This window comes from Klebsiella indica (assembly GCF_005860775.1).
GTDB classification, from domain to species: Bacteria; Pseudomonadota; Gammaproteobacteria; order Enterobacterales; family Enterobacteriaceae; genus Klebsiella; species Klebsiella indica.
This window is the reverse complement of record NZ_VCHQ01000006.1, coordinates 113,521-166,830: the sequence shown is the minus strand read 5'-3', so window position 1 is coordinate 166,830 and position 53,310 is coordinate 113,521. Positions and strand designations below refer to the sequence as shown.

The 53,310-nt window shown below is 51.9% G+C and carries 53 protein-coding genes (1 of these 53 only partly in view); 40 read left to right on the top strand and 13 right to left on the bottom strand.

Annotation, left to right across the window (positions count from 1 at the left end; translation table 11 throughout):
- Nucleotides 1-31 precede the first annotated feature (31 nt).
- A protein-coding gene (locus FE839_RS05690; protein WP_138359866.1) for an IS5 family transposase occupies nt 32-876 on the top strand; the annotation gives its coding sequence in 2 pieces (ribosomal slippage) (nt 32-377 and nt 377-876; 846 coding nt in all).
- Nucleotides 877-953: 77 nt separating this feature from the next.
- On the opposite strand, the gene FE839_RS05685 is transcribed toward FE839_RS05690, so the two are convergent.
- Nucleotides 954-2,042 carry an aminopeptidase gene (locus tag FE839_RS05685; protein ID WP_138359865.1) on the bottom strand — a complete coding sequence of 363 codons (1,089 nt, stop codon included), beginning with the start codon at nt 2,040-2,042 and terminating at the stop codon, nt 954-956.
- Nucleotides 2,043-2,287: 245 nt separating this feature from the next.
- On the opposite strand from FE839_RS05685, the gene cysG reads away from it, so the two are divergent.
- From cysG to rpoS, 13 genes are all read left to right on the top strand, one after another.
- Complete coding sequence (cysG, locus tag FE839_RS05680) at nt 2,288-3,694, top strand: siroheme synthase CysG (RefSeq protein ID WP_171034827.1); 1,407 nt, start codon at nt 2,288-2,290, stop codon at nt 3,692-3,694.
- A 155-nt stretch (nt 3,695-3,849) separates the two neighbouring features.
- Entirely contained in the window at nt 3,850-4,758 is a 909-nt protein-coding gene (cysD, locus tag FE839_RS05675; protein WP_015369979.1) for a sulfate adenylyltransferase subunit CysD, read from the top strand.
- 9 nt (nt 4,759-4,767) lie between these two features.
- The gene (cysN, locus tag FE839_RS05670; protein WP_138359863.1) at nt 4,768-6,195 is read left to right on the top strand and encodes a sulfate adenylyltransferase subunit CysN; all 1,428 of its coding nucleotides are present in this window, start codon (nt 4,768-4,770) and stop codon (nt 6,193-6,195) included.
- The gene (gene cysC, locus FE839_RS05665; RefSeq protein ID WP_138359862.1) at nt 6,195-6,800 is read left to right on the top strand and encodes an adenylyl-sulfate kinase; all 606 of its coding nucleotides are present in this window, start codon (nt 6,195-6,197) and stop codon (nt 6,798-6,800) included. The genes cysN and cysC overlap by 1 nt, the downstream gene beginning before the upstream one ends.
- Nucleotides 6,801-6,853: 53 nt before the next feature.
- Nucleotides 6,854-7,180, top strand: coding sequence for a DUF3561 family protein (locus tag FE839_RS05660; protein ID WP_138359861.1), 327 nt, complete (start codon nt 6,854-6,856; stop codon nt 7,178-7,180).
- 140 nt (nt 7,181-7,320) lie between these two features.
- Entirely contained in the window at nt 7,321-7,638 is a 318-nt protein-coding gene (ftsB, locus tag FE839_RS05655; protein WP_138359860.1) for a cell division protein FtsB, read from the top strand.
- A 19-nt stretch (nt 7,639-7,657) separates the two neighbouring features.
- Nucleotides 7,658-8,368 (top strand): 2-C-methyl-D-erythritol 4-phosphate cytidylyltransferase, encoded by a 711-nt coding sequence (gene ispD, locus FE839_RS05650; RefSeq protein ID WP_138359859.1) that lies wholly within the window; start codon nt 7,658-7,660, stop codon nt 8,366-8,368.
- Nucleotides 8,368-8,847: a 2-C-methyl-D-erythritol 2,4-cyclodiphosphate synthase gene (gene ispF, locus FE839_RS05645; protein WP_138359858.1), complete on the top strand. Its 480-nt coding sequence runs from the start codon at nt 8,368-8,370 to the stop codon at nt 8,845-8,847. Before ispD ends, ispF begins: the two co-directional genes overlap by 1 nt.
- The gene (gene truD / locus FE839_RS05640) at nt 8,844-9,893 is read left to right on the top strand and encodes a tRNA pseudouridine(13) synthase TruD (RefSeq protein WP_138359857.1); all 1,050 of its coding nucleotides are present in this window, start codon (nt 8,844-8,846) and stop codon (nt 9,891-9,893) included. Before ispF ends, truD begins: the two co-directional genes overlap by 4 nt.
- Nucleotides 9,874-10,635, top strand: a complete 762-nt coding sequence (gene surE / locus FE839_RS05635) for a 5'/3'-nucleotidase SurE (protein WP_138359856.1) — start codon at nt 9,874-9,876, stop codon at nt 10,633-10,635. Before truD ends, surE begins: the two co-directional genes overlap by 20 nt.
- Nucleotides 10,629-11,255, top strand: a complete 627-nt coding sequence (locus FE839_RS05630; protein WP_138359855.1) for a protein-L-isoaspartate(D-aspartate) O-methyltransferase — start codon at nt 10,629-10,631, stop codon at nt 11,253-11,255. Before surE ends, FE839_RS05630 begins: the two co-directional genes overlap by 7 nt.
- 123 nt (nt 11,256-11,378) lie before the next feature.
- A complete protein-coding gene (gene nlpD, locus FE839_RS05625) occupies nt 11,379-12,491 on the top strand; it encodes a murein hydrolase activator NlpD (protein WP_138359854.1) in 1,113 nt (370 codons plus the stop codon).
- 157 nt (nt 12,492-12,648) lie between these two features.
- Nucleotides 12,649-13,641: an RNA polymerase sigma factor RpoS gene (rpoS, locus tag FE839_RS05620; RefSeq protein ID WP_138359853.1), complete on the top strand. Its 993-nt coding sequence runs from the start codon at nt 12,649-12,651 to the stop codon at nt 13,639-13,641.
- A 25-nt stretch (nt 13,642-13,666) separates the two neighbouring features.
- Here rpoS and FE839_RS05615 read toward each other — a convergent pair whose 3' ends face one another.
- Nucleotides 13,667-14,128 (bottom strand): MarR family winged helix-turn-helix transcriptional regulator, encoded by a 462-nt coding sequence (locus tag FE839_RS05615; protein ID WP_138359852.1) that lies wholly within the window; start codon nt 14,126-14,128, stop codon nt 13,667-13,669.
- Between the two features lie 171 nt (nt 14,129-14,299).
- Between FE839_RS05615 and FE839_RS05610 the strand changes: the two genes are divergently transcribed.
- Genes FE839_RS05610 through FE839_RS05600 form a run of 3 tightly spaced genes read left to right on the top strand, consistent with a single transcriptional unit; the run spans nt 14,300 to nt 16,567 of the window.
- The gene (locus FE839_RS05610; protein WP_138359851.1) at nt 14,300-14,893 is read left to right on the top strand and encodes a non-oxidative hydroxyarylic acid decarboxylases subunit B; all 594 of its coding nucleotides are present in this window, start codon (nt 14,300-14,302) and stop codon (nt 14,891-14,893) included.
- On the top strand, nt 14,893-16,320 hold the full coding sequence (locus tag FE839_RS05605) for a non-oxidative hydroxyarylic acid decarboxylases subunit C (protein WP_138359850.1): 1,428 nt from the start codon (nt 14,893-14,895) through the stop codon (nt 16,318-16,320). The genes FE839_RS05610 and FE839_RS05605 overlap by 1 nt, the downstream gene beginning before the upstream one ends.
- Before the next feature lie 10 nt (nt 16,321-16,330).
- Nucleotides 16,331-16,567 (top strand): non-oxidative hydroxyarylic acid decarboxylases subunit D, encoded by a 237-nt coding sequence (locus FE839_RS05600; protein WP_138359849.1) that lies wholly within the window; start codon nt 16,331-16,333, stop codon nt 16,565-16,567.
- A 97-nt stretch (nt 16,568-16,664) separates the two neighbouring features.
- On the opposite strand, the gene mutS is transcribed toward FE839_RS05600, so the two are convergent.
- The 9 genes from mutS to FE839_RS05555 all read right to left on the bottom strand — a co-directional run bounded on the left by mutS (nt 16,665) and on the right by FE839_RS05555 (nt 27,852).
- Nucleotides 16,665-19,232: a DNA mismatch repair protein MutS gene (gene mutS / locus FE839_RS05595; protein WP_138359848.1), complete on the bottom strand. Its 2,568-nt coding sequence runs from the start codon at nt 19,230-19,232 to the stop codon at nt 16,665-16,667.
- 869 nt (nt 19,233-20,101) lie between these two features.
- Nucleotides 20,102-21,289 (bottom strand): YgeY family selenium metabolism-linked hydrolase, encoded by a 1,188-nt coding sequence (locus tag FE839_RS05590; RefSeq protein ID WP_138359847.1) that lies wholly within the window; start codon nt 21,287-21,289, stop codon nt 20,102-20,104.
- Between the two features lie 26 nt (nt 21,290-21,315).
- Nucleotides 21,316-22,515 (bottom strand): diaminopropionate ammonia-lyase, encoded by a 1,200-nt coding sequence (locus FE839_RS05585; protein ID WP_138359846.1) that lies wholly within the window; start codon nt 22,513-22,515, stop codon nt 21,316-21,318.
- A gap of 23 nt (nt 22,516-22,538) precedes the next feature.
- Entirely contained in the window at nt 22,539-23,270 is a 732-nt protein-coding gene (locus tag FE839_RS05580) for an amino acid ABC transporter ATP-binding protein (RefSeq protein ID WP_138359875.1), read from the bottom strand.
- A gap of 8 nt (nt 23,271-23,278) precedes the next feature.
- Nucleotides 23,279-23,935 carry an amino acid ABC transporter permease gene (locus FE839_RS05575; RefSeq protein ID WP_206665966.1) on the bottom strand — a complete coding sequence of 219 codons (657 nt, stop codon included), beginning with the start codon at nt 23,933-23,935 and terminating at the stop codon, nt 23,279-23,281.
- Nucleotides 23,936-23,958: 23 nt separating this feature from the next.
- Entirely contained in the window at nt 23,959-24,735 is a 777-nt protein-coding gene (locus FE839_RS05570; protein ID WP_138359845.1) for an ABC transporter substrate-binding protein, read from the bottom strand.
- 32 nt (nt 24,736-24,767) lie between these two features.
- Nucleotides 24,768-25,715 (bottom strand): N-carbamoyl-D-amino-acid hydrolase, encoded by a 948-nt coding sequence (locus FE839_RS05565; protein WP_138359844.1) that lies wholly within the window; start codon nt 25,713-25,715, stop codon nt 24,768-24,770.
- Between the two features lie 17 nt (nt 25,716-25,732).
- Complete coding sequence (locus FE839_RS05560) at nt 25,733-26,611, bottom strand: MurR/RpiR family transcriptional regulator (protein WP_138359843.1); 879 nt, start codon at nt 26,609-26,611, stop codon at nt 25,733-25,735.
- Between the two features lie 398 nt (nt 26,612-27,009).
- A complete protein-coding gene (locus FE839_RS05555; RefSeq protein ID WP_138359842.1) occupies nt 27,010-27,852 on the bottom strand; it encodes a MurR/RpiR family transcriptional regulator in 843 nt (280 codons plus the stop codon).
- Nucleotides 27,853-28,008: 156 nt separating this feature from the next.
- Between FE839_RS05555 and FE839_RS05550 the strand changes: the two genes are divergently transcribed.
- The 5 genes from FE839_RS05550 to FE839_RS05530 are packed head-to-tail and all read left to right on the top strand — an operon-like array spanning nt 28,009 to nt 33,067.
- Nucleotides 28,009-29,067, top strand: coding sequence for a polyamine ABC transporter substrate-binding protein (locus FE839_RS05550; protein WP_241675611.1), 1,059 nt, complete (start codon nt 28,009-28,011; stop codon nt 29,065-29,067).
- A gap of 35 nt (nt 29,068-29,102) precedes the next feature.
- Nucleotides 29,103-30,239, top strand: coding sequence for an ABC transporter ATP-binding protein (locus FE839_RS05545; protein WP_138359841.1), 1,137 nt, complete (start codon nt 29,103-29,105; stop codon nt 30,237-30,239).
- Complete coding sequence (locus FE839_RS05540) at nt 30,232-31,122, top strand: ABC transporter permease (RefSeq protein WP_138359840.1); 891 nt, start codon at nt 30,232-30,234, stop codon at nt 31,120-31,122. Before FE839_RS05545 ends, FE839_RS05540 begins: the two co-directional genes overlap by 8 nt.
- On the top strand, nt 31,112-31,954 hold the full coding sequence (locus FE839_RS05535) for an ABC transporter permease (protein WP_138359839.1): 843 nt from the start codon (nt 31,112-31,114) through the stop codon (nt 31,952-31,954). The genes FE839_RS05540 and FE839_RS05535 overlap by 11 nt, the downstream gene beginning before the upstream one ends.
- A gap of 12 nt (nt 31,955-31,966) precedes the next feature.
- Nucleotides 31,967-33,067 carry a DmpA family aminopeptidase gene (locus FE839_RS05530; protein ID WP_138359838.1) on the top strand — a complete coding sequence of 367 codons (1,101 nt, stop codon included), beginning with the start codon at nt 31,967-31,969 and terminating at the stop codon, nt 33,065-33,067.
- 273 nt (nt 33,068-33,340) lie between these two features.
- Here the strand turns inward: FE839_RS05530 and FE839_RS05525 are convergent, their stop codons facing one another.
- Complete coding sequence (locus FE839_RS05525; RefSeq protein ID WP_171034826.1) at nt 33,341-34,510, bottom strand: MFS transporter; 1,170 nt, start codon at nt 34,508-34,510, stop codon at nt 33,341-33,343.
- Between the two features lie 219 nt (nt 34,511-34,729).
- Between FE839_RS05525 and FE839_RS05520 the strand changes: the two genes are divergently transcribed.
- A complete protein-coding gene (locus FE839_RS05520) occupies nt 34,730-35,371 on the top strand; it encodes a TetR/AcrR family transcriptional regulator (protein WP_241675610.1) in 642 nt (213 codons plus the stop codon).
- A 439-nt stretch (nt 35,372-35,810) separates the two neighbouring features.
- Here FE839_RS05520 and FE839_RS05515 read toward each other — a convergent pair whose 3' ends face one another.
- Complete coding sequence (locus FE839_RS05515; protein ID WP_138359836.1) at nt 35,811-37,133, bottom strand: CapA family protein; 1,323 nt, start codon at nt 37,131-37,133, stop codon at nt 35,811-35,813.
- Nucleotides 37,134-37,331: 198 nt separating this feature from the next.
- Here FE839_RS05515 and FE839_RS05510 point away from each other — a divergent pair, with 198 nt between their 5' ends.
- The 17 genes from FE839_RS05510 to FE839_RS05430 form a co-directional block, all read left to right on the top strand.
- The gene (locus tag FE839_RS05510; protein ID WP_138359835.1) at nt 37,332-38,123 is read left to right on the top strand and encodes a transporter substrate-binding domain-containing protein; all 792 of its coding nucleotides are present in this window, start codon (nt 37,332-37,334) and stop codon (nt 38,121-38,123) included.
- A gap of 6 nt (nt 38,124-38,129) precedes the next feature.
- Nucleotides 38,130-38,798: an amino acid ABC transporter permease gene (locus tag FE839_RS05505; RefSeq protein WP_138359834.1), complete on the top strand. Its 669-nt coding sequence runs from the start codon at nt 38,130-38,132 to the stop codon at nt 38,796-38,798.
- 11 nt (nt 38,799-38,809) lie between these two features.
- Nucleotides 38,810-39,541 (top strand): amino acid ABC transporter ATP-binding protein, encoded by a 732-nt coding sequence (locus FE839_RS05500; protein ID WP_138359833.1) that lies wholly within the window; start codon nt 38,810-38,812, stop codon nt 39,539-39,541.
- A 687-nt stretch (nt 39,542-40,228) separates the two neighbouring features.
- On the top strand, nt 40,229-40,756 hold the full coding sequence (locus FE839_RS05495; protein WP_138359832.1) for a fimbrial protein: 528 nt from the start codon (nt 40,229-40,231) through the stop codon (nt 40,754-40,756).
- 81 nt (nt 40,757-40,837) lie between these two features.
- Nucleotides 40,838-41,392 (top strand): fimbrial protein, encoded by a 555-nt coding sequence (locus FE839_RS05490; RefSeq protein WP_138359831.1) that lies wholly within the window; start codon nt 40,838-40,840, stop codon nt 41,390-41,392.
- A 75-nt stretch (nt 41,393-41,467) separates the two neighbouring features.
- The gene (locus FE839_RS05485; protein WP_138359830.1) at nt 41,468-43,942 is read left to right on the top strand and encodes a fimbria/pilus outer membrane usher protein; all 2,475 of its coding nucleotides are present in this window, start codon (nt 41,468-41,470) and stop codon (nt 43,940-43,942) included.
- A 25-nt stretch (nt 43,943-43,967) separates the two neighbouring features.
- A complete protein-coding gene (locus FE839_RS05480; RefSeq protein ID WP_138359829.1) occupies nt 43,968-44,711 on the top strand; it encodes a fimbrial biogenesis chaperone in 744 nt (247 codons plus the stop codon).
- Between the two features lie 18 nt (nt 44,712-44,729).
- Nucleotides 44,730-45,359, top strand: coding sequence for a fimbrial protein (locus tag FE839_RS05475; protein WP_138359871.1), 630 nt, complete (start codon nt 44,730-44,732; stop codon nt 45,357-45,359).
- Entirely contained in the window at nt 45,359-46,408 is a 1,050-nt protein-coding gene (locus FE839_RS05470; RefSeq protein WP_138359828.1) for a fimbrial protein, read from the top strand. The genes FE839_RS05475 and FE839_RS05470 overlap by 1 nt, the downstream gene beginning before the upstream one ends.
- 9 nt (nt 46,409-46,417) lie before the next feature.
- The gene (locus FE839_RS05465; protein ID WP_138359827.1) at nt 46,418-46,954 is read left to right on the top strand and encodes a fimbrial protein; all 537 of its coding nucleotides are present in this window, start codon (nt 46,418-46,420) and stop codon (nt 46,952-46,954) included.
- A gap of 22 nt (nt 46,955-46,976) precedes the next feature.
- Nucleotides 46,977-47,648: a DNA-binding response regulator gene (locus tag FE839_RS05460; protein ID WP_138359826.1), complete on the top strand. Its 672-nt coding sequence runs from the start codon at nt 46,977-46,979 to the stop codon at nt 47,646-47,648.
- Nucleotides 47,649-47,845: 197 nt separating this feature from the next.
- Entirely contained in the window at nt 47,846-48,052 is a 207-nt protein-coding gene (locus FE839_RS05455) for a DUF4762 family protein (RefSeq protein WP_138359825.1), read from the top strand.
- Nucleotides 48,053-48,119: 67 nt separating this feature from the next.
- Complete coding sequence (locus tag FE839_RS05450) at nt 48,120-48,788, top strand: DsbA family protein (RefSeq protein WP_138359824.1); 669 nt, start codon at nt 48,120-48,122, stop codon at nt 48,786-48,788.
- A gap of 2 nt (nt 48,789-48,790) precedes the next feature.
- Nucleotides 48,791-49,741 (top strand): lysophospholipid acyltransferase family protein, encoded by a 951-nt coding sequence (locus FE839_RS05445; protein WP_138359823.1) that lies wholly within the window; start codon nt 48,791-48,793, stop codon nt 49,739-49,741.
- A 9-nt stretch (nt 49,742-49,750) separates the two neighbouring features.
- The gene (locus tag FE839_RS05440) at nt 49,751-51,862 is read left to right on the top strand and encodes a peptidase domain-containing ABC transporter (protein WP_138359822.1); all 2,112 of its coding nucleotides are present in this window, start codon (nt 49,751-49,753) and stop codon (nt 51,860-51,862) included.
- Nucleotides 51,859-53,019, top strand: a complete 1,161-nt coding sequence (locus FE839_RS05435; RefSeq protein WP_138359821.1) for an efflux RND transporter periplasmic adaptor subunit — start codon at nt 51,859-51,861, stop codon at nt 53,017-53,019. Before FE839_RS05440 ends, FE839_RS05435 begins: the two co-directional genes overlap by 4 nt.
- On the top strand, nt 53,019-53,310 hold the 5' portion of the coding sequence (locus FE839_RS05430; protein ID WP_138359820.1) for an ABC transporter permease. It continues 1,652 nt past the right edge of the window; 292 of the gene's 1,944 nt are visible here — the first part of the coding sequence; it begins with the start codon at nt 53,019-53,021; the stop codon falls past the right edge of the window. The genes FE839_RS05435 and FE839_RS05430 overlap by 1 nt, the downstream gene beginning before the upstream one ends.

Below are 53,310 nucleotides of genomic sequence, written 5' to 3'. Positions count from 1 at the left end.
CACCTGTTTTGACCACAAAAGTACCTTTAACATGGCTCGTTACGATTTCCCTGATGATGCATGGGCGATAATTTCTCCCATGTTGCCTGCTGAAAGCGGGTCCTCCAAAGGTGGCCGTCCTTACTTCGCGCACAGACATGTCATGAATGGCATATTTTGGGTGCTTTGTTCCGGCGCTCCCTGGAGAGATTTGCCTGAACGTTACGGTCACTGGAAGACGGTTTATAACCGCTTTAACCGATGGTCTAAGGCTGGAATAATGAACAGTATTTTCAATAAATTACTCCAGATTCTGGATGAAAAAAAGTTGGTTGACTGGGATGTTATTGCACTTGATGGCAGTAATATCAGGGCCCTGAAAGCAGCGGCAGGTGCGAAAAAAAACATCCCGATGACATCAACGACCATGGGCTGGGTCGCTCTCGCGGCGGCTTTGGCACCAAAATCCATTTGGCGACAGACGGGACAGGATTGCCATTAAGCTTCTGCCTGAGTGGTGGACAAGCCCACGAGAGCCAGTATGCACAAGTTCTGCTCAACCGGGTCGGCATTATTCGTCAAAGTGGGTGCCTGAAATCCCGGGCAAAAGCAGTGCTGGCGGATAAAGGTTATTCAAGTAAAAAATTTCGTACTAGTTTGAAATTGAAGGGAATCAAGGCAGTTATTCCTTTTAAAAGTAATGAGAAAGCCAGCCGTGATGGACGCCGAAAACTGGATATCCACTTATATAAAAAGCGCAATGTAGTAGAACGTAGCTTTGCAGCATTGAAAGAAAACAGGCGAATCGCCACATGTTCGGAAAAAACAGCCAGAAACTACCTGAGCATGCTAAAACTGGGGGCGATCAGGTTATTTTTAAGGCGATTGTTAAGTTAAGGGACACAGCCTAGTGTTCCCCGCGCCAGCGGGGATTATAGTCGCAAGACAGCAGGGGGAGACGCGGATAGGGTTTATCATTCGCCTTTGCGGGCGGGCTTTGCTGATAGCCTGTTTTGAGACGTTTTTTTCTCCGCTTTCGCCAGTTCTTTAACCAACGGCAGCATAATCCTCATGACATCGCGGCTGCGCTGCGCAATTCGGCCCGGCAGCGCTTTATCAATATGCTGCTGGTTATCCAGTTGCACATTATGCCAACTGGTGCCATTCGGGAACGAACGGGATTTGGCGCGCTGCTGATAACCATCTTTTCTTCCTAACGACCAGTTAGTGGCTTCCACGGACAGCACCGGGATGCCCGCTTCATCAAACACGCTGGCATCGTTACAGCAACTGGTACCTTTTGGGTAGGCAGGATTCAAACCGGGATTGCTGAATGCGCTAATACCTTTACTGTGCGCGATAGCCAGCGCCCGGTCGCGGGTTAGCTTACGCACCGAAGCTGGCGTGTTGCGGCCACTATTAAAGTAGAGCTTATCACCCACCACCAGATTATCGAGATTAATCACCAACAGCGTGTTTTTCTTCTCCGCGTCGCTCATGCGTTTCAGCAGGTTTTGCGCGCCAAGACGGCCTTCCTCTTCGCCGCTGGTAGCGATAAAGCGAATACCGTAGCGAGTAGGGACATTTTTTAGCTTTTCGGCAAGTTCCAGCATTACGCCAATCCCCAGCGCATTATCATCGATACCCTGCAGCGTCAGGCCACCGAGGTTATTTTCGACATCGGCATCGCTCTGCGGCGCGTAGGTATCAAGGTGCGCCATGATGATAATCTGTTGGCGATCTTTACCCTCATGCGCGGCGATAACCGTGCTGCCGGTGGCGTTTTGCCAGTTTTGGCGTTTATCGTTGTCGGTGTAAATATAACGGGTATTAAAACGGCGAATATCGCTCTTATAACCCATATGCATGAACTGCTGACGCAAATAATCTGCTGACAGCATCTCGGCGGGCGAGCCGGTCATTCTTCCGGGGAAAAAAGTGGCGATATGACGAGCTTGTGCATTGGCGGTTTCACCCAGGGCGCTCATTGCCGGGGCGGCGAAGAAGACAAAACCTGCGCCTAACGCCAGAGGGAGAAGGCGATGGCACAATGCGGAAAACATAGTCGGTCCTTAAGCACATAAAACAATTTTTCCCGCGTAGTATGAAACTGTGACCGTCGTTAAACAATTTCAATTGCGCTTAAATGGCGGAAAAATCGCATGTTAAGCACTTTTTGATATTTGCTTTTCCAGCTCGTTATTCCTTTGAGTAACAACTCATTCCATTTCGTCATTTCATTTGCTCTGAACCGCACCCTATAGTCGCCCTATTGTGATTGTAAGAGAGTTTTTGTGTAGTGGATTACTTGCCCTTGTTCGCCGAATTGAAAGAAAGATCCGTACTGGTTATCGGCGGTGGCGAGGTTGCCGCTCGCAAAATTACGTTTCTGTTACGTGCGCAAGCGAAGGTCCGGATTATTGCGGAAGCGTTGATTCCGGAACTGGCCAAGAAGGTTGAGCGCCAGGAAATTCAGTGGCAAGCGAGCGCATTTGAAGAGCAGCAGCTTGATGACGTTTTCCTGGTGATTGCCGCGACTGAAGATGATGACCTGAACCAGCGCGTCGCCGCCGCGGCTAACGCGCGCTATCGGTTAGTCAACGTGGTTGATAACCAGGCGCTGTGCTCGTTTATATTTCCTTCAATTGTCGATCGTTCTCCGCTGCTGGTGGCTATCTCTTCCAGCGGGAAGGCGCCGGTGCTTTCCCGCATTCTGCGCGAAAAAATAGAGGCGTTGCTGCCGGGCAATCTGGGGCGGCTGGTCGAAACGGCGAGCAACTGGCGCCACCATATTAAAATCCATCTCAAAACCACCGCCGAACGCCGCCGCTTTTGGGAGCGCGTGTTTACCGGCCGCTTTGCCAGCCTGATGCTGGCAGGCAACGAAGCCGAGGCGAAAAAGGTGCTGGAAGACGAACTCAGGCAGCCGGGAAAGCGCACCGGTGAAATTATTCTTGTCGGGGCAGGACCGGGCGATGCCGGGCTGCTGACCCTGCGCGGCCTGCAGGCTATTCAGCAGGCGGATGTGGTGTTTTATGACCATCTGGTTACTCCGGAGGTGCGTGAGCTGGTACGCCGCGACGCCGAGACGATCTGCGTTGGTAAAAGCGCGTCTGGTGTTTCCGTACCGCAGCAGGAGATCAACCGAATGCTGGTGGCGGCGGCAAAAGAGGGCAAAACGGTAATACGCCTGAAGGGCGGCGACCCGTTTATTTTCGGTCGCGGCGGTGAAGAACTACAGGCTGCGGCGGCTGCGGGTGTCCCGTTTCAGGTTGTTCCTGGCGTTACGGCCGCGGCGGGGGCGACGGCGTATGCCGGTATTCCGCTCACTCATCGGGATTATGCCCAGAGCACCACTTTTATTACCGGTCACGATAGTGCGGAAAACGCCTCACTCGACTGGGCACGACTGGCGCAAAGCGGCCAGACCCTGGCGATTTACATGGGCAGTCTGAAAGCGGCGCAAATCAGCGCGCATCTGATCGCCCATGGTCGCGATCGCAATACCCCGGTAGCGGTGATCTCTCGCGGAACTCGCGCCGATCAGCAAACGAAGATCGGCATATTACAACAACTGGAACAGCTGGCGGAAGACGCTCCGATTCCCGCTCTGCTGGTGGTGGGCGAAGTGGTGCAATTACATCAACAGCTCGCCTGGTTTCAACACGCAACGACGGCAGAAGGGTTTAACTCTTCTGTGGTAAATCTGGCTTAGTCCCGGCGCGACAGGCTATTTTATTTGCCATTTTGGCTCCGGGCAGTGCTCGTAATCCTCACGTACTTTTGTACGCTCCGGTTGCTGTGCGCTGTCCGTAACCAAACTGGCTGCAACAATAACGCCTGTTGCACCAGGCCTTATAAGGAACGGTTATGGACCAAAAACGACTCACTCACCTGCGGCAACTGGAGGCGGAAAGCATCCATATCATTCGCGAGGTGGCCGCCGAATTCTCTAACCCGGTGATGATGTACTCCATCGGTAAAGACTCCAGCGTAATGCTGCATCTGGCGCGTAAAGCGTTTTATCCCGGAACCCTGCCATTCCCGCTGCTGCATGTTGATACGGGCTGGAAATTTCGCGAAATGTACGAGTTCCGTGACCGTACCGCGAAAGCCTACGGCTGCGAGCTGCTGGTGCATAAAAACCCGGAAGGGGTGGCGATGGGGATTAACCCGTTCGTTCACGGCAGCGCCAAGCATACCGATATCATGAAAACCGAAGGGCTCAAGCAGGCGCTGAATAAATACGGCTTTGATGCGGCGTTCGGCGGCGCGCGCCGCGATGAAGAGAAATCCCGCGCAAAAGAACGAATCTACTCTTTCCGCGATCGCTTCCACCGCTGGGACCCGAAAAATCAGCGCCCGGAACTGTGGCACAACTATAACGGCCAGATTAACAAAGGCGAAAGCATCCGCGTCTTCCCGCTCTCCAACTGGACCGAGCTGGATATCTGGCAGTACATCTATCTGGAAAACATTGAAATCGTTCCGCTGTATCTGGCGGCAGAACGCCCGGTGCTGGAGCGTGACGGCATGCTGATGATGATCGACGATGATCGGATTGATTTGCAGCCTGGGGAGATGATCAAAAAACAGATGGTGCGCTTCCGTACCCTCGGCTGTTGGCCGCTGACCGGCGCGGTGGAGTCTAATGCGCAAACGCTGCCGGAGATCATCGAAGAGATGCTGGTCTCTACCACCAGCGAACGACAGGGGCGCGTGATTGACCGCGACCAGGCAGGCTCTATGGAGCTGAAGAAACGTCAGGGTTATTTCTAAGGAGCCGCCATGAATACCACTATTGCACAACAAATTGCCGATGAAGGCGGCGTAGAAGCCTATCTGCACGCTCAGCAGCACAAAAGCCTGCTGCGTTTTCTGACCTGCGGCAGCGTTGATGATGGTAAAAGCACCCTGATTGGCCGACTGCTGCACGATACCCGACAGATTTATGAAGATCAGCTGTCATCGCTGCATAATGACAGCAAGCGTCACGGTACTCAGGGCGAAAAACTGGATCTGGCGTTGCTGGTGGACGGTCTGCAGGCGGAGCGTGAGCAGGGCATCACTATCGACGTGGCTTACCGTTATTTCTCTACCGAGAAACGTAAATTTATTATCGCCGATACGCCCGGGCACGAGCAGTACACCCGTAACATGGCGACCGGCGCGTCAACCTGCGAGCTGGCAATCCTGCTGATCGATGCCCGTAAAGGGGTGCTGGACCAAACCCGCCGTCACAGTTTTATCTCCACGCTGCTGGGGATCAAGCACCTGGTGGTGGCGGTGAACAAAATGGATCTTGTCGATTTTAGTGAAGAGATCTTTAACACCATCCGCGAAGAGTATCTGACCTTCGCTGAGCAACTGTCGGGCAACCCGGATATTCGTTTTGTGCCGCTGTCGGCGCTGGAAGGGGACAACGTCGCCAACCAGAGCGATAACATGCCGTGGTACAGCGGTCCGACGCTGCTGGAAGTGCTGGAAACCGTCGAGATTCAGCGAGTGGTGGAAAGTCAGCCGCTGCGTTTCCCGGTGCAGTACGTCAACCGCCCGAACCTCGATTTTCGCGGTTTTTCCGGTACGGTTGCGTCCGGCAACGTGACGGTCGGACAGCGCCTGAAGGTGCTGCCATCGGGCGTGGAATCTCGTGTCGCGCGCATTGTCACCTTTGATGGCGACCTGGAGCAGGCCGGAGCCGGGGAAGCGATTACTATCGTGCTGGAAGATGAGATTGATATTAGCCGCGGCGATCTTCTGGTGGATGCGTCGGTATCCCTGCCTGCGGTACAAAGCGCCAGCATTGATGTGGTGTGGATGGCGGAACAAGCGCTGGCTCCGGGTCAGAGCTATGACATTAAAATCGCCGGTAAGAAAACCCGCGCCCGTGTTGATAGGCTCCGCTATCAGGTTAACATCAACAACCTGACGCAGCATGATGTCGAATCGCTGCCGCTGAACGGGATTGGTCTGGTGGATCTGACCTTCGACGAACCAATGGTGCTGGATAAATATCAGGATAATCCGGTGACCGGCGGGCTGATCTTTATTGATCGTCTCTCTAACGTTACCGTGGGCGCAGGCCTGGTGCGTGAAACGCATGCACAGGCGCCGACGGCTGCGTCGCAATACAGTGCGTTTGAGCTTGAACTGAATCAACTGATTCGCAAGCACTTCCCGCACTGGGATGCGCGCGACTTGCTGGGGGGCAAGTAATGGCCGGGCATGATGAAAATATCGTCTGGCATGCTCATGCGATAACGCGGGAAGATCGTGAAGCGCTGCATGGGCATAAGGGGGCGGTGGTCTGGTTTACGGGACTTTCCGGTTCAGGAAAATCAACGGTTGCTGGCGCGCTGGAAGAGGCGCTTCACAAACTGGGGGTCAGCACCTGGTTGCTTGATGGTGACAACGTGCGCCACGGTTTGTGCAGCGATCTTGGATTCAGCGATGATGACCGCAGAGAAAATATTCGCCGCGTGGGCGAAGTGGCGAAGCTCATGGTTGAGGCCGGCCTGGTCGTCCTGACGGCATTTATTTCTCCGCATCGCGCGGAGCGGCAAATGGTGCGCGAGCGCTTAGGCGAAGGGCGTTTTATCGAGGTTTTTGTCGACACGCCATTGGCCATCTGCGAAGCGCGGGACCCGAAAGGCTTGTACAAGAAGGCGCGGGCCGGACAATTGCGTAACTTTACCGGTATTGATTCAGTGTATGAATCTCCGGAGCAGGAAGACGTTCATCTCGACGGTCAACAATTGGTAACAAATTTGGTGCACCAACTATTAGACCTGCTCCGGGAGCGCGATATTATCAGATCCTGAAACGGCAGCGGCATCATTGATGGGTGCCGGTCGCCAGGTCAACAGGATTTATTATGCGCAATACCCAGAACATCAGTATTATTCGTTCAGAGCCGCCACCGGCAGTCAACGATGAGACCAACTGGTCTCTATCGGGGGCCGCCGTGGGGTTTATTTCATGGCTGCTCGCACTGGGTATTCCCTTCCTGATTTATGGCAGTAACACGCTTTTTTTTCTCCTCTACACCTGGCCGTTCTTTCTGGCGTTAATGCCGGTTGCCGTCGTGGTCGGCATCGCGCTGCATTCACTGCTGAACGGTAAACTTCAGTACAGCGTCTGTGCGACGTTGTTAACCGTCGGCCTGCTGTTCGGCCTGCTGTTCCTCTGGTTACTGGGTTAGTCCATTTTTCGAATGAATCTGGCCTGGGTATCAACGGTAAAAATGTGGTACAGTCCCCGCGTTACGCGGCGTCGTCCGCGCGCCCGGGTAGAGTACTCGCGCGAGTTATGGGATGATGATGCCGTTTTTCAGGGGGCAGAATGGGTAAATTAACGCTGCTATTATTGGCTTTGCTGGTCTGGCTTCAGTACTCGCTGTGGTTCGGCAAAAATGGTCTGCATGACTATAGCCGGGTTAATGACGATGTCTCCGCGCAGCAGGCAACTAACGCTAAATTAAAGGCTCGCAACGATCAGTTGTTCGCCGAAATTGACGATCTCAACGGCGGTCTGGAAGCGATCGAAGAGCGTGCGCGCAATGAACTCAGTATGACCCGCCCGGGCGAAACGTTTTATCGTCTGGTACCGGATGCGTCAAAACGCAACCAGGCGTCGGGGCAACAGCAGAATAATCGATAAACAGGCCCAGGATTACAACATGGCAGCCACTTTTCCGGGCGTTTGCGCCGTGGTGCCGGCAGCCGGTTTTGGCCGCCGCATGCAAACGGAATGCCCTAAACAATATCTCTCAATCGGTAACAAAACGATTCTCGAACACGCGGTCGCCGCGCTGTTGGCAAACCCGCGTATACGGCGGGTGGTTATTGCCGTCAGCCCTGGCGATGTGCGCTTTAGCCAATTACCGTTGGCCAATCATCCACAAATTACCGTTGTTGATGGCGGTACGGAACGTGCGGATTCCGTCCTCGCGGGCCTGCAGGCGCTTGTCGAGGCCGACTGGGTGCTGGTGCATGATGCCGCGCGTCCCTGCCTGCATCAGGACGATCTCAGCCGCCTGCTGCAACTCTGTGAAACCAGCCGCACGGGCGGCATTCTGGCTGCGCCGGTTCGCGATACCATGAAACGTGCGGAGCCGGGAAAGTCGTCTATTGCCCACACGGTTGAACGCAACGATTTATGGCATGCGCTGACGCCGCAATTTTTTCCTCGCGAACTGCTTGTCGATTGCCTGACGCGCGCGCTTAATGAAGGGGCGATCATTACCGATGAAGCCTCGGCGCTGGAGTACTGCGGCTTCCATCCTGAACTGGTTGCCGGGCGCGCAGATAATATTAAAGTAACGCGCCCGGAAGACCTGGCGCTGGCTGAATTTTACCTTACCCGTTCCCGACACCAGGAGAAGGCTTAATGCGAATTGGACACGGTTTTGACGTACACGCTTTTGGCGGTGAAGGCCCAATCATTATCGGTGGCGTGCGTGTACCTTATGAAAAGGGGCTGCTGGCGCATTCTGATGGCGATGTCGCGTTACACGCGCTGACCGACGCGCTGTTGGGCGCGGCGGCGCTGGGGGACATCGGTAAGCTGTTCCCCGACACCGATCCGGCCTTTAAAGGCGCCGATAGCCGTGAGCTGCTGCGCGAGGCGTGGCGCCGGATTCAGGCAAAAGGTTATACCCTCGGCAACGTAGACGTCACCATCATCGCTCAGGCGCCGAAAATGTTGCCGCATATTCCGCAGATGCGCGTTTTTATTGCGGAAGATCTCGGCTGCCATATGGATGATGTTAACGTCAAAGCGACGACTACCGAAAAGCTGGGCTTTACCGGGCGTGGCGAGGGCATCGCCTGCGAAGCGGTGGCGCTGCTGCATAAGGCGGAGAAATGATAGCGTTTGACGAACTCACTTATCTGCACGGTAAACCGCTTAGCCAGGGGCTGTTGAAAGCGAACCCGGAAGATTTTGTCGTGGTTGAGGATCTCGGCTTTGCGCCTGACGGTGAAGGCGAGCATGTGCTGGTGAGGATTCTGAAAAACGGCTGTAATACGCGTTTTGTTGCTGATGCGCTGGCGAAGTTCCTTAAAATTCATGCACGTGAAGTGAGTTTTGCCGGGCAAAAAGACAAATATGCGGTCACTGAACAGTGGCTGTGCGCCAGAGTGCCGGGGAAAGCGATGCCGGATCTGAGCAAATTTCAGCTTGAAGGCTGCAAGGTACTGGAGTACGCGCGACATAAACGTAAACTGCGGCTCGGGGCGCTAAAAGGCAACCAGTTCACTCTGGTGCTGCGCGAAATCAGTGCGCGTGACGATGTCGAAAGGCGTTTACAGGCGATTGCCGAACGCGGCGTACCGAACTATTTCGGCGCCCAGCGCTTTGGTATCGGCGGCAGTAACCTGCTGGGGGCTCTGCGCTGGGCCGAGAGCGGCGCGTCGGTGCGCGATCGCAATAAACGCAGTTTTTGGTTGTCGGCGGCCCGCAGCACATTGTTTAATCAACAGGTTGGTATTAGATTAAAAAAAACGGAATTTAATCAGGTTGTTGATGGCGATGCGCTACAATTAGCGGGGCGCGGAAGCTGGTTTGTCGCGACTGCGGAAGAACGGGCGCAACTCCAGGCGCGCGTGGACAGCCGTGAGCTGATGATTACCGCGGCGCTTCCGGGGAGCGGTGACTGGGGGAGCCAGCGGGATGCGCTGGCCGCTGAACGGGCGGCGGTGGCCGAAGAGACGCAATTACAAATGCTGCTGGTGCGTGAAAAAGTGGAGGCGGCCCGCCGGGCAATGCTGCTTTATCCGCAGCAGATGCGCTGGAACTGGTGGGATGACGTTACCGTTGAACTGCGTTTCTGGCTGCCTGCGGGCAGCTTCGCCACCAGTGTGGTAAGGGAGCTTATCAATACAACGGGTGACTATGCGAATATTGCTGAGTAACGACGACGGGATTCATGCGCCGGGCATTCAGGCCCTGGCAAAGGCCTTACGGGAATTCGCTGAGGTTCAGATAGTTGCACCCGATCGTAACCGCAGTGGCGCGTCGAATTCCCTGACTCTGGAGTCCTCGCTACGCACTTTTACCTTTGACAATGGCGATATCGCTGTGCAGATGGGCACGCCAACGGACTGCGTTTACCTTGGCGTAAATGCTCTGATGCGGCCGCGTCCGGATATTGTCGTCTCGGGCATTAACGCCGGGCCTAACCTCGGTGATGATGTGATCTATTCCGGTACCGTGGCCGCTGCGATGGAAGGCCGTCATCTCGGCTTTCCGGCGCTGGCCGTTTCGCTAAACGGCTATCAGCATTATGACACCGCAGCCGCGGTCACCTGTTCGATTCTGCGGGCGTTAAGGCGGGAGCCGCTGCGTACTGGTCGTATTCTTAATATCAACGTACCGGATTTGCCCCTTGAGCAGATCAAAGGTATTCGCGTCACCCGCTGCGGCAGCCGTCATCCCGCCGACCAGGTGATCCCGCAAAAAGATCCGCGCGGCAACACGTTGTACTGGATTGGCCCGCCGGGCGAAAAGTACGATGCCGGGCCGGATACCGATTTTGCCGCAGTAGATGAAGGCTATGTTTCTGTCACGCCGCTGCATGTTGATTTAACGGCCCACAGCGCGCATGAGGTGGTTAGCGGTTGGCTGGATCGCGTCGGGGTTGATACACAATGGTAAGCAAACGTGTTGAAAGTCTTCTCAATCAGCTTCGCGCTCAGGGCATTGCCGATGAGCGCGTGCTGGACGCTATCGCGCAAGTACCGCGCGAAAAGTTCGTTGATGAAGCCTTTGAACATAAAGCGTGGGAAAACACGGCGCTGCCAATAGGGCAGGGGCAAACTATTTCGCAACCCTATATGGTGGCGCGAATGACGGCGCTTCTGGCGCTGACGCCGGAATCACGGGTGCTGGAAATTGGCACCGGTTCTGGCTATCAGACGGCGATTCTGGCGCATCTGGTGCACCATGTTTGCTCGGTTGAGCGGATTAAGAGTTTACAGTGGCACGCCCGCCGTCGCCTGAAACAACTTGATTTACATAATGTTTCAACCCGTCACGGTGATGGATGGCAGGGTTGGCAGGCACGCGCGCCGTTTGACGCGATTATCGTCACTGCTGCGCCGCCAGAAATTCCGTCCGCACTGCTGGCGCAACTGGATGATGGCGGCGTGCTGGTGCTGCCGGTAGGCGAAGCGCATCAGTTTCTGAAGCGGGTCCGTCGCCGCGGCAACGAATTTATGATTGATACTGTCGAAGCGGTGCGTTTTGTTCCTCTCGTTAAAGGGGAATTGGCCTGAACCCGGATTATTCCAGGTTTTTTTGCTCGTATTTAGGCATAGTGTGGGCGCATTTTTCGTGTCCTGGCCGGGCGCGGTCCGGTGAGTAAGAGATTGGCAGTTAACATATTCCTGGGGGGATAAATGAGCGCGGGAAGCCCAAAATTTACCTTAAGCCGCATTGCGGCTTTATCACTGGTGTCACTCTGGCTGGCGGGTTGTAGCAGCGCTAATCGTTCTCCTGCGCCGGTTAGTTCGGTTGGCGGCGCTTCGTCTTCCAGCACTAATTCCGGAATGCTGATTACCCCGCCATCAAAAAGCGGTTCTGCCATTGTTCCACAGGCGCGCCCGGTACAGACGCAGTCGACCCGGATTCAGCCGATGGCACAGGAGCCGGTGCAGACGGTGAACGGCCGGATTGTTTACAACCGCAAATATGGCGATATTCCGAAAGGTAGCTACACCGGCGGTAGCACCTATACCGTTAAACGCGGCGATACATTGTTCTATATTGCGTGGGTTACCGGAAACGATTTCCGCGACCTGGCGCAGCGCAATAATATCCCGGCACCGTATAGTTTGAGCGTTGGTCAGACGCTACAGGTCGGCAATGCTTCAGGCCAGCCGATCACCGGCGATAACGCCGTCGCCCAGGCCAGCGCGAAGGCCAGCGGCGGTGGGATGCTGACTACAAAATCTGCACAAAATTCCACCGGAGTGGTTGCGTCGCAGCCAACTATTACGTATTCTGAATCCTCAGGTGAACAGAGTGCTAATAAGATGTTGCCGAATAACCGGCCTGCGACGACGACCGTCGCGCCAGTAACGGCACCGACTGCCAGTACAACGCAATCGACTGCAAGCAGTATGTCAACCAGTTCGCCGATCTCTTCATGGCGCTGGCCGACTGAGGGCAAGATTATCGAGAACTTTAGTGGAGCCGAAGGCGGAAACAAAGGTATCGATATTGCAGGCAGTAAAGGGCAGGCTATTGTCGCGACCGCAGATGGGCGCGTCGTCTATGCCGGTAACGCACTGCGCGGTTACGGTAATCTTATTATCATCAAACACAACGATGATTACCTGAGTGCCTACGCTCACAACGATACTATGCTGGTCCGGGAACAACAGGACGTTAAAGCGGGGCAGAAAATCGCTACCATGGGTAGCACCGGAACCAGCTCAACAAGATTACATTTTGAAATTCGTTACAAGGGGAAATCCGTCAACCCGCTGCAGTACTTGCCGCAGCGATAATTTGGCAAAGTACGGATACGTTCAGCATCTGTAAAAGGCGCCAGGGCGGTCGCGAGTGCCCTTTTTACCTGGGTACTTCAGGGTATCGTCCGGGCGTCGTTTGAATGATGTTTAGCGAAGGTACTTTGCTCAGGGATCACGGGTAGGAGCCATCTTTATGAGTCAGAATACGCTGAAAGTTCATGATTTAAATGAAGACGCGGAATTTGATGAGAACGGAGTCGAGGTTTTTGACGAGAAAGCCTTGGTTGAAGAGGAACCCAGTGATAGCGATCTGGCCGAGGAAGAGCTTCTTGCGCAAGGGGCCACCCAACGGGTGCTTGATGCGACGCAGCTCTATCTGGGTGAGATTGGTTATTCCCCACTGTTGACGGCTGAAGAAGAGGTTTATTTTGCCCGTCGAGCACTGCGTGGTGATGTTGCATCACGCCGCCGGATGATTGAAAGTAATTTGCGTCTGGTCGTTAAGATAGCCCGTCGTTACGGTAATCGCGGTCTGGCCCTGCTGGATCTGATCGAAGAAGGTAATCTGGGGCTGATTCGCGCCGTTGAAAAATTTGACCCGGAACGTGGGTTTCGTTTTTCAACTTATGCGACATGGTGGATTCGTCAGACGATTGAACGGGCGATTATGAACCAAACCCGTACCATTCGTTTACCCATTCATATCGTCAAAGAGCTGAACGTCTATCTGCGTACCGCCCGTGAATTGTCCCATAAGCTGGACCACGAACCGAGTGCGGAAGAGATAGCCGAACAACTGGATAAACCGGTTGATGACGTGAGCCGTATGCTGCGTCTGAACGAGCGCATAACCTCGGTGGATACGCCGCTGGGTGGCGATTCGGAAAAAGCGCTGCTGGATATTCTGGCCGATGAGAAAGACAACGGTCCGGAAGACACCACGCAGGACGATGATATGAAACAGAGCATCGTCAAATGGCTGTTTGAACTGAACGCCAAGCAGCGTGAGGTGCTGGCACGTCGCTTTGGTTTGCTGGGTTATGAAGCCGCGACGCTGGAAGATGTTGGCCGTGAAATTGGCCTGACCCGCGAACGCGTGCGCCAAATCCAGGTTGAAGGCCTGCGCCGTCTGCGGGAGATCCTGCAGGGGCAGGGGCTGAACATCGAAGCGCTTTTCCGCGAGTAAGATACCTTTCTTAAAAAAGGCTCAATCATGTGATTGGGCCTTTTTCTTTTTTGTCGATCTGGTCGCACGCATTCATCTGCTCTTTCGTCATCATTTTTTGAATGAGGCTGGAGAACAGCAGACGTTCTTCCTTGCTTAGCCGATCCAGAAACGCTTCATCAACGCCATTACCCAGCGGTATTGAGTTTGCCAGCAGCGCTTCACCTTCTGCCGTTAAATAGACAAACCGGCGGCGTTTATCCATCGGATCCTGTTCGCGACGAACCAGCCCGCGGCTCTCCATACGGCTCAGCATTTCTGCCAGCGTCGCCTTAGTGCTTACCGCTGCTTCCGTTAACGTCACCTGTTCAATACCTGGCTGCTCCGCGATTGAACGCATCACCGCATATTGCGGTTTGGTGAGGTCAGGCAGGGCCTGCTGCCAGCGGGCGGTGTGCTGCTGAAAAAGCTGGCGTAACAGATGGAATGCTTCGTTTCTTAACTCCATGACCACTCCGTAATAAACCCGTTAGTTCTATGATAGCCGTTCGGCGGGGCTTTTAGTTGTATTTCCTGTATTGATTAAAAATGCGATCGTCCACAAAGCAACTTGCGTCGATATCCTGGCAAGCGTAGTTTTAATAAAAATGTTCGTATACGAACGATGTGTGAGGTAACGATGAAACTGATTGTCGGGATGACGGGGGCGACGGGGGCGCCGTTGGGGGTGGCATTGCTCAGGGCGCTTCGTGAAATGCCGGAAGTGGAAACGCATCTGGTGATGTCAAAGTGGGCCAAAACCACCATCGCTCTGGAAACGTCCTGGAACGTTCGCCAGGTCGCAGAGCTGGCCGATTTCTCACATAGCCCGGCAGACCAGGCCGCGGTCATCTCATCAGGTTCATTTCGTTGCGACGGGATGATTATTATCCCCTGCAGCATGAAAACGCTGGCCGGTATTCGTGCCGGTTATGCCGAGGGACTGGTTGGGCGCGCGGCGGATGTGATGTTGAAAGAGGGGCGTAAGCTGGTGCTGGTACCGCGAGAAATGCCATTGAGCACTATCCATCTGGAAAACATGCTGGCGCTGTCACGCATGGGAGTGGCGATGGTGCCGCCGATGCCCGCTTATTACAACCATCCTGAAACCATTGAGGACGTTACAGACCATATTGTCACGCGGGTGCTGGATCAGTTCGGACTGGAGTATCACAAAGCGCGCCGCTGGCAAGGGTTACGGGCGGTAGAGAAGTTTTCACAGGAGAATGAATAATGGCTTTTGATGATTTACGCAGCTTTTTGCAGGCGCTGGACGAGCAGGGGCAACTGCTGAAAATTAGCGAAGAAGTTAACGCGGAGCCGGATCTGGCCGCCGCGGCGAACGCCACCGGGCGAATTGGCGATGGCGCTCCGGCCTTGTGGTTTGACAATATCCGCGGCTTCACCGATGCCCGCGTGACGATGAATACCATCGGTTCCTGGCAGAATCACGCAATCTCACTGGGATTACCGCCGAATACACCGGTGAAAAAGCAGATTGACGAGTTTATTCGCCGCTGGGACACATTCCCGGTGACGCCGGAGCGTCGGCCGAACCCGGCCTGGGCGGAAAACAGTGCTGACGGCGAGGACATTAACCTGTTTGATATTCTGCCTCTGTTCCGTCTGAACGATGGCGATGGCGGTTTTTATCTCGATAAAGCCTGCGTGGTTTCACGCGATCCGCTCGACCCGGACCACTTTGGTAAACAGAACGTCGGCATCTACCGCATGGAAGTGAAGGGGAAGCGTAAGCTGGGTCTGCAGCCGGTACCGATGCACGATATCGCCCTGCATCTGCACAAAGCGGAAGAGCGTGGCGAAGATCTGCCGATTGCTATTACGCTCGGTAACGATCCGATCATCACTCTGATGGGCGCCACGCCGCTGAAATACGATCAGTCGGAATATGAAATGGCGGGCGCGCTGCGCGAAAGCCCGTATCCAATCGCCACCGCGCCGTTGACTGGCTTTGATGTGCCGTGGGGGTCAGAAGTGATCCTTGAAGGGGTGATCGAAAGCCGTAAGCGTGAAATTGAAGGGCCGTTTGGCGAGTTTACCGGCCACTATTCTGGTGGGCGCAATATGACGGTAGTGCGCATCGACAAAGTGTCTTATCGAACTAAACCGATTTTTGAATCGCTCTACCTGGGGATGCCGTGGACTGAAATTGACTACCTGATGGGGCCAGCGACCTGTGTGCCGCTGTATCAGCAGTTGAAAGCGGAATTCCCGGAAGTGCAGGCGGTTAACGCCATGTATACCCACGGTCTGCTGGCGATTATCTCGACCAAAAAACGCTACGGTGGATTTGCCCGCGCGGTCGGCCTGCGGGCAATGACTACGCCTCACGGTTTGGGGTATGTGAAGATGGTGATTATGGTTGATGAGGATGTCGATCCGTTTAACCTGCCGCAGGTGATGTGGGCGCTGTCATCGAAAGTTAATCCGGCAGGAGACCTGGTACAGTTGCCGAATATGTCGGTGCTGGAGCTTGATCCGGGCTCAAGCCCGGCGGGGATCACCGACAAGCTGATCATTGACGCGACGACGCCGGTTGCGCCGGATAATCGTGGTCACTATAGCCAGCCGGTACGTGACTTACCGGAAACCAAAGCCTGGGCTGAAAAGCTGACCGCCATGCTGGCCAACCGTAAATAAGGAGTTGCAGATGATTTGTCCACGTTGTGCTGATGAGCATATTGAAGTGATGGCGACCTCGCCGGTAAAAAATATCTGGACGGTATTCCAGTGCCAGCATTGTCTGTACACCTGGCGTGATACCGAACCGCTACGCCGTACCAGCCGCGAACATTATCCGGAAGCCTTCCGTATGACGCAGAAGGATATTGATGAGGCGCCGATGGTGCCGAGCATTCCCCCTTTGCTGGCGGAAGATAAGCGCTAAATAAACAAGCCGGATGGCGGCTAACGCCTTATCCGGCCTACACATTTTGATATTTTTAGCAGGCCCGGTAAGCGAAGCGCCACCGGGCATTTCTGATTTACACCAGACTTTTCAACCGGTAGATCCACTCCAGCGCCTGACGCGGCGTCAGAGAGTCCGGGTCGAGGTTCTCCAGCGCTTCAACGGCTGGCGAGGCTTCTTCCGCGACCGCCAGCAGTGACATCTGGGTCCCATCCACCTGTGTGGCGGCTGCGTTGGGTGAAATGCTTTCCAGCTCGCGCAGTTTCTGGCGCGCACGTTTAATTACCTCTTTCGGCACGCCAGCCAACGCGGCAACCGCCAGTCCGTAGCTCTTGCTTGCTGCCCCGTCCTGCACGCTGTGCATAAAGGCGATGGTATCGCCATGCTCCAGCGCGTCCAGATGCACATTCGCGACGCCTTCCATTTTCTCCGGTAACTGGGTTAACTCGAAGTAGTGAGTTGCGAACAGGGTCAGTGCCTTAATCTTATTCGCCAGACTCTCCGCACAGGCCCATGCCAGAGACAGGCCGTCATAGGTCGAGGTGCCGCGGCCAATTTCATCCATCAGCACCAGACTGTGTTCGGTGGCGTTATGCAGAATATTGGCGGTTTCGGTCATCTCCACCATAAAGGTTGAGCGACCGCTGGCCAGGTCATCCGCTGCGCCAACGCGAGTGAAGATACGATCAACAGGGCCGATTTCTACTTTCTCAGCCGGCACATAGCTGCCGATATAAGCCAGCAGCGCAATCAGTGCGGTTTGCCGCATATAGGTACTTTTCCCGCCCATATTCGGGCCGGTAATAATCAACATTCTTCGTTGTGGCGCGAGATGCAGCGGGTTGGCGATAAATGGCTCTTTCAGTACCTGCTCAACCACCGGGTGACGGCCTTCGCTGATACGAATACCGGGTTTATCGCTAAACGTAGGGCAGCAGTAGTTGAGCGTTTCCGCGCGCTCGGCGAGGTTCACCAGCACATCAAGCTCTGCCAGCGCGCTGGCGCTCTGTTGCAGGTCGCCAAGATGTGGCAGCAGTATATCGAACAGCTCGTCGTATAACTGCTTTTCCAGTGCCAGCGCTTTGCCTTTAGAGGTCAGAACCTTATCTTCATACTCTTTCAGCTCAGGAATAATGTAGCGTTCGGCGTTTTTCAGCGTCTGGCGGCGGGTATAGTTTATCGGGGCAAGATGGCTCTGCCCGCGGCTGATCTGGATGTAGTAGCCGTGTACCGCGTTAAACCCGACTTTCAGCGTGTCCAGACCCGTTCGCTCGCGTTCGCGGATTTCCAGTCGATCCAGATAGTCGGTCGCTCCGTCAGCCAGTGCGCGCCATTCATCCAGTTCTTCGTTGTAGCCAGGGGCAATAACACCGCCGTCACGCACCAGGACCGGTGGCGCCTCAATGATGGCGCGCTCAAGCAGTTCTCGCAGTTCGCTGAATTCGCCCATTTTTTCACGCAGCATTTGTACCGGGGCGCTGTTAACGGTTTCCAGTTGCGCGCGCAGTTCAGGAAGTTGCTGGAAAGCGTGGCGCATACGGGCGAGGTCCCGCGGCCGGGCGGTACGCAGGGCAAGGCGCGCCAGAATACGTTCCAGATCGCCTACCTGACGCAGCACTGGCTGTAATTCGCCAGTGAACTCCTGTAGCGCGCCGATAGTTTGCTGACGTTCGATCAGAATTTTAGTGTCGCGGACTGGCATATGCAGCCAGCGTTTAAGCATACGGCTGCCCATCGGCGTGACGGTGCAGTCGAGCACTGAAGCCAGCGTATTCTCCACACCGCCTGCCAGGTTCTGGGTGATCTCCAGATTACGGCGCGTGGCGGCATCCATAATGATGCTGTCCTGCTGACGTTCCATCGTAATGGAACGAATGTGCGGCAGGGAGGTGCGCTGGGTATCTTTGACATATTGCAACAGGCAACCTGCCGCGCACAGTCCGCGTGGCGCGTTCTCTACGCCAAAGCCAATCAGATCCCGCGTACCAAATTGCAGATTTAATTGCTGGCGAGCGGTGTCGATTTCAAATTCCCATAGCGGACGGCGGCGTAAACCACGGCGGCCGTCAATCAGCGACATTTCGGCAAAATCTTCGGCGTACAGCAGTTCTGCAGGATTAGTGCGTTGTAATTCTGCGGCCATTGTTTCCCGGTCAGGCGGTTCGCTCAGACGAAAACGCCCGGAACTGATATCCAGCGTAGCGTAGCCGTAGCCTTTGCTGTCCTGCCAGATGGCGGCCAGCAGATTGTCCTGGCGTTCCTGCAACAGCGCTTCATCGCTGATGGTGCCAGGCGTAACGATGCGCACGACCTTGCGCTCTACCGGGCCTTTGCTGGTAGCTGGGTCGCCAATCTGTTCGCAGATGGCGACGGATTCGCCCTGATTGACTAATTTGGCAAGGTAGTTTTCTACCGCATGATGTGGGATACCCGCCATTGGAATCGGTTCACCAGCAGATGCACCGCGTTTGGTCAACGAGATATCGAGTAATTGTGAGGCACGGCGCGCATCATCGTAAAACAGTTCGTAAAAATCGCCCATGCGGTAGAACAACAGAATCTCCGGGTGCTGGGCTTTCAGCTTGAGATACTGCTGCATCATGGGTGTGTGGGCAGATATATCCTTGTCGATAGACTCTTGCATATTGATTTAACTCGTTTTTAAGTCTTTTGGCGCATCAAGAGGTCTCATATGAAACCGCTTTAAACCCATGTAAATCGATAAATTTGTATCACCGAAGTATACCGGAATCTGTCAGGCATACATTTTGCTTTACGGGCATACATCTTATGGCAATGACACTCAATCAGCCGATGATAATCAACACGTTATCTATCGGCATAAAACCAGGCGGCAACCAGCAAGGGTGAGTCATCTGTTTATCCCGTCGTGAACGAAAACACTATATTATCACTGACAACTACCGCGATTCACTCGTTGGTTTCGGCGTTGACATTAGCGCTGCGAAAAGGCGTTATATCATCAACGCCGGGTGCCTTTGTCAGGCAAACGACCAGCAACCGGTGGCAAGGTAGCGGTAAGAGAGAGTATCAGATCGACAATGGGTAATGTCTCAAATTTTGCCACTCTTGATCAGGCATACGAGACGACTCGTAAATTCGTATAAACGATTAAAGTTGAGCAAAAGAAATCGCCATGTGATTAAACGGAAGGCGGATACTGCTGAAATTACGGTTAGTGAAGTTTTGTGCAATACAGAAGCCATCTTCTGGGCAGAGTTAAACCTGCAACGTCTCTCCTCCGCGTTATCAGGCTTGAACGCAGACCCATTATGTCCTGCGCCCTCGGCCTTGATGATAGGCTTTGGGCACAATGACGATACCGAGACCCGTTACGGGACACCGCCCGGTAATATCTTGCTCAGCGATGTGATACCCTCTGAACAAATACGTTCCGACGCACAGAACATCAGTATGCTCTGCGCAGTCGGAATCGGGCGTTCTGCACGTGAAAGCCTCCGCAATCAAGCTGTCTCTAACGGCATCGGCGGCTCAACTTTCAGATTTAGTTAACGCTTTTGCCAACGCATAGTAACCCTGTGATGCGCCCAGCAGTTGTTTCACTTCGATGTATTCATCGATCACATGAGCTAAGTTCTCCCGTGATGGCCCGAAGCCGAGCGTTGGGATATTTGCTTCACCGGCATAATGGCTGCCGTTAGTGCAGAAAGAATAGGTGGTCACCTCTGGCGTCAGACCGGATTCACGCAAAGCGGTCAGAGCGGTTTGCACCAACGGGCTGGCCTCATCCATGATCCAACCAGGGAAAAACCGCATCGCCTGAATCTGTTCACCAGTCCAGCACGTTTCCTCTCCCTCAGCAAAACTCACTTTCGCCTTAAAATGTGGGTTATGTTCGGCGCACTGATCGAGCAACATCTGCAATGGCGCAAGCACGGATGCCGGTGTTTCTCCGGTGAGCAGACGACGGTCTGCTGTGGCCCGGCAATAGTCAGGAACCACGGAAGCGCCAGGCCAGGGGGAGGATTTAATATCCGTTACTTCCAGGATCCCTTTACCTAACTGCGGGTGTTGTTCCACGGGTAGTTTTTGCAACGCATTCAGTAAAGTAGCCATGCTATAGACCGCATTGATGCCGGTTTCCGGGTTGGCGGAATGGGCAGGTTTACCGAAAGTTTCCAGTAAGATTTCTGCGCGCCCGCGCTGACCAATCTTCAGATTCAGCTCGGAGGCTTCGCCAATGATCACCACATCCGGCTTCACATTCTGGCTGATCAACCGGCTGGCGACACCTTCAAAACACTCTTCATGTACAACACAGGAGACGTACAGATTTCCGGCAAACTGCCGGTTGCTATCGTGGGCGAAATTGCTAATGGCGGTCAGCATGGCGGCAACTGCTCCTTTCATATCGGAAGTGCCACGACCATATATTTTGTCATCGATAATCTCCGCGGAATAGGGGGAGTATTGCCACTGAGCGGCATTTACCGGAACGGTATCAATATGCCCATCAAACAGAATATGTCTGCCCGGCAGATGGCCTTTCATCATCCCGATAATATTGCCGTAGCGATCAATGGTGATCTCGTCGTAGCCCAGTTCCGTCATAATAGTGTGAATTTCATCCACGACCACTTTTTCCTGCCCGGAGTAACTTTGTTTCTGGATTAAACGCTGGCAGCAGGTGATAACCGTATTTTGGCGTTGTTGATTCATTCTTGTTCTCGAAGGTTAGATGGTGACTACAAGGAAAGCGTATGCTGGCCGCCCCAGACAATGTTGCGATAGCCGGCTTTGTCGGTATCGCCTTCGGTGCTGATTAGCAGAACGCGGGCGTTGTGATCCAGATCGAGCATTTGTGCCATTGATGCATAGTCCGGCTGCATCAGTATCCCCAGCGCACCGGCGCTGACCGCACCGGATTCTCCGCTGGTAATGGGCATATCGCCCGGGCAGGGCGCGGCTAACATGCGCATTCCGAGTGCTGCGACCTCGTCTTCACAGGAGAGAAAGGCGTAGCTGTTATCGCGAAGAATGGGCCAGGCGATCGTATTGGCTTCGCCACAGGCGAGACCGGCCATAATAGTCTCCAGCGCGCCGCTGACGGCGACGGTTTGTCCGTCGTTGCGCTGGACTGAACGGTAAAGGCAATCTGCCTGACTGGATTCAACAATGATCACTCTGGGCGCTTGTTCGCCCCAGCGGGCAATGGCTGCCGCTTGAATAGCGCCAGCAAACGCGCCAACGCCAGCCTGAACAAAAAGATGGGTGGGCAATTCAGTGAGCTGTTCTGCGATTTCAGTAATCAGCGTGCTATAGCCCTGCATGATCCACAAGGGGATCGCTTCATAACCGGGCCAGGCCGTATCCTGCATGATAACCCAACCTGCTTCCTCCGCCTGCTTTGCGGTAAGACGTACGGCATCGTCATAGTTCATCGGTACAATCTGCGCTGCCGCACCTTCCGCGCGGATCGCCTGTAAGCGTTCGGTGGTGGTGCCGGCGGGCATGTTAATGACCGCTTTTTGTCCTGACAGGCGTGCCATCCACGCCACGCCGCGCCCGTGATTGCCGTCCGTCGTGGTCGCAAAGGTTTGAGTTAGCGAAGGCTGATGGCGCAACGCTGCTTGTAGCTGGGGGAAGGTGAGCGATTGCTCCGTTAGCTCCAGTTGCTGCGCAAGGTGATTCGCCATCGCCCAGGATGCCCCCAGCGCCTTGAAGGCATTGAGGCCAAAACGGTGCGACTCATCTTTCACTTGTATCGTTTTTACTCCCAGCGTACGGGCGAGCAGTGGAAGCGGTGTTAGTGGCGTTGGGCGATAACCGGGAATGGATTGATGGAACGCGATAACATTTTTCAACACTGATGGCGTGAAGGCCGACAGCACATCATTGGGCGCTGAACGTGATGAGTTAACGACCGCGCGAATCAGATCTGTCATTGTCTCTCTCCTGGGGATTGTGGTTAATTTGCGTGACGATATACGCGGCGTAAAAAATCGCGGGTCCGCTGCTGTTGCGGCGCAGTAAATATCTGTTCTGCGGTGCCTTCCTCGACCACCATGCCTTGATCCATAAACAGAACACGATCGCCAAATTCACGGGCGAACGCCATCTCATGCGTGACGACCAGCATCGTCATGCCCTCTTTAGCCAAATTGGTCATTACCGACAGCACCTCGTCAACCAGCTCAGGGTCAAGCGCGGAAGTCGGCTCGTCAAACAGCATGACATCAGGATTCATGGCGAGCGCCCGGGCAATGGCCGCGCGCTGTTGCTGGCCGCCAGAGAGTTCTTTGGGGTAGCTGTGCACTTTGTCGGCAAGGCCGACGCGATCCAACAGGCTTAGTGCTCGTTGGCGGGCTTCGGCAACGGGCATTTTTTTGACGATGACTGGTCCGGACATAACGTTTTCCAGTACGCTTTTATGGGGAAACAGATTAAAACGCTGGAACACCATACCGATGTTCTGGCGCAACTGGCGCAAGGAACGTTTATCTCTTACCTCGTGACCGTTGACGATAATATTCCCGCCCTGGATTGGTTCCAGATGGTTAATACAGCGGAGTACGGTGCTTTTTCCTGAACCGCTCGGCCCGATCAGTACGACTTTTTCACCGGGGGAAACCAGTAAGGAAAATTGTTTTAGCACTTCGTGATCGCCAAAGCGTTTTGTGACCTGATGCATTTCAAGCATATAATGATTCATGAACGGGCCATCCTTTTTTCCAGTCTGGCTGCCACAATCATGAAGACCGAGTTCATGATCAGGTACAGCACCGCGATAGTGGTATAAACTTCGAAGGAACGAAATGTTGATGAGTTAATGCGATCCGCCACATGAAAGAGTTCCGATATCGTGACTAAAGAGACGATAGAGGAGTTCTTAATGGTCATTATGAATTGATTAACCAGTGCCGGAATGCATAACTTAATGGCCTGCGGCGCAATGATATGCCAGAGCGCTTGTGGACCATTCATTCCTAACGATTCAGCCGCCTCCGCCTGGCCTTTATCTACGGCTAAAATAGAACCGCGGATGATTTCCGTGATATAGGAGCCGGTATATAACCCCAGTCCTATAATACCGGCACTCATACTACTCATGGGCAGACCAATACTCGGTAAACCAAAATAGAGAATAAAAAGCTGAACCATAAAAGGAGTACCACGAAAAAACCAGACATACAGGAATGCTAACAGGTTCAGAAATTTATTGGTGGACAGGCGACATAATGAACCAATAATTCCTGTGGTCACCCCCAGTAATAAAGCCAATAGGGATACTTCCAGAGTCATTAAACAGCCCTGAAGCAATAATGGCATTTTGCTTAATACAACTTCATAATTCAGCGTCATCATTAGGATTTACCCTGGAAAGAAAGTTACTGCCCAATAATCCACTTTTTATAGAGGCTTTCAGCTTCACCATTTGCTTTTTGTTCAGCGATTACCGCATTAATGATGGATAATAAGGAAGTGTTACCCTTCGCTACGGCAATACCCAGCGCTGCCTCAGTAAATGGTTTGCCAACAATTTTTACCTGTGGGAAGACTTTGTTCAGCTCAAGCTGATTTAATAAGTCGTTGATTGTTACATCAAGGCGGCCATTCGCGAGGTCCATGGTCTGCTGGGCAGTATCCTGATAGGTTTTAATCGTAAAGGGAATGTCCTTATTAAGCTGGTGCGCAATCTGTTCGCTCGTCGCACCGCTTTTTACCCCTACGGTTAGTCCTTTTAAAGATGCAGCATTTGTCACGGTCGTATTATCAGAACGGGTGACGAATACCATGCCTGTTTTTAAATAGGGCTGTGAAAAATCCGCCACTTTTTTTCGCGTGTCGGTGATGTACATGGCGGCAATAACCATATCGGCATGACCACTCTGTACCGATGGAATTAATGCGGTAAATTGCATATCTTCCACTTTTAGTTTGACACCGATTTTTTTTGCCACTGCTCTGGCAATATCAATGTCGTAACCAACTAATTGGTTGTTATCGTCATAATATTCGAAGGGTTTATAATTGCCAGTAGCGACAATCAGTGAGCCTCGTTGCTTTATTTTTGCCAGACCGTCATCAGCATTTGCCATTCGGGAGAGCATGGCCAGCAATATGAATGAAAAGGAGAACAGAAGAATCTTTTTAAGATGAAGCATAAAGTACCTCACAGTTTTAATGGATGGATAGTTTATGAGCGTAACGAACCGTCAGCGTTTAATGTCTCGCCCTTATATTGGATAATTTCTTTATAAGCGTGAGGCTGCCGATGGAGATCGAAATTAAAGGTAGTGCGTTTATAAATTTGACAAAAATCGAGATCACAATGGGCGACCACCACTTCGTCACCTTTCGTGATGCAAGCGGTGACAACTTCGCCTGATGGCGCGACGATACAGCTCCCGCCTATTTGCTCAATATTCTCTTCACAACCGGCTTTGGCAACACCGACTACCCAGCAGCCGTTATGATAGGCGCCAGCCTGTAATGAAAGTTGATTGTGAAACAGCGACAGATCGTCATGCAGCGGTGCCGGGGCATTATGTACCGGCGTGTTATAGCCGATGAACACCATTTCTACTCCCTGCAACCCCATAACCCGATACGTTTCCGGCCAGCGGCGATCATTACAAAGCGCCATGCCCATAACGCCATCAAAAGCGGTCCATACAGGAAAGCGATCGCCCGGTTCAAAATAACGTTTTTCCAGATGTTGAAAACGTCTCCACGGCTCATATTCTTTATGGCCTGGCAGATGAACTTTGCGATATTTCCCAATAATTTCAGCGTGCTTATCAACCAGAATTGCGCTGTTATAATAATGTGCGCAGCCATCTTTAGTCTCTTTTTCGGCATATCCCAAATAGAAACCAATACTCAACTCTTTGGCCAGTGAAAATAGCGGTTGAGTTTCTTTACTCGGCATCTCTTTTTCAAACCACTGGTCAATATCTTCTTTTTCCATATACCAGCGTGGGAAAAATGTCGTTAATGCCAGTTCTGGATAGACGATAATATCAGCAGCAAGCGCCTTGGCTTCCCGCATCATTTTCATCATACGGTTTATTACAGATGTGCGAGAGTCTTCGCGATTCACTGGTCCTAATTGACCAATGGCGACGTTTATATACCTTGGCATTGTTTTTCCTTTCGGTCTTAATCAATAAGATCACTCATTAACTGGTGATTTTGCTCTATTCTTTGCAATGTACGCTGGGATTGTTCTGGATAAGCAAAACTAATTTCGTTGGTCAGATAATTTACCATGCTCAGACCAGCAATATAAGAATTAAATGATGTGATGCTTTCATTTTGGCAACTAATTACCACTTCATATTCTGAGGTGACTGGCGATAATGTTTGATCGCTGAAGGCCACAATGCGCACGTTGTTTTTTTTGGCTATCTGTACGATGTGGGAAAGCAATTTAGTCCGGCGAGGGAAATCCATTAATATAAGAACATCCTGCGCTTTCATGCTGGCAAGGTTTTCCGCAAAGTGCCCGTCCCCTTTATTCAAAAGAGTGACATGCGATCGGATATTGGATAATAGTGCCTGGGCATAGCATGCCAGGGTATAACCATTACGAAACCCTGCAATCCAGACATGTGACGCAGAACCAACAATATCCACACACGTTTCCAGAGATTTTTGTTGCCCGGAAAGTAATAGCTGGTTTAAATTTTCCTGCTCTTGATAAATATGTTTTTCGAATCGAGACGTGGCGTCCAGATCCCGGTTTTCAGTTCGCGCCATTTGCGCCAGCGGTGAGTTTGTATTTTCGCGAAGGGGCAATACACTTTGGCGAAACTCATTAAAATCACTAAATCCCAGTTGGCGAAAACAGCGAGCGGCGGTAGATTTTGATACCCCTGCTTTTATTGCCAGTTCCGTCGCACTGTAATATCCCAGATGGTTTTGTTGTTCTAATAATACTGAAACAAATTTTTTCTCTGAGGGTGATAACATGCTATAGCGCTTGCGAATCACGGTCTCCAGTGACTGGCTATTTTCAGGTGCATCATTATTCTTCATTCTATTCCCTCAATCATTGGTACTGGTGTTTCATGATTAACTTAATTTTCGAACGGTTGTGCCAGAGATAAGCAAATGGTGTGCCATGATTTTTTTTATATTATTTTTCATGTTGTTATGATTTTTCGGGAGACTCACAGGCGAGATGTGCTGCACCAGGATAATGCCTGGTGCACTAAAAAGGCGTGTTAACTGGCAGGTGTGTACCATTATAGGGCAAGGGGGATTCGGGAAATTCGATGCTGCCTGTTATGTCAGAGGACTCATCATCTGCCCTTTATGTAAGTTGGATTTCTCGTGGTCGTACTCCTGACTTGCAGAGGGCACTGGCGTTGCTGTTGCCCGTGAACTCAATCTGTATGCGTTTTAACTTATCACCTGCCCGACACCTTAGGTTGTCAAGTTCGGTAGAGTTTCAGGTGTTTGACTCGGCTGTCGTAGAGTTCCAGTCTGTGTTGCAATTTGTCGCGGTTGCTGGCGGCGACGCAGTGCAGTAATACGTTCAGTGCGTAGGCTAATCCGGCGGTGGACTCCAGCATCAGACCGGTATTAGTGGTGATAGCCATAATATGTGGAGTGTTCATATATTTGGCAATGCCGTATTCATCTGTGAATACGACCAAATCGGTGTTTGTACGGTCTCCAATACAGTCGTTGGCGAATGCGATCCCCACATCGGCGTAGGGTGCGACATCAATCAGGATGACACAGCAGCGTTTGTCATGGCTGTCGATCCAGCGTCCCAACACGCCACCATAGAGGTCGAGAAACGTGACGTCAGGCCTGACCAACGAAAGGCGATTGGCGAAATCTTCTGTCAGACCGCGAATGGTTTGAAAACCACAGATGAAAACGTGCTCCGCCTGGCTGACACAATCCACTATATCCTGCCAGTGCTGGCTGTCGAGTTGTTCCCTAAACTTGACCAATGCGGCGATTTCCTGGTTCAGATGGAGGGTCAGATCGTCTGTTCTCGACTCGACCCGTTCCAGTAAGGTGGTATTAAGCAGAGAACGTACTCGTACCTCGTCACGCAGATCTTCTTTGAGTCCTTTCAATCCCTTGTAGCCCAGACGGCGCAGAAAGCGACTGACGGTGTTCGGACTCACGCCACTTTTTTGCGCAAGCGTTGCACCATTTTCGAACGCAATATTTTCAAGATTTGCCTTGATATAGGCCCACAGCGTCCATTCAGCTGGGGTGAGTTTACCGTCCAGCTGTTTCAGCCGTTCTTCGATCATCGGGTTACCTCGTTGATGATTAAGGTATAAAAATATCTTTTTCCATTTTTATGACATAAAAATGTCGTTTACTGCATCTGACATCTCTTAGTCTGGCATTAAAATTGCAAATTTCAATCGAAAGACATAATTATGTCAAAACCACGAGGAGAAGAAATGATGCAGACCAGATACAAGGTAGAACGGCTGAAGAATATCGCTCGCGGATTACTGCTGCTAGGTGCGCTAGGCTGCGGGGCAGCACAGGCGGCGGAAGAATTGCACTTGTATAACTGGGGTGATTATATCAACCCGGAGGTGTTGTCCCGATTTACTAAAGAGACAGGTATTGAGGTTAAGCTTGATACCTACGGCAGCAACGAGGAGATGCTGGCCAAAATCCAGGCTGGCGCCAGCGGTTACGACATCGTTTTTCCCTCAGTGCACATGCAAGATGCCATGGCCTCTCTGAAGCTGCTGGCTCGCACGGACATCAATCAGGCACCGGGATTTACCCATATCGATCCGCAGTTTTTACGGGCGAAAACCGATCCTAAAGGAGAATACTGCCTGCCGTACGCCTGGGGAACAGTGGGGATTTTCTATAATAAAAAGAAAGTGGACAAGCCTATTACGTCGTGGGAGGACTTCTTCGCCGAGGCAAAAAAAGGCAAGAAAGTGATTATGCTCGACGACATGCGGGAAACGCTGGGAGTCGGATTGATAGTCAACCATAAATCGGTAAACACCACCAACCCAGAGGATCTGAAGGTCGCTGCCGACTGGCTTACCGCCCGTAAGCCGCTGATCTCTGCCTTAACCTATGAAAGTGTACCGTTGGTGCAATCCGGCGATGTGGCAGCCGCTCAATATTTCGTTGGGGCGCTGATGTATGTGTCTCAGAATCCGGACGAACTGGCCTACGTCATTCCTGAAGAAGGCGCGACGATGTACCAGGAGGACATGTGTGTCCTGAATAGTGCACCGAACAAGGCGAATGCCAAAAAATTTATGGAGTTCTTTCTTCAGCCGGAAATAGCGGCACTGAATACGGCTCAGCAGATGAACGGCACGCCGAACCGCGATGCGGTGGCACTGTTGCCTGATGCGCTGAAGAACAACCCAGCGGCTAACCCACCAGCGGAGGTCAGGGCAAAACTCCAAATTTTCACTAATCTGGGCAAAGACCTGCGCCTGTATGATCGGGTGTGGACTCGCTTCCGTAGCGCTAACTGATCGTTTCCATATCCGCACACTGACCGGGATTGCCCATGTTGCATGAAAATAACTACCGTACGGTTGTTGCCCTGGAAAACGCCGTTAAATACTACCGCACACCCGAGGGACAGAGCGTTAAGGCCCTGGACGACATCAGTTTTTCAGTGCGAGACAATGAGTTTGTTACTTTGCTGGGTCCCTCCGGCTGCGGCAAAACTACCTTATTGCGGAGCATCAGCGGATTTGAACGCCTGGACAGCGGTGAACTGTTCATTCTCGGCGACAGAATGAATCAGGTACCGCCACACCGACGACCAGTGAATACGGTTTTCCAGAGTTACGCTCTGTTTCCTCATATGACAGTGGCTGATAATGTCGGTTATGGCCTGGATATCCACGGGGTACTGCGCCGGGAGCGTAACCAGAGAGTGGCAGAGACGCTGGAACTGGTGGGCATGCGCGGGATGGAGAAACGTCGGCCATCGCAGCTTTCAGGCGGGCAACAGCAGCGAGTCGCACTGGCACGAGCCATCATTAATCGTCCAACATTATTGTTGTTGGACGAACCGTTGTCAGCGCTGGACCGCAGCCTGCGCAAGACGATGCAACTCGAACTGAAGCGTTTGCAGAGCGAACTGGGTATCTCGTTCATCTTCGTTACTCACGATCAGGACGAGGCCCTGACGATGTCGGATCGCATTATCGTGCTGAACGGTGGAAAGATTCAACAAAACGCTGCGCCTGAGGCCGTTTACCATCAGCCTGCGAACCGTTTTGTCGCTGGCTTTGTCGGCGAAAGTAACCTGATTAGAGTAAGAGTGGATTGTAGTGAATCCGGCGTACTGCGACTGATCAGCGAGGCCGGGGAGATATTCCTGGTTGACGCCAACGGACCCTGGCGGGAGAGACAGACACTTTGGCTATTGTTACGACCACAGCATTTCCAGTTAACCCCTCCGGAGGATATCGCCCGTTATGGCGAGTTCCGCGGCGTGGTGGAACAAGTCATCTTTTTAGGTACGGATATTGAGATTGTCCTGCGTTCCTCGCAGGGGGAAGTCGTCAAGGCTTTGATCCGTGAAATTTCCGCCGGGCGGCGAGATTCGCTTTTTCCGGGTAACGTCGTCCATCTGTGGTACTCGATCGCTTCTGGTCGTTTGCTGCAGCGGGAGGAGGAAATCAATGCCTAAAAATAAAATGTCTCTTGCTCTGACGGGGTTGCTGACGCCCGTGACGCTGCTGCTGGGGATATTTCTGTTTATCCCCTTGACGATCATGGCGATTTTCAGTGTGCTGACACCTGGGCTGTATGGCGGTGTCGAATGGCACTTTTATCCAGATAACTATGGCCGCATTCTGGGCTGGGCGGATGGCATACTGGAGGAGTTCGATCCACTCTACCTGCATATTATCCTGACGTCGTTTCGTGTGGCGTTGATGAGTGCGCTACTGTCCCTGCTTATTTGCTATCCCATCGCCTTTTGGGTCAGAGGTAAGTCGCCGAGAGTGCGTAATTTCTTGCTTTTCCTCATTACGCTGCCATTTTTCGCCAGTCTCATCGTTCGACTGTATGCATGGGTATTAATTCTGCGGCCATCAGGATTTCTCAACGAAATCTTGCAGTTCTCTGGGTTGATGACGAAGCCACTGGATTTAATCTATACCGAACCCGCTGTGTTGATCGGTATGGCATATATCTACATTCCCTTTATGTTTCTGCCCATCTATGCAAGCGTCGAGAAGCTTGATCACCGACTGGTGGATGCGTCTTATGATCTCGGGGCCAACAGGGCGCAAACTTTCTGCAGGGTCGTCTTTCCATTGACCCTGCCCGGTGTGGTTTCAGGTTGCATCATGGTGTTCATTCCCAGTCTGGGGAACTTCATTGTGCCTTCACTGCTGGGCGGGGCGAAAGTGGTGATGATAGGCAGCTTAATCGAGCAGCAGTTTCTGGCCGCCCGTAACTGGCCGTTCGGCGCAGCACTTGCCATGCTGCTAATGTCAATGGTGCTGCTGGCACTGTTTCTCTATCTCTATCTGAGTAGTCGCTACGGGAGGCGTGATGCGCACTAATCTTCGGGCGAGTCTGGCCGCCTGGCTATTCAATGGTTACGGCACACTGTTTTTTGCGTTTTTGTATCTGCCGATCCTGCTCATTGTGATCTATTCGTTTAATGCCAACCCGCTCAACATGATGGTCTGGCAAGGATTCAGCGTTGACTGGTATCGATCGCTATTTGGGATGGATAATCGGCTGGCAGACAATGCGCTTTACATTGATTCAACGGCTCAGGTACTGCGAGCGTTGAAAAATAGTCTGTTTGTCGCACTGTGTACCACCGTCATCTCGACAACAATCGGCACGGCGACCGCATTGGCGCTGGCTCGCTACCGCTTTCGGCTGCATGGGTTCTACAATTTCCTGCTGTATGTTCCCATGATGATGCCTGATATCGTATTGGGCATCGCGCTACTGATCTTTTTCGTCAACGTGGGCGTGCCACTGGGACGGCTATCGATCATCATTGGTCACTGTACTTTCCTGTGTAGTTACGTTTTTCTGATCGTCAGTGCCCGACTGGCGGGTATGGACGGGCGGCTGGAGGAGGCGTCGGCGGATTTGGGCGCTAACGGTTGGACGACCTTCCGGCGCATCACTTTGCCCATGCTGACGCCTGGTATCGCTGGCGGGGCGCTGCTGGCCTTCATCATTTCGATGGACGATCTGGTGATTACTTATTTTATCGCAGGGGTTGATGCTACCACGTTACCGGTACAGATCTACGGCATGATCCGGCGGGGAATCAAGCCGGAGATTAATGCAATTGCCACACTATTGATTTTGGGCTCTCTGCTGATCGCCGCACTGGGCCTGTATTTGCGCAACCGACAGACGGCCAGGTAAAGGAAAAGGATAATGACTAAAGTTAGGGCGCGTCAGTTGGGGCTTAAATTTCCCGGTATAACGGGACGCTACAATGCGATTACCGATGTCGAAGGTGTGCTGGTGGGCTATCACACTATTGATGGTGTCAGTCGCGATGGCAAACGTATCAAAACAGGAGTGACAGCAATACTGCCCCGGGGGTACCAGTCAGAGCCCCAGCCGGTGTGGGCAGGCTGTCACGCACTTAACGGTAACGGTGAAATGACCGGTGGACACTGGATTCGGGACGGCGGCTATTTCGTTGGACCAGTATGTCTGACCAACACACATTCGGTCGGAATAGTCCATCACGCTGCGGTACGCTGGATCGTCGAGCATTATCACAACATATGGCAGTTGAATCACCTGTGGGCCATGCCAGTGGTTGCCGAAACCTATGATGGTGTCATTAACGACATCAACGGGCTGCACATCACTGAGGAAGATGCGCTCGCAGCGTTGAATAGCGCAACTGGTGGTATTCTGGCTGAAGGAAACATCGGCGGTGGTAATGGCATGATTTGTTACGGTTTTAAAGGAGGCACCGGTACTGCATCGCGCCGTTTTACGGTGGAGGGGAAAGACTATACGTTGGGTGCGTTAGTGCAGGCTAACTACGGTCAGCGAGAGTGGTTCGAACTGTTTGGCGTGCCGGTGGGAAAACTAATGCCCGAAATACCTTCGGGACTGGAAAGAGAGCGTGGTTCTATTATCACGATCCTGGCTACCGATGCTCCGCTAATGCCGCACCAGTTACAGCGCCTGGCCCGGAGGGCAGGGTTGGGGATTGCGAAATCCGGTAGCCCGGGAGGCAACAATTCTGGCGATATCTTTTTAGCTTTCAGCACTGCTAACGCTGCACCTTTGCCACAACTGGCGGGAATGCACCAGTCTTTCGAGTATCTGAACGATGAATGCTTCGATGCCCTCTATCTGGCTGCGGTGGAAAGCACCCACGAGGCGGTCATTAACGCGATGTTGACCGCCGAGGACGCGGTGATGCAACGACCTGCGGGGATCTGTAAGGCCATTGATGCACAGGTATTATATCAGTTGATTAAGCAAATGAACCCTGCGGCGGTAGAGGCGTGACGCGGCTCCGGCGGGAATGGATGTCAAGCAGTTCCCGGATAGCCAGGACAGATTTTTTATATCATCCGAGAGTTCAGTCTTAACGAATATCGTGCATTCCTTTGCAATATCAACAGTTGTGGAAACAACCCATCTTCAGCGAGGGGGAAGACGCTCTGAAAGCCATACATCACAAGTTTTCTTGCTCATACTTAATGACTCCCCCGGAACTCTGATGATTAAACACGTCAGAAAAGAGAGGAAGGGGATAGGGTAAAAGAGAGCAGGAGCTTATCACCGCTGACCATCCTCAACCGGCCGCTCGATCCGGGACGTTGTTTTATCCACAATTGTGATGATGATGACGCCGGACAAAATCATAATCACAGAGACACCTGTCAGACATTCCCAGGAGTGGCGCCATTGCCCGCTCATTTCATGAAATTGCCCAACAACTATCGGGCCAAGAGAAGCCAGCGTGTATCCGATCCCCTGAACCATCGCCGATATCCGTCGATTATCATCAAGATCGGGCGATATCTGCATGATGAGAGTAAAGATCACCACAAAACCACCGCCTTGGGCAATCCCACCAATGAAACACCATACTGGCCAGAGACGGGGGAAAAAAGACATAAAGAGAATCGATGCTCCCCAACATACCCCCATCGCGACCATCAGATAACCTGATTTGATATAACGGTTCAGCACAGGTACACCGAACGCCCCCAGCAGAGCCATTCCCTGAAATATGGAGGCGATCCCTCCCGCCGTCGCCGCGTGCATACCGCCATTTGTTATCAGATATGAAGGTAGCCACGCGGTGATGCCATAATAAATAAAGAGATGCGCCACAAAACCCGCGCTCAGTGCGGCAATCGCTATTTTTCTTATCCCGGAGACAGGATGCGAGGACTGTAGCGGCAATGGATTATATTCCGGCGAAATGCTGGTCGCAGGCGCGCTTCGCCGCTGTGAGTATAACCATAATACCAGCGCAAATAGGGGGAGCCATACCCAACTGGCCAGTGCAAATTGCCAGCCGGTAAAGAGTGCGATTGGGGCCGTCAAAGAACTTGTCAGCATAGTGCCAATATTAAGGGAGGAAGTGTAGATACCCGTTACCATACTCATGCGCTGACGGAAATCCCGGGCAATAATCATCAGACTGACAATGTTTCCTGCCGCTAAGGCGGCACCGAGAAGAAATGTGCCGGCCAGCATCCCGAGCGTTCCGGTATAGGGGCGAAACAAAATGCCGATAGCAGTGCCGACCAGCGTAAACCACATACTTTTATTAATCCCTATTCTGGCAATCAGCAGGGATGCCAGGGGGGTGAGAACCCCGAAACAAAGGACGGGAATACTGGTCAGAAGCCCTGACAACGTTGCATTCAGAGCCAGATCGTTACGTATTGACTGAAGAACGGGCGGAACAGCCGTCAGAGGACTTCGTAAGTTCATCCCCAGAACGACAAGCGCGAACAAAACCAGTAATGCTTTGTTAATATTGACTGCGGGGATCCGGGGCATTTTGTCTCACTTCCGGTATGTACAGGAGAACGATGAGAGCATCGTCTGACAATAATTTGCGGTCATTATATGACGCATGTCACAATATTAGATCAAAAATGACCTAAAGGTCAATTTTGTAATCGGGTCCGCAGGCAGGAGGAGAATGGTGTGAACAAGAGTTCAGGACGGACAGGTAAGAAACGAGGCCCAAGCCGATTAAAGACCGAAAAAACGCGTGAAACCATCATCAAAGCGGCGATGGAGGAATTCATTGAGCGTGGTTTTGCTGATGCGCGAGTCAGCGACATTTGTAAAAAAGCAGGGGTGGCCAAGGGGTCGGTATATAACTACTTTCAGACGAAAGAGAGTCTTTTCGAAAGCGTTTTGCAGAAGTTTATTGTGACAGCTCCTCTGGAACTTCAGTCTGAACCACGTCAGCAGGGAGAGAGCATCAAGCAATACCTGAAGCGTGTGCTTTTACCTGTCATAAAAACGCTGGAGTCATCGGGCCGGGCTCAAATTGCCAGACTGGTGATTACTGAAAGCACCCGTTTTCCGGCGCTGGCTAAAGCGTATTTACAGGACGTTCATGAACCGCTGATCGATACGTTGAGGCCGTTGTTGGAGACCGCATTCAGAGAGGGAGAACTCAGGTGTGACAAACTGGTCCAGTTTCCTCATCTCTTACTGGCGCCAAACTGGCTCGGGATGGTGCACAACGGTATGCTTGATCCGTCAAACCCTCTGGATATCGGTGAATTGTTTGAAGCCGGGCTGGATATGTTTTTTGACGAATACCCACAAGCTTAATATGATTTTCGTCGAAGAAATAATGCCTTTCATTGAGAGCGGAAGGCCTGGACAACATTCATTATAAAACTTCCCACGCAGAATCACGCTATTACCGCATCATATGGCCAATATTTTCATACATACATTGAATATGAAAGTGAAGTAAACACCGGTAAAACGGAGGGCGTTATTTGTGTAGCGGATATTACATGGTGACGTAATAACGAAAGACGCACGCTGGCTGAAATAGGGGGAACGGGTGGATTTGCCGTATTCTACTGTGCAACGTGTTATTGCTGCATTGAAAAAGAGAGCATCATTGAAACATCTTCCCCCATAAGGCATCAGGCCGGGTATCGCGGCTGTCAGCAGACCCGCCTTTTCCCTTTACATTAAAAACCCGCCAGTGGCTTAGCGGTCAACTGGCGGGTTTGTTAAGGCCTGAAATCGTGCGTGCTTAAGAGAATTTAATTAAGCCGCTTTCCTGATCGTAGGTAAACCTGGTGCCGTAACGTTGACTCAACCGGGTAAGCAAACTGGCAATTTCTGCACCTTGTTGATGGGTGACCGTTTCCGGCAGACCACGAGAAAGAACACGTTCGCGGTTCATACCCAAATCCAGAGGCAGTAACTGGCAGGCCAAACCGTCAGGGGTCACATCAAATATGGCGAGGGCGTTTTGAGAAAACCGCGCTTCGGCATTGAAACCGGTGAACTCGCCTGCGCTGTTTTTGGCGCGAGCGCGGTGTAGCTCAGAAGGGCGGGCATCCACCGCATGGCCATACGCCTGATACATCTCGGGCCCGATGATAGACTCGCCGGCTTCGAACTCCATCAGAAGGCTGCCGAGGTTATAGAAGATCGGCTTGCCGTTATAGATTTCAACACCGCGCATAAAGTGCGCCCCGTGACAGACAACCGTGTCTGCACCAGCATCGACCGCCCGACGGGCAAAGCGTTCGATAAATTCCGGCGCCTCCGGAGAGTACCAGCTATCTTTATCCCCTTCATGGGTATGCAGGCTAACCAGGGTGAAATCACTCCGATTTGCCGCGTCGCGAATGCTACGCTCGTTGGCGACACAATCTTGCTCATTAAACCAGGTACGTACATGGGCTTTTTCGCCGCGCTCAATCTGCAGGGCGCTCTCGAACAACGAGCCGAATATGAATTCGTTTTCATCTTTTGGCGGCATCACTTCGACGCGCATACCCTCGCGGACGCTCTCATCAATCCCCAGTGAACGGGTGATGGCTTTGAGCTGTTCAAACTGGTCATCCGGTAAAACGTAAGCGCGCCCCCAACGCAGCGGGTTCAGGCCCGGGCGTGGCAGAGTGCCTGCGCCGCCGTTGGCCGCCAGAAACACTTCTGAGCGAGTGGAACCCAGCGCAACTACGCCGACACGCCCTTTGGCGGTGTCGAGGAAACGGGGAAGACGGGCATCATCCAGGTTACGCCCCAGGCCGCACGGGATCAGATTACGCGCTTCGGCGGCTTCCATCGTATCGATCACGCCTTCCCAGCCGAAATCGCCGGTATGATTGTTGGCAAAGGAGACCAGGCGGATATTTAAATCGACGAACTCATCCAGCGTAACGGGTTTTACGGCGGTAATATAACCGCGGCCCGCTGCTGGCGGGAGGTTCGGTTGCGGACAGCTAAATTCGGCATTGGCGAACACCGCGTCGGCGCTTTGTAATAATTCTACGATGCTGGAATCTAATCTTTTCGCCAGATTTCGGCTCGAAAACAATAAATCACCGCAAGCAATAATTCTCATACTAACCCTCTGGTTATTCTCGGTACTTGCCATTTTAATGGTAAGAATGATATCTCTGTCATGCAGAAATGGATTATTCCTGTATGTTATAAATAATTTCAAACAGGAATATAAGTTGTTCCTGAAGTGATTTAAACTGGCGTGCTTAAATTTAACACCACAACATCAATAATCACCCATGATGACAAGGGCATTACCATGTTTAATTTTAAATCAGGGATAATAACCACAGTACTTTTAAGTGCTTTCCTGCTGGCCGGTTGCGACGACAATAAGAAACCGGCTGCTAATGAAAAAGTACTGCATGTTGGCACCTTTGGCGTCAGTATCGGTTTTTCATACAAACAAAATGGCAAAGATTACGAAGGTTATGATATCGCTACCGTCAACGCCATTGCGAAAAAATTAGGCTACAGCCGTGTGGAGTTAACCACTGCGGATATGACCGGCCTCTTCGGGATGCTGGATGCGGGTAAGATCGACACCATTGCGAACCAGGTGGAAGTCAACGATAAGCGCCGTGAGAAATACCAATTTTCGCAGCCTTATATTTATTCCGGCGCCCAACTGGTAACCCGTAAGAACGATGATTCTATTCAAAATATCGCGGATTTAAAAGGTAAACGACTGGGTGTCGACGTTGGCAGCAGCAAAGAAAACTTTTTACGTAAGAATTACCCGGATGCCGGTATAGATATTCATACTTACGATGAACCAAGCGCTATTATTCAGGATGTCGCGCTGGGCCGTATCGATGCCTACATTATGGACCGCGCTGGCGCGCAATTGCTGATCGATAACTCCCGTTTACCGCTGAAAAAATCAGGTGACCCGGTTTACCGTTATCAGGAAGCGTTCCCGTTCGTGAAAAATGAAAAGGGCGATGCGTTGCGTAAAGCGTTTGATGATGCGCTCACTGCGCTGAAAGCGGACGGTACGCTGACAAAACTCTCTGAGCAGTATCTGAAACAGGATGTCAGCAAGGAATAATAAGAGATGAATTTTAATCTGAGCTTTATGCTGGAAGCTTTTCCAACGCTGCTCAGTTACCTGCCTGTGACCTTGTTTCTGGCGATAACCTCTATGGTTATCGCCTCGGTCATGGGGATGGTGCTGGCGTTGATTATCCGTAACCGTATTGTGGTTCTGACGCAGTTTGCTGAAGTCTATATTTCGTTTTTCCGTTCCGTGCCGACACTGGTAACGCTGTTCATCTTTTACTTTGGTATCCCGCAGTTGTTTCCGGGGATCAGCATGATGAACGCCATTTCCGCCACCATTATTGCTCTCAGCTTTAAGACCGCCGCAAATCTGGCGGAGGAGTTCCGGGGGGCGATGAACTCGGTCGACAAGGGGCAGATGGAAGCCAGCCTGTCCGTGGGATTGTCCCGCTGGCAAGGTTTTCGCCGTATCGTTCTGCCGCAAACGGTGCGTATTGCTGTGCCGGGGATGAGCAACTACCTGATTATGTTGATCAAAGAGTCATCCCTGGCGTTTACCGTTGGCGTGACCGATATCTTTGCGCAGACCAAAATTCTTGCCAGTAACTCATTTCGCTTTCTGGAGAGCTACCTGGCGGTAGCGCTGATCTACTGGGCCGTGACCATCCTGCTGACGTTGCTACAAAAATCGATTGAGCATCGTCTCAACCGCCCGTACCGCTGAGGAACCGCGCTATGCTGAAAATCCGTCATTTGCATAAATCATTTAATGGCAATCCGGTACTGAAAGACATCTCCCTGGAGATCGCGCAGGGGCAGGTGGTGGCGATTATTGGCCCTTCTGGTTCCGGTAAATCGACTCTTCTGCGTTGTATCAATTTACTGGAAAAGCCGGAGAGCGGTACGCTGGAAATCGCGGATCAGGTGATTGATGCGCGGAAATTTACCCGTCAGCAAGAGACTGCGTTACGGGCACACACCGGAATGGTCTTCCAGCATTACAACCTGTTTAAGAACAAAACGGCGCTGGAGAATATTACCGAGGCGCTGATCATCGGTAAAAAAATGCCGAAGGCACAGGCCAATGAAATCGGGATGGCGTTGCTGGAGCGAGTGGGTCTGCGTGAAAAAGCCGACAGCTACCCGGCGATGTTATCCGGCGGTCAGCAGCAGCGTGTGGCTATTGCCCGTGCGCTGGCGGTCAAACCGAAAGTGATCCTTTTTGATGAACCCACATCGGCGCTGGATCCTGAGCTGGTCAATGAAGTGCTGCAGGTCATCCGCTCGATTGTCGATCATCAGACCACGCTTATCCTGGTGACGCATGAGATGTCGTTCGCCAGGGATGTGGCCGACAGGGTTATTTTTATGGCCGACGGCGTGATTGTGGAAGATAGCTCCGCAGAGAATATGTTCACTCAGCCGCAACACGAACGTACCCGCAAGTTTTTGCAGTCCATTCGATGACCGCATGATCGACTATTCATCGCTGCGATTGCCCGGCGAAACGGCGCGTTTTTATTTTCGCCAGCTCCTGACCAGTGAGCGGTTTCGCTCACTGTCAATATGGGGATAGCCTTCATACCGGTTGCCTGTGAGCGGCATGGGGCCTTTGCTTACCCCATGCCTCCCGGTATTTTCTGCGAGCCGCCGCTGCGCGAACCGCTTCATCTGGCTTGCGCCAACATCACCTGAAAAAAAACATTCATGCCGGTAAATGCGAGTGAACGATGCCGCTTCACTGATTTTTTGGCTCTCGACAATATTAATTGCGAATTTTTTGTTAATGGGTTGTAATATATGTTGTGATTGCTTTGCGTTTCTCTGTCATTAATCCGGTTTATTAGTTGCTTTTCGTAATTTGTTTTTAGGATATATCCCGCCTTCTTGCGAGTTAATTTTCTGATGCGCTGTGGCTCGCGAGTTTAAATGTTTTTTTAATTCTCTTTCCAATATATTCCTTTAGGCTTTGGAAATGATTTGATATGTTTTTTGCGGTCAAGGGAAAGACTCAATGTAATTAAATTCTGAAGGGTGGGATTTAATTATTAAAAGGGATTTTCGGTGATGCGGAGGGCAGCAGGTTGTGTATAACGCTACAACTTTATTGCTCTTTACTTTTTAGGATAAAAATTTAAAACGCAGGAATTTTCTATGAAACTGAATAAAGTTGCTATGGCTGTGGCATTAACTGCTGCGCTGGGCTCTATGTCTGTACTGGCTGATAGCACTACCGGCAAGATTGAACTCTCGGGTGAGCTGGTAAATACCGCATGTGGTCTGGCGCCGTCGTCCAGCCCGGTAACCGTTGATTTTGGTCAGGTTCCTGTTTCCCTGCTGCAGGGCGGTGGTCAGGCAACTGAAACCAAAAACATCGAACTACAGTATTGCGATACCACCGTTGCCGGCAGCGCTGTTGTTTCCTATAGCCCGTCCACAGTGAATCCGAACGATAGCACTCTGGCGGCGTTCACCTCCGGTCAGGCAACTGGCGCGGGCATTGGCCTGAAAGACAGCGCCAGCCAGACTGTTGTCTGGGGTCAGCCGACCACGGCGGTTACCCTGGTTGATGGTGCCAACACCATTCCTTTCGTGGCATTCCTGAAAGCAGAAAGCGGCGCTACGACTGTAACAGCAGGCGCATTCCAGTCAACGATCAATTTCACTATCGATTATCAATAATCGACGCTGAATTATCGTGCGCGGGGAGGTGTTCTCCCCGCAATATTTGAGGGACAGGCCAGATAATATGGGATTCTGAGTATGGTTAAGGATTCAGAGAAAAAGCGGCTGATAACGCTATTCGTATCGATATTGCTCTTTTCCGGACATGCTTTGAGTACTAATTCTACGCCCGGGCAACTGGCGCTTTCTGGCGAGCTGGTCGCGGCTGCCTGCGATATCGATCCGGCCTCGCGAGAACTGTGGGTGGAATTTGGCAACGTATCCGCTCGCGACATTAATATGAACCGGGAAAGTCAGCTTATTCGGCCTTTTATGGTGCGCTTAGTCGGTTGTCAGTCTTTCGGCAGTCAAAATCAGTCAACGCCTGGTGCATATGCCACCATAACCTTTACAGGAAATGCGTCGTCGCAGGATCCCACCGTATTAATTCCCGATGGCGAGGGGAAGGGGTTTGGCATACAGATTCGCGATCGTCATGGAGAGGTTTTAACCTTCGGGGAACCCTCTTCGGGATATCTTCTGAGTGATGAGAATAATACGCTGAGATTCACCGCTTCATTGGTTCCGGTTCAGCAACATATTAAGGCTGGGGAGTTTTACGCCGTCACTCGCTTTTTTATGGATTATAACTAGAAACAAACCAGTTATTCATATTTTAGCTTGTTTGTTGTGCACGATATTTTACTGAATGATTCGGGATGAATAGTCATGTCAGCAGAACAGAAAATAAAAATAAATGTAATCCTCTCTCAGATAATGATCTTCTGCTGCGCGTCTATGTCTTACGCTTCAACGGATGTGGAATTTAATACTGACGTGCTGGATGCCGCTGACCGCAACAATATTGATTTAAGCCGCTTTGCTACCGACAATTATGTTCCGCCAGGCGACTACCTGTTGGACATTAAAATTAATGGTCAGGCCGTAGGGCAGCACAAGGTTCGTTATCTGCCCTCTAAAGATGGTAAGCGCACCCAGGCCTGTATTAACGGCGAAGTCGTTTCAAGGCTGGCCCTGAAAGAAGAAGCGCAACGGAAGGTAGAGCAACCGTTTCAGGATTGTTACAACGTACTGACCATTCCAGGCTCCAGCCTGAATAACTATGCCGGCGTGCTGGATATTACTGTCCCGCAGGCATGGATGAAATATAACGATCCAAACTGGACGCCGCCCGAACGCTGGGATCAGGGGATCGGTGGCGTTCTGTTTGACTATAGCCTCACCGGGCAATATACCCGGCAGCTCAATATGCACGACGATTACACCTCGCTGAGCGGCTATGGGCAGGCTGGCGCTAACCTGGGCGGCTGGCGCTTACGCGGTGAATACCAGACCAGCTATTACAGCTCGACGCATCAGTTCGATTTTGATATGGGTCGGATTTACGCCTATCGCCCATTGCCGATGATGGCGGCAAAACTGACGGCGGGAGAAATCTATCTTGATTCTCAGGTCTTTGATACCGTACGTTTTACCGGGCTTAATCTTGCCAGCGATGAGCGTCAACTGCCGCCGAATCTGCAGGGCTACGCGCCAGAAATTCGCGGACTGGCAAAGAGTAACGCGAAAGTCACCGTCAGGCAGAATGGACGCATTATTTATGAAACGACGGTCCCCGCCGGGCCGTTTAATATTCAGGATTTACGCAGTTCGGTGCGCGGTACGCTGGATGTTCAGGTAGAAGAGCAGGACGGCGCCATTTCCACTTTCCAGGTCAACACCGCCAATATTCCCTATCTCACGCGTCCAGGTTACGTGCGTTACAACGTGGCCGTCGGGGCGCCGTCCCGCTATAACCATAAAATCCAGGGGCCAGGATTTGCATCCGGCGATTTCTCCTGGGGGGTGACCAACGCCTGGTCGTTGTATGGCGGGTTGCAGACGGCGGGGGCGGGATATACGTCGGTTGCCGCCGGTATTGGCCGGGATCTCAGCATACTTGGCGCGCTGTCACTGGATGTCACGGAGTCTTACAGCCAGCAGCCAAATCAAAAACGCCTGAAAGGCACGTCGTTCAAGCTGAGTTATGCGAAGACTTTCGACGAATATAACAGTTCTATCACCTTCGCGGGCTATCGCTTTTCTCAGCAAGACTTCCGCTCATTCGCGCAATATCTGAATGAACGTTATGAAGGATACGACAGTCTCGGTCGGGAGAAAGAAATCTATACCATTACCGGGAATAAAACCTTCTGGGCCGATGAACCAGGCAAGGCGACGACCCTATTCCTGACCTATACCCATCAGAATTACTGGAATCGCAGTAGTCAGGATCGCTACGGCATCTCTCTGGGACGCTCGTTTAATATCGGCGACATCCGGGGGATCACCACCAATATTTCGGCATATCGTTCTGATTATCAGGGGCGTAAGGACGACTCTATTGCTTTTACGCTCTCCGTTCCCGTTGGCGACAGCAAATGGAGCGGTCTGGATATACAGACCAATAATGGCAAGACCAGCCCGATGCTCTCTTATACCGACAGCAGCGACTACAACAACCTGTGGCGGATTCGCGCCGGGGCGAGCCAGAATGGCTATGCCAATGTTGATGGCTATTATCAGCGTCGCTCGCAGTACGCCGAGATTAACAGCAACGCCAGCTATCAGCAAAATCACTATTTTTCACTGAGTAGCACTCTGCGCGGGGGCTTTACGGCGACCCGGCATGGCGCGGCACTCCACAACAGCGGCGCGACGCTCAATACCGCTCGCGTGATGGTCAATACCAACGGTATCGGCGACGTTCCGCTCAATGATGGTAAATCACGAACCAACAATTTCGGCATTGCCGTTATTCCAGACATCGTGAGCTACAACAGCTTTGATACCCGGGTTGATGTTGATGCGATGTCGGAATCCATTGAACCGGCAAAATCGATCAGTACCGCGACGTTGACGGAAGGTGCCATCGGCTACCAGGCCTTCGGTATGGCGAAAGGCGAGAAAATGATGGCCATCATTCGTCTGGCTGACGGGACTTATCCGCCCTTTGGCGCCGAAGTGATTAATGGCGATGGCGTAAGTGTGTCGATGATTATGGAAGGTGGACAGGGATGGCTGGCAGGGGTCAATCCGCATGAACGGCTAAACGTGATGTGGAGTGGGAAAACGCAGTGTCAGATCGCCATCCCGCCATCAATAGAGCATCGTTCAGCATCCGCGCTATTGCCGTGTAAATGACAGTGACAGTAATAAAAGGCGAAAAATGAGTATAACAAGCAACAAATTCGGCTGGATGGGTGTCCTGATGCTGGCCGCAGTAAGCGGCAGCGCTCAGGCTGGCGTTTCGTTGGATCGTACTCGCTTAATCATCACCGGTAAGGACAGTTCGGCAAGTGCGAATTTAACCAACACCAGCCCGGATATTCCTTTCCTCGCGCAATCGTGGGTTGAGGACAGCAAAGGCAACAAAATCACCTCTCCGCTGGTGGTGCTGCCGCCTTTACAGCGAATTAACGGCGGACAAAAAGGGGTTGCACGGGTTACGAAAACCGACGGTATTAACCAATTGCCTCAGGATCGTGAAAGCCTGTTTTATTTAAGCGTGCGCGAAATTCCGCCTAAACCGGATAAAGCGAATGTCCTGCAGTTAGCCATGCAGTCGCGGATTAAATTATTTTACCGCCCGACGGCCATTATTCCTAAAAGCAAAAGTGAGGTCTGGCAGGACCAGGTCGTCTTTCAAAAGCGCGGTAACAAGATGATCGCGCAAAATCCGACGCCCTATTACATCACCATTATTAGCTTAAGTCGGGCTAAGGGTGAAAAAATAACCAAGTTCCCAGGGGTTATGATTGCGCCGAAATCCAGCCTGGAATTTAGCGTAACCGATGCCAGCGTCAGTAATTTCGCGATGATGTATGTGAATGATTATGGCGGTCATCCGGAACTGAAATATCGCTGTGAAGGAAATACCTGTAAGGCGCTCCCGCCATCGCAGCAAGGATAATTGAAGAGGAACCTGATGATGAAAATGCGTTTATCGTTATTAGCACTGTTTGTCTTCGGTATCAGTATGCAAACGCTGGCCGACGCTGTTATTCCGCTACAGCCGCAGCACTATAACCAGGATCATCAGGGGGAAGATGGCGGTAATGTGATATTCCATGGTTCCGTTTATGCTTCGCCGTGTGTTCTTGCACCTCAGAGTCGCCTGCAGATTATCGAAATGGGGGAAATTAGCGCCCGCCGTTTTCATCAGGCGGGTGATCGTAGCCAGCCGGTACTGGTACGTGTCGATCTGAAAGATTGCCTGAAAGGGGCTTCACAGGCGCGCGATAGCATGGCGGCGAAGACCACGGGAAACAGTAAGCACCTTTATACCACCGGCGAACAGGCGGTACAGTTAACATTTACCGGTGAGTCGGATGAGGTGAACCGCCAGTTATTGCGCCTGACCGGCAGCATGTCAGGTGCTGGTATTCGCCTTCTGGATACGAAAGCACGAGCGCTGGATATTAATCAAACCCAGCCGCCATTTATTGTGAAAACCGGCGATAGCAGTCTGACGTTTATTGCCGTACTGGAGTCCACGGGACGAAATGTTATTGCAGGCGACTTTAGCGGGCTGCTGCGTTTGAAAATGGAGTATCTCTAATGGCGACAATGGTTATCGGGCGTAAATCTCGTGTCGCTATTGTATTATGCGGCAGCTTATTGTCTCTGGGGGTGAGTGCGGTTGAGGGAGAAATTACCCCGGTTGGTGGCCCTAAAATGTATAATATTGATGTCACAACCCAGAATATTACCAACAACACCGTCGGCGCGACTATTCCTTATGAGTTTGCATTAGGTGGGCAATATGCTGGCGTGGCGTCCTGTGGGACCACCATAACGAACCAGCCGATTTTTTACACGGCGACAGCCTCGCTGCTTCAGCCGGGAAGTAGCCCCGGTTATTTAAAACTGAATGACTACATGGATGTAAAAATTGAAATATACATCCGCGGTAATCGGATGGAATACCTGTCAGTGCCTTTTGATAATGAATCAAACCAGGCGTTTCAGAATAGTTGTTCATCGCCAGGTGTACAGTTTAATAATTTTGAGTCCGGCGCGAAGGGGCGGGTGACGTTTATGATCACCAAACCGATTGTTAACGGCGTTAATCTGCTGGGCACGGAAATAGCCAAACTTTATGGGCGTCTGGGGAATCTCAGCGCAGGAATGGGCTCTACGCCAATGTCCATTGTTTCAATTAACTCGGGCGTCATTACCGTTCCGGACAAATGTATCATTAATGCCGGTTCACCGATTACGGTCGATTTTGGCACGATTCCTGGTTCAGCGGCGTCGCTTAATGGCTCGAATTATAGCCAACCGGTGCCGATTCAGGTGAAGTGCGAAGGTGGGAGTTTTACCAGTGGTAGTCTGAATATTCGGCTTGGAATTCAGCAGGCGAATACCGCCAGTTTTAATAGCGATTATTTAGGAACCACCGGGGCCGTCGACCGTTCCAATCTCGGCATTATTTTGAAAGATTCCGCTGGGGGTTTAGTCGCCGCGAATCACTTTTATGATGTCCCGGGCTTTACGAACAACCAGGGAACCTGGAATTTGACCGCAGCCCCTATTGCGCAGGCCGGAAGCGACGTTCTCGAGGGGGCATTTCAGGCATCAGCCACCGTGGTGGCGGAGTTTCAGTAAGGGAACAACATGCGCCAGTTAATCGCATCGATAGTCATCATATATTCATTGTTTTCGGCAACCGCCGTGCATGCCATCGGTGAGTTGATCGGCGGTGACTTGAAGTTTCAAGGAGAGGTAGTAGCTCACGGTTGCAGCATTGACCCTTTATCAAAAAATGTTGTCGTGGATTTTGGCGAGATTTCTGCCCGCACGCTCTATGCGGAAGGAAAATCCTTGCCAAAGGCATTCGTTATTACGCTGAAGGATTGCAGTACGGCGGTGTTTAATTCCGTCACTGTGACGTTTAGCGGGACGGAAAATACCAATATGAGCGACCGCCTGGTGGTGACGGGAGCCGCCAGCGGCATCGGTATCGGTTTTGAAGAAAGCGACGGTACGGCTATTTCACTGAATGTACCGACGACCGCGCTGGCAATTTCCGGTACCTCTATGAGTTTAAATTTCAACGCTTTTGTGGAAGGAGAGCCTAACGCCTTGAGTAACAAAACCTTGCAAACCGGGGGCTTTCAGGCGACAGCGAATTACACTTTAAACTATCAGTAGAACAGATCAGGGATGATGAATAATGAGTCGCCATTTCTTTCTCTACGATAAGAATATCTTTTTTTCCGAAGGGGTGCGTAATGTGGTTTCAGCGCTTGCTACACGTGAAAATGATTGCACCTTCTCAAGGCTCAATAGTTTTTCACAACTGAGAGATACGTTGCAGCTTCCCGGCAAGAAAAATGAACTGCGTTGGATCCTTTGCGATGTCGACAGTTTACCGGAAGAACGCTTCCATGCACTGTATACGATAAAAGAATACTATTGCCGGGAAAATCAGCAACTGGTGATTTTATTAAGCGAGAATAATATTTCTCTTTTTTTTGCACTGCATTCGCTGCTCCCGGAAGCAAGCTGGTTATTAAAGAATGAGTCACTGGAGAATTTTTTTAAGTTTGTTGAAAGTGCTAATCTTATGGTGGCAAAAAAGATATTTTTTAGTCGCTCGTTGATTCATTATACCCGGCAAAAATGGTTGGCCAGGGATTTTAATCGCAGCATCTCCAGCGATGACTGGTGGTTGATGGAAGAAATATTCAAAGGGAAATCATTGTCACAGATTTCCGCTGAGCAACAGATTGATGTTCGCCGACTGAGCCGCTGTAAACGTGGTTTGATGAAAAAGCTAAATGCTAAAAATAACGTTGAGCTTTTTAATATTTTTAAGTGCATAGTCGCCACGCCTTGCGCATAACGTTGCACAAAATATGGCATCGACAGAATAACTGGCCGCTCTCTAAGCCAGTTGGTAAGAGCCTATCCCATTAGGACTATTTTGCTTGTCATTTTGAACCTGGGCAGTGCTCAAACTGTCTGCGCCAATAACGCCTGGTGGGATAGGCTCTAAGTGTAAGAAAATACAATCAATGGAAATCGTTAAGGATCTAATAAATGCAAAAATTAAGCATGATTGAAGCATCAGCTATTATTGGGGGATGCAAAGAAGTGTGCACCACCTCTTATGAATCGGTCATTATTGGCGGTGTCTCTTCTTGTAAAGAAGTCACCACCTGTACTGATAAGTACGGCAACTCAACCGTTAGTATGAAAGATGCTGCTAACAACATGTGCTTTGTGCCGAATCGCATTCGCCAGTAATTTCTCTGCCAGATGGAGGGGCAGCTCTCCATCTATTTATGCGCCATTTTCGCGAGTCTGGTATCGAATGAAGATAAAACCCATTACCGCTGTTGGCTATACCTTTCTGGTCGCATTAATTTCATCGCTGATAACCGTACTGTGTTATCACATTTTTGTATTTAACACATTTTCGCTGGACAGCAGCAAACCTTCGGCGCTACGAAAAATAGATAGTGCAACGGTTGCCAGTAGCCCGATAAAACACGAAAACAGTGTTATTGAAGTGATGTCTTACGGCTGCCACTACTGCGCCTCAAATGAAGAGGATATTGAAAAATTCGCCGCCTCGTTGCCGGAAGATAGCACATTTGAAGTGATCCATATTACTGCTGAAAGAAATGGACTGGCAGTTTATGCGCCGGTTTTTGCGACGCTGGAACTAATGGGCATTGAGCGCCAGATGCGCGATCGGGCTTTTAATGCGGTGATGACGCGCGGTATTAATCTGGCTGATGATGATGCGCTTAATGCCTGGTTGAAAAAGAACAATATCAATGTCGCAAAATATCATCAGGTACGCCAGAGTAAAGCCGTTGATGAACGCCTCGCGTATATGGCGAAAATTACCGACCTCTACGACATCAACGCAACGCCGTTGTTTATCATTAATAAAAAATGGGTGGTGGCGAAGGATCGTCAGTTCCCTGAATTTGCCGACTATATGCGCCAGTTACTTACCGAGGACAAGGAGTAAGCGTGGTGCGCTTTCTGATCGTCTGGTGCGTCTTCAGCGTAAGAAAATGGTCCACTCAGCTTGTCCGGCGCTATCGTCCTTGCCGGAGGGGCGGCAATAAGGCAGTACGCGGAGTGATGCGCCATACCGCCATGCCGTTACTGTTTATAACGGTTCGGTCACTTTGTCGGCTGGGCGTATTGGGCAGGCGGTATCGCGGGCGTACCGCGGTGGCGACGCAAAATTACCGTTGTCTGACCGGCGGTAAGGAGCGAATTGATACGGCATGGATGGCCTTCCGCCGCCAGTTGCTAGAATTCGGGGCGACCTGGGGGCAGCATCCGGTCACGTTGTCTGAAATTCAGGCGTGTACGCGGGAACTTGATGTGATTGTCGCCCCGCTGGTGGCGCAAAAGACGCCCGTTGTGCTGGCGCCCCTGCATTGTGTGTCCGATATTTTGGCGGCGATAGTCGGCGCTGGCGTAACCCCAGGAAAAGCCAGCGTAGTGGTTTCATCCAGCGCGGAAAGCTATAGCGTCGACAGCCGTAAAACGGGCGGCGTCGCGCTCTCTTACTGCTCTATCCATCAGGATAATCGGTCGTTGGCCAGCGAGTTGATGGCATTGCTGACAAACGTTTCGGAAGGGCGGGAAAATATGATTATTTTCCCGGATATTCCTGCCGACTATACCGTACAGACCCATGAGGCGCAGTCCGGAAAAATAAATTGTCGGCTATTTGGCCGCCCGGCGAAATTACACAATGGGGTGCAGCGGTTTTCTCGCATCGTGTCGGCACAGGTCGTTTTTTATCATCTTTATTATCAGCAAGGAATAAAGATAAAAATCTATCCTCCGCAATCAGCGAAAGAGGTTGCGACCACGCTACCGACAATAATTGAAAACACTCTGCGTGACTATCCGCAGGACTGGCTGTTATGGCATAGCCATTCGCTTTATTTTATTAATCACTGATACATCATAATGAAAACAATTATCCCGGATATGGTTTTTCAGGAAGAGAGCAATGAGTGCGGCCTCTCCTGTATTGCGATGCTGGCGCAAACCCAGAATATTTCGTGCTCGCTCCCGGCATTGCGGGAAATATTCCCGGCATCCGATCACGGGACATCGTTGAGCGATTTATCTGCTATTCTGCAACAGCTCGGGATCGCTACCGTTCCGGTCCTGTTCGATCATGATGAAATTCATGCGCTGCCGTTCCCGTCCATTTTGCACTATGGCGCCAGCCACTATGTCCTGCTGGCGTGGCACAAAGGCGATTACGTCTGCGTGATGAACCCGGCGATTGGCCAACAGTGGTTGCCATTCTCGGCGTTAAAAAAAGAGATCAGCGGCTATGCGCTGATCCTCGAAGAGTCTCCTTCCGCAGGCGTTATGTCCCCATCGGCTATCGCTGATGTTCAGCAAGCGATGCCAGGGGCGATGAGCCTGAAGGAGACGGCGGCGGTACCGGGAATTTACACGCTGATGCTATTAACGTTTCTGGTCTCGCTGACGCTGTTTTTAATGCCGACGATGGTCAGCCACGCAATTAATCAGGCTTTTTCTGACGTCGGGAACGCACAATTTCCTTACCTGTGGTTCATCCTCGCCTTTGTCGTTTCCACATTGTTGGCGTTAGGCGTCAGGGTGATTAGCGAACGTTTCATTCGCCGTTTTGTATTGCTCAATAGCGACATCGGTTTTTCCAGATTGCTGAATAACCCGCTGCGTTTTTTTGAAAAACGCGCGCCGGGGGATATTTTTAGTCGCTTTATTGCCTGGCAGGGAGGGATGCTGCAAAAAATCGAGCTGGATAACGGACTGCGCTCGGACTGGATTATTTGCGTCATCGCGATCGGCATTATGTTCTGGATCTCACCGGTGCTGGCGCTAATTTCTGCTGTTGGCATCGTGGTGATGGGGCTGATTAGCGTCTGGGCGATATTCCGCGACCGCTGGTATACCCAGCAGCTACAGCTCAAAAGCGCGACGCTGAATGACTTTTTGATGGAAACTTTGCAAGGAGTGTTAACCATCAAAACCGCCGGACTGGAAACGCAGCGCAAAGCACAGTTTGCCCGCTTTTCTTATGACCTTTTTCGTTGTCTTCAGCGGCAGAAAGTGTATCAGCAAGTCAAAGAGGGGCTGTATCAACTGACCGGAAGCCTTGAGATGGTGGTTTTTATGCTGGTGGTGCTGCCGTTGGTACAGGCTAAACAGATCTCGCTGGGCGACTTCTTCGCCTACAGCTTCTTACGGCAGATTTTTACCTCCTACGTCACGCGGCTGTTCTATGCCGTGATCCGCAAATCACAGCTGCATGTCATTGACACCCGTGCCCGAAGCCTGTTTACAAAACGCGATGCTGCATCGCCGGTATTTTCACCGCTCTGCGTGGATGAGGCGCCGCGGCTGGCGTTCGAGCAGGTGAGCTTTCACTACGATCCGCGGAGAACGGTGCTGAACGCCGTTGATCTGATTCTGGAACCGGGGGATCAGGTGGCGATCGTTGGCGACTCAGGCGCAGGAAAGAGCACCTTGCTGCGCCTGATGGCCGGACTGTTTTCCGCGCAACATGGACGAATTTTGTTGAACAACGATGAGGCGAGTGCGCAGCAGCTGGCCTTGCAGGTGTGGTTACAGAGTCAGGAAGATATTCTGTTTAATGCCTCTGTGCTGCAAAACATCACTTTATTTGACCCATGGTATAGCGACAGCGATCGCGGGCGAGTGGAAGCGTTACTGACGAAAATGGCGCTGGGACCGGTGGTTCAGGCGTTGCCGGGAGGCATGGAGGCGCTGATCCGCGAAAGCCATTCCGCGCTCTCTTTAGGCCAGCGTCAGCGGCTGATGCTGGCGAGGGCGCTCTACAGCACACGGCCTATTTTGCTGTTTGATGAGCCGACCGCCAATCTTGATGATGCAACCGCCGAGACGGTGATCGCAGCGTTGTGCCAGCACTGTCGTGAACAGGGAAAAACGCTGATTGTGGTGACCCACAGCGCGCCGATTTTACATCATTTCACGCGAGTTTATTGTCTGCATGATGGCGAATTGCGGGATATCGGGCAGGGAGCACCAGGCCGATGATGCGAGGATTTTTACGTCGCCGTAAAACGTTACTGCTTGCGCTGACCGCGATGGCGATCATTATCGTTGCGGTTTTATACCCGCGTTCGTTTCCGCTGCAGGGTGAGTCACTCTATAGCGTCGCGCTCGATCGCGGGGATATCGAAAAGGTGGTGCTGGCAAGCGGCATTATCAAACCTGCGGTCCAGGTGCGCATCGGCGCTCAGGTTAGCGGTCAGCTACGCAAGCTGTATGTACGTCAGGGCGAACGGGTGAAAAAGGGGCAGCTATTGGCTGAAATCGACCCGACGCTGCAGCTTTCGGAGTTACGCAACGCTACTGCGCAACTGGCCAGCGCCAGGGCGCAAAAACTCGCCTCGGAGGCCATGCTGGAGCAGTACCGCAAAGCGCTGGCGCGGGAACAGGCCATGAATCGCGAGGGATCCGGGGTAAACAGCGATCTCGAACAGGCGCAGGCGCAGTATGCCGCCCAGGTTCAGCAGGTTGCGGTCAATGAGGCGCAGATTGTGCAGGCGGAAATGAGCGTGCAGACCGCCAAAGCTAACCTCGGCTACACCCGCATTCTCGCCCCTATGGATGGTGAAGTGCTGGGGATTGTTACCCGTGAGGGGCAAACCATTGTTTCCTCGCAAATCGCACCGACCATTCTGGTGCTCGCCGACCTTGATAAAATGCAGGTACAAACGCGTATTTCTGAAGCGGATATCCAGAAAATCCATCCGGGACAGCCACTGTGGTTTTATGTGATTGCCGATCCGCAGACGCGCTATGAGGGGCAGCTTGGCTATGTCCAGCCCGCCCCGCAGGAGGCGCTGGAAGAACAAAATAGCGCTGCCTTTGTCAGTAATCAGCAAAGCAGCGCGATTTACTATAACGGCACCTTTGAGGTGGATAACCGTCAGCGATTGCTGAAAACCTCAATGACCGCCCAGGTGTTTATCCGTATCGCCCAGGTGAAAGATGTACTGCGGGTGCCGGTCGCCGCGCTGGGGCGTGCTCTCGGTGATGAGCGCTACCTGGTGAGGGTGGAAAAGGAGAACGGCAGCGAGGAGCGAACCGTGCGTATCGGGATTAACGATCGCCAGTATGCGCAGGTGCTTGAAGGATTGCGGCCCGGCGAACGGGTGGTGATCCCGCAGGACGCGGGGCCTGGCTGATGACGAATCCGTTAATTGTCCTGCACAACGTTACCCGTCATTTTGCCGCCGGGACGCAGACGATCCCGGTGCTGAAATCGGTCTCGCTGACCATTATGCCCGGCGAAATGGTGGCGATCATGGGAGCTTCCGGTTCGGGTAAATCAACGCTGATGAACATTATCGGCTGCCTGGATAAGCCCAGCAGCGGCGAGGTTTATATTAATGGGATCGCCGCTCATCAGGCCAATAGCGCGGTGCTGGCGGAGTTGCGCAGCCGCTGGCTGGGCTTTATTTTTCAGCGCTATCACC

Excerpts from the sequence above, each read along its gene's own strand:
- FE839_RS05685 (WP_138359865.1), bottom strand. The coding sequence starts at position 2,042 with ATGTTTTCCGCATTGTGCCATCGCCTTCTCCCTCTGGCGTTAGGCGCA.
- cysD (WP_015369979.1), top strand. The coding sequence starts at position 3,850 with ATGGACCAAAAACGACTCACTCACCTGCGGCAACTGGAGGCGGAAAGC.
- cysN (WP_138359863.1), top strand. The coding sequence starts at position 4,768 with ATGAATACCACTATTGCACAACAAATTGCCGATGAAGGCGGCGTAGAA.
- cysC (WP_138359862.1), top strand. The coding sequence starts at position 6,195 with ATGGCCGGGCATGATGAAAATATCGTCTGGCATGCTCATGCGATAACG.
- FE839_RS05660 (WP_138359861.1), top strand. The coding sequence starts at position 6,854 with ATGCGCAATACCCAGAACATCAGTATTATTCGTTCAGAGCCGCCACCG.
- ftsB (WP_138359860.1), top strand. The coding sequence starts at position 7,321 with ATGGGTAAATTAACGCTGCTATTATTGGCTTTGCTGGTCTGGCTTCAG.
- ispD (WP_138359859.1), top strand. The coding sequence starts at position 7,658 with ATGGCAGCCACTTTTCCGGGCGTTTGCGCCGTGGTGCCGGCAGCCGGT.
- ispF (WP_138359858.1), top strand. The coding sequence starts at position 8,368 with ATGCGAATTGGACACGGTTTTGACGTACACGCTTTTGGCGGTGAAGGC.
- truD (WP_138359857.1), top strand. The coding sequence starts at position 8,844 with ATGATAGCGTTTGACGAACTCACTTATCTGCACGGTAAACCGCTTAGC.
- surE (WP_138359856.1), top strand. The coding sequence starts at position 9,874 with ATGCGAATATTGCTGAGTAACGACGACGGGATTCATGCGCCGGGCATT.
- FE839_RS05630 (WP_138359855.1), top strand. The coding sequence starts at position 10,629 with ATGGTAAGCAAACGTGTTGAAAGTCTTCTCAATCAGCTTCGCGCTCAG.
- nlpD (WP_138359854.1), top strand. The coding sequence starts at position 11,379 with ATGAGCGCGGGAAGCCCAAAATTTACCTTAAGCCGCATTGCGGCTTTA.
- rpoS (WP_138359853.1), top strand. The coding sequence starts at position 12,649 with ATGAGTCAGAATACGCTGAAAGTTCATGATTTAAATGAAGACGCGGAA.
- FE839_RS05615 (WP_138359852.1), bottom strand. The coding sequence starts at position 14,128 with ATGGAGTTAAGAAACGAAGCATTCCATCTGTTACGCCAGCTTTTTCAG.
- FE839_RS05610 (WP_138359851.1), top strand. The coding sequence starts at position 14,300 with ATGAAACTGATTGTCGGGATGACGGGGGCGACGGGGGCGCCGTTGGGG.
- FE839_RS05605 (WP_138359850.1), top strand. The coding sequence starts at position 14,893 with ATGGCTTTTGATGATTTACGCAGCTTTTTGCAGGCGCTGGACGAGCAG.
- FE839_RS05600 (WP_138359849.1), top strand. The coding sequence starts at position 16,331 with ATGATTTGTCCACGTTGTGCTGATGAGCATATTGAAGTGATGGCGACC.
- mutS (WP_138359848.1), bottom strand. The coding sequence starts at position 19,232 with ATGCAAGAGTCTATCGACAAGGATATATCTGCCCACACACCCATGATG.
- FE839_RS05590 (WP_138359847.1), bottom strand. The coding sequence starts at position 21,289 with ATGAATCAACAACGCCAAAATACGGTTATCACCTGCTGCCAGCGTTTA.
- FE839_RS05585 (WP_138359846.1), bottom strand. The coding sequence starts at position 22,515 with ATGACAGATCTGATTCGCGCGGTCGTTAACTCATCACGTTCAGCGCCC.
- FE839_RS05580 (WP_138359875.1), bottom strand. The coding sequence starts at position 23,270 with ATGCTTGAAATGCATCAGGTCACAAAACGCTTTGGCGATCACGAAGTG.
- FE839_RS05575 (WP_206665966.1), bottom strand. The coding sequence starts at position 23,935 with ATGATGACGCTGAATTATGAAGTTGTATTAAGCAAAATGCCATTATTG.
- FE839_RS05570 (WP_138359845.1), bottom strand. The coding sequence starts at position 24,735 with ATGCTTCATCTTAAAAAGATTCTTCTGTTCTCCTTTTCATTCATATTG.
- FE839_RS05565 (WP_138359844.1), bottom strand. The coding sequence starts at position 25,715 with ATGCCAAGGTATATAAACGTCGCCATTGGTCAATTAGGACCAGTGAAT.
- FE839_RS05560 (WP_138359843.1), bottom strand. The coding sequence starts at position 26,611 with ATGAAGAATAATGATGCACCTGAAAATAGCCAGTCACTGGAGACCGTG.
- FE839_RS05555 (WP_138359842.1), bottom strand. The coding sequence starts at position 27,852 with ATGATCGAAGAACGGCTGAAACAGCTGGACGGTAAACTCACCCCAGCT.
- FE839_RS05550 (WP_241675611.1), top strand. The coding sequence starts at position 28,009 with ATGATGCAGACCAGATACAAGGTAGAACGGCTGAAGAATATCGCTCGC.
- FE839_RS05545 (WP_138359841.1), top strand. The coding sequence starts at position 29,103 with ATGTTGCATGAAAATAACTACCGTACGGTTGTTGCCCTGGAAAACGCC.
- FE839_RS05540 (WP_138359840.1), top strand. The coding sequence starts at position 30,232 with ATGCCTAAAAATAAAATGTCTCTTGCTCTGACGGGGTTGCTGACGCCC.
- FE839_RS05535 (WP_138359839.1), top strand. The coding sequence starts at position 31,112 with ATGCGCACTAATCTTCGGGCGAGTCTGGCCGCCTGGCTATTCAATGGT.
- FE839_RS05530 (WP_138359838.1), top strand. The coding sequence starts at position 31,967 with ATGACTAAAGTTAGGGCGCGTCAGTTGGGGCTTAAATTTCCCGGTATA.
- FE839_RS05525 (WP_171034826.1), bottom strand. The coding sequence starts at position 34,510 with ATGAACTTACGAAGTCCTCTGACGGCTGTTCCGCCCGTTCTTCAGTCA.
- FE839_RS05515 (WP_138359836.1), bottom strand. The coding sequence starts at position 37,133 with ATGAGAATTATTGCTTGCGGTGATTTATTGTTTTCGAGCCGAAATCTG.
- FE839_RS05510 (WP_138359835.1), top strand. The coding sequence starts at position 37,332 with ATGTTTAATTTTAAATCAGGGATAATAACCACAGTACTTTTAAGTGCT.
- FE839_RS05505 (WP_138359834.1), top strand. The coding sequence starts at position 38,130 with ATGAATTTTAATCTGAGCTTTATGCTGGAAGCTTTTCCAACGCTGCTC.
- FE839_RS05500 (WP_138359833.1), top strand. The coding sequence starts at position 38,810 with ATGCTGAAAATCCGTCATTTGCATAAATCATTTAATGGCAATCCGGTA.
- FE839_RS05495 (WP_138359832.1), top strand. The coding sequence starts at position 40,229 with ATGAAACTGAATAAAGTTGCTATGGCTGTGGCATTAACTGCTGCGCTG.
- FE839_RS05490 (WP_138359831.1), top strand. The coding sequence starts at position 40,838 with ATGGTTAAGGATTCAGAGAAAAAGCGGCTGATAACGCTATTCGTATCG.
- FE839_RS05485 (WP_138359830.1), top strand. The coding sequence starts at position 41,468 with ATGTCAGCAGAACAGAAAATAAAAATAAATGTAATCCTCTCTCAGATA.
- FE839_RS05480 (WP_138359829.1), top strand. The coding sequence starts at position 43,968 with ATGAGTATAACAAGCAACAAATTCGGCTGGATGGGTGTCCTGATGCTG.
- FE839_RS05475 (WP_138359871.1), top strand. The coding sequence starts at position 44,730 with ATGAAAATGCGTTTATCGTTATTAGCACTGTTTGTCTTCGGTATCAGT.
- FE839_RS05470 (WP_138359828.1), top strand. The coding sequence starts at position 45,359 with ATGGCGACAATGGTTATCGGGCGTAAATCTCGTGTCGCTATTGTATTA.
- FE839_RS05465 (WP_138359827.1), top strand. The coding sequence starts at position 46,418 with ATGCGCCAGTTAATCGCATCGATAGTCATCATATATTCATTGTTTTCG.
- FE839_RS05460 (WP_138359826.1), top strand. The coding sequence starts at position 46,977 with ATGAGTCGCCATTTCTTTCTCTACGATAAGAATATCTTTTTTTCCGAA.
- FE839_RS05455 (WP_138359825.1), top strand. The coding sequence starts at position 47,846 with ATGCAAAAATTAAGCATGATTGAAGCATCAGCTATTATTGGGGGATGC.
- FE839_RS05450 (WP_138359824.1), top strand. The coding sequence starts at position 48,120 with ATGAAGATAAAACCCATTACCGCTGTTGGCTATACCTTTCTGGTCGCA.
- FE839_RS05440 (WP_138359822.1), top strand. The coding sequence starts at position 49,751 with ATGAAAACAATTATCCCGGATATGGTTTTTCAGGAAGAGAGCAATGAG.
- FE839_RS05435 (WP_138359821.1), top strand. The coding sequence starts at position 51,859 with ATGATGCGAGGATTTTTACGTCGCCGTAAAACGTTACTGCTTGCGCTG.